Annotated in this window: 60 protein-coding genes and 1 tRNA gene (1 of these 61 running past the window's edge); 28 read left to right on the top strand and 33 right to left on the bottom strand. The window is 64.4% G+C overall.

Going from position 1 to position 55100, the window contains the following annotated elements:
• On the bottom strand, positions 1 to 115 hold the 5' portion of the coding sequence (locus BSG08_RS15665) for a L,D-transpeptidase family protein (RefSeq protein WP_093038844.1). It extends 1499 nt beyond the left edge of the window; 115 of the gene's 1614 nt are visible here — the first part of the coding sequence; its start codon is at positions 113 to 115; its stop codon lies off the left edge, out of view.
• 324 nt (positions 116 to 439) lie between these two features.
• On the opposite strand from BSG08_RS15665, the gene mepK reads away from it, so the two are divergent.
• Positions 440 to 1009 carry a peptidoglycan L,D-endopeptidase MepK gene (gene mepK / locus BSG08_RS15660; protein WP_093038787.1) on the top strand — a complete coding sequence of 190 codons (570 nt, stop codon included), beginning with the start codon at positions 440 to 442 and terminating at the stop codon, positions 1007 to 1009.
• A gap of 126 nt (positions 1010 to 1135) precedes the next feature.
• Here the strand turns inward: mepK and lipA are convergent, their stop codons facing one another.
• The 3 genes from lipA to BSG08_RS15645 all read right to left on the bottom strand — a co-directional run bounded on the left by lipA (position 1136) and on the right by BSG08_RS15645 (position 4315).
• Complete coding sequence (gene lipA / locus BSG08_RS15655; protein WP_093038786.1) at positions 1136 to 2080, bottom strand: lipoyl synthase; 945 nt, start codon at positions 2078 to 2080, stop codon at positions 1136 to 1138.
• 100 nt (positions 2081 to 2180) lie between these two features.
• On the bottom strand, positions 2181 to 3161 hold the full coding sequence (locus tag BSG08_RS15650; protein ID WP_093038785.1) for a LysR substrate-binding domain-containing protein: 981 nt from the start codon (positions 3159 to 3161) through the stop codon (positions 2181 to 2183).
• Between the two features lie 65 nt (positions 3162 to 3226).
• Positions 3227 to 4315 (bottom strand): DUF6456 domain-containing protein, encoded by a 1089-nt coding sequence (locus BSG08_RS15645; RefSeq protein WP_093038784.1) that lies wholly within the window; start codon positions 4313 to 4315, stop codon positions 3227 to 3229.
• Between the two features lie 239 nt (positions 4316 to 4554).
• On the opposite strand from BSG08_RS15645, the gene BSG08_RS15640 reads away from it, so the two are divergent.
• Positions 4555 to 4854 carry a DUF6477 family protein gene (locus tag BSG08_RS15640; protein ID WP_093038843.1) on the top strand — a complete coding sequence of 100 codons (300 nt, stop codon included), beginning with the start codon at positions 4555 to 4557 and terminating at the stop codon, positions 4852 to 4854.
• On the opposite strand, the gene BSG08_RS15635 is transcribed toward BSG08_RS15640, so the two are convergent.
• A complete protein-coding gene (locus BSG08_RS15635) occupies positions 4851 to 6398 on the bottom strand; it encodes a trimethylamine methyltransferase family protein (RefSeq protein ID WP_093038783.1) in 1548 nt (515 codons plus the stop codon). The genes BSG08_RS15640 and BSG08_RS15635 overlap by 4 nt on opposite strands.
• A gap of 190 nt (positions 6399 to 6588) precedes the next feature.
• On the opposite strand from BSG08_RS15635, the gene guaA reads away from it, so the two are divergent.
• The 10 genes from guaA to BSG08_RS15585 all read left to right on the top strand — a co-directional run bounded on the left by guaA (position 6589) and on the right by BSG08_RS15585 (position 16494).
• Positions 6589 to 8157, top strand: a complete 1569-nt coding sequence (gene guaA, locus BSG08_RS15630) for a glutamine-hydrolyzing GMP synthase (RefSeq protein WP_093038782.1) — start codon at positions 6589 to 6591, stop codon at positions 8155 to 8157.
• Between the two features lie 97 nt (positions 8158 to 8254).
• Positions 8255 to 9034, top strand: a complete 780-nt coding sequence (locus tag BSG08_RS15625; protein ID WP_175544807.1) for a sulfotransferase domain-containing protein — start codon at positions 8255 to 8257, stop codon at positions 9032 to 9034.
• Positions 9035 to 9285: 251 nt separating this feature from the next.
• Positions 9286 to 9927: an FkbM family methyltransferase gene (locus tag BSG08_RS15620; RefSeq protein WP_175544806.1), complete on the top strand. Its 642-nt coding sequence runs from the start codon at positions 9286 to 9288 to the stop codon at positions 9925 to 9927.
• On the top strand, positions 9928 to 10824 hold the full coding sequence (locus tag BSG08_RS15615; RefSeq protein ID WP_093038779.1) for a DMT family transporter: 897 nt from the start codon (positions 9928 to 9930) through the stop codon (positions 10822 to 10824).
• A 140-nt stretch (positions 10825 to 10964) separates the two neighbouring features.
• Positions 10965 to 12032, top strand: coding sequence for an OmpP1/FadL family transporter (locus BSG08_RS15610; RefSeq protein WP_093038778.1), 1068 nt, complete (start codon positions 10965 to 10967; stop codon positions 12030 to 12032).
• A gap of 122 nt (positions 12033 to 12154) precedes the next feature.
• Complete coding sequence (locus tag BSG08_RS15605) at positions 12155 to 13027, top strand: ATPase (protein WP_093038777.1); 873 nt, start codon at positions 12155 to 12157, stop codon at positions 13025 to 13027.
• 27 nt (positions 13028 to 13054) lie between these two features.
• Positions 13055 to 13999 carry a homoserine O-succinyltransferase gene (locus BSG08_RS15600; protein ID WP_093038776.1) on the top strand — a complete coding sequence of 315 codons (945 nt, stop codon included), beginning with the start codon at positions 13055 to 13057 and terminating at the stop codon, positions 13997 to 13999.
• A gap of 9 nt (positions 14000 to 14008) precedes the next feature.
• Positions 14009 to 14971, top strand: coding sequence for an alpha/beta fold hydrolase (locus BSG08_RS15595; RefSeq protein ID WP_425439302.1), 963 nt, complete (start codon positions 14009 to 14011; stop codon positions 14969 to 14971).
• Positions 14972 to 15008: 37 nt separating this feature from the next.
• Positions 15009 to 15878, top strand: a complete 870-nt coding sequence (gene ppk2, locus BSG08_RS15590; protein WP_093038774.1) for a polyphosphate kinase 2 — start codon at positions 15009 to 15011, stop codon at positions 15876 to 15878.
• Positions 15871 to 16494 (top strand): TetR/AcrR family transcriptional regulator, encoded by a 624-nt coding sequence (locus BSG08_RS15585; RefSeq protein ID WP_093038773.1) that lies wholly within the window; start codon positions 15871 to 15873, stop codon positions 16492 to 16494. The genes ppk2 and BSG08_RS15585 overlap by 8 nt, the downstream gene beginning before the upstream one ends.
• Positions 16495 to 16562: 68 nt before the next feature.
• Here the strand turns inward: BSG08_RS15585 and rpsI are convergent, their stop codons facing one another.
• The 3 genes from rpsI to BSG08_RS15570 form a co-directional block, all read right to left on the bottom strand.
• Positions 16563 to 17051, bottom strand: coding sequence for a 30S ribosomal protein S9 (gene rpsI, locus BSG08_RS15580; protein ID WP_093038772.1), 489 nt, complete (start codon positions 17049 to 17051; stop codon positions 16563 to 16565).
• On the bottom strand, positions 17051 to 17515 hold the full coding sequence (gene rplM, locus BSG08_RS15575) for a 50S ribosomal protein L13 (protein ID WP_093038771.1): 465 nt from the start codon (positions 17513 to 17515) through the stop codon (positions 17051 to 17053). The genes rpsI and rplM overlap by 1 nt, the downstream gene beginning before the upstream one ends.
• A gap of 227 nt (positions 17516 to 17742) precedes the next feature.
• Positions 17743 to 18162 carry a PaaI family thioesterase gene (locus tag BSG08_RS15570; RefSeq protein ID WP_093038770.1) on the bottom strand — a complete coding sequence of 140 codons (420 nt, stop codon included), beginning with the start codon at positions 18160 to 18162 and terminating at the stop codon, positions 17743 to 17745.
• 58 nt (positions 18163 to 18220) lie between these two features.
• On the opposite strand from BSG08_RS15570, the gene BSG08_RS15565 reads away from it, so the two are divergent.
• Genes BSG08_RS15565 through gluQRS form a run of 3 tightly spaced genes read left to right on the top strand, consistent with a single transcriptional unit; the run spans position 18221 to position 21262 of the window.
• Positions 18221 to 19006, top strand: a complete 786-nt coding sequence (locus BSG08_RS15565; protein ID WP_093038769.1) for an enoyl-CoA hydratase — start codon at positions 18221 to 18223, stop codon at positions 19004 to 19006.
• A 42-nt stretch (positions 19007 to 19048) separates the two neighbouring features.
• Complete coding sequence (trmFO, locus tag BSG08_RS15560) at positions 19049 to 20416, top strand: methylenetetrahydrofolate--tRNA-(uracil(54)-C(5))-methyltransferase (FADH(2)-oxidizing) TrmFO (protein WP_093038768.1); 1368 nt, start codon at positions 19049 to 19051, stop codon at positions 20414 to 20416.
• A 12-nt stretch (positions 20417 to 20428) separates the two neighbouring features.
• Positions 20429 to 21262 (top strand): tRNA glutamyl-Q(34) synthetase GluQRS, encoded by an 834-nt coding sequence (gluQRS, locus tag BSG08_RS15555; RefSeq protein WP_093038767.1) that lies wholly within the window; start codon positions 20429 to 20431, stop codon positions 21260 to 21262.
• Between the two features lie 26 nt (positions 21263 to 21288).
• On the opposite strand, the gene hisI is transcribed toward gluQRS, so the two are convergent.
• Positions 21289 to 21657, bottom strand: coding sequence for a phosphoribosyl-AMP cyclohydrolase (gene hisI / locus BSG08_RS15550; protein ID WP_093038766.1), 369 nt, complete (start codon positions 21655 to 21657; stop codon positions 21289 to 21291).
• A 67-nt stretch (positions 21658 to 21724) separates the two neighbouring features.
• On the opposite strand from hisI, the gene BSG08_RS15545 reads away from it, so the two are divergent.
• Entirely contained in the window at positions 21725 to 22180 is a 456-nt protein-coding gene (locus BSG08_RS15545) for an iron-sulfur cluster assembly scaffold protein (protein WP_093038842.1), read from the top strand.
• Positions 22181 to 22379: 199 nt separating this feature from the next.
• Here BSG08_RS15545 and BSG08_RS19845 read toward each other — a convergent pair whose 3' ends face one another.
• From BSG08_RS19845 to sciP, 5 genes are all read right to left on the bottom strand, one after another.
• Positions 22380 to 22502 carry a hypothetical protein gene (locus BSG08_RS19845; protein ID WP_281248300.1) on the bottom strand — a complete coding sequence of 41 codons (123 nt, stop codon included), beginning with the start codon at positions 22500 to 22502 and terminating at the stop codon, positions 22380 to 22382.
• Positions 22503 to 22608: 106 nt separating this feature from the next.
• Positions 22609 to 24699, bottom strand: a complete 2091-nt coding sequence (recG, locus tag BSG08_RS15540) for an ATP-dependent DNA helicase RecG (RefSeq protein WP_093038765.1) — start codon at positions 24697 to 24699, stop codon at positions 22609 to 22611.
• Positions 24696 to 26831 (bottom strand): NAD-dependent DNA ligase LigA, encoded by a 2136-nt coding sequence (gene ligA / locus BSG08_RS15535; protein ID WP_093038764.1) that lies wholly within the window; start codon positions 26829 to 26831, stop codon positions 24696 to 24698. The genes recG and ligA overlap by 4 nt, the downstream gene beginning before the upstream one ends.
• A gap of 92 nt (positions 26832 to 26923) precedes the next feature.
• Entirely contained in the window at positions 26924 to 27640 is a 717-nt protein-coding gene (ctrA, locus tag BSG08_RS15530) for a response regulator transcription factor CtrA (RefSeq protein WP_093038763.1), read from the bottom strand.
• Positions 27641 to 27736: 96 nt separating this feature from the next.
• The gene (gene sciP / locus BSG08_RS15525; RefSeq protein ID WP_093038762.1) at positions 27737 to 28015 is read right to left on the bottom strand and encodes a CtrA inhibitor SciP; all 279 of its coding nucleotides are present in this window, start codon (positions 28013 to 28015) and stop codon (positions 27737 to 27739) included.
• Positions 28016 to 28139: 124 nt separating this feature from the next.
• On the opposite strand from sciP, the gene mnmA reads away from it, so the two are divergent.
• The 5 genes from mnmA to grxD all read left to right on the top strand — a co-directional run bounded on the left by mnmA (position 28140) and on the right by grxD (position 30904).
• Entirely contained in the window at positions 28140 to 29285 is a 1146-nt protein-coding gene (gene mnmA / locus BSG08_RS15520) for a tRNA 2-thiouridine(34) synthase MnmA (protein WP_093038761.1), read from the top strand.
• 114 nt (positions 29286 to 29399) lie between these two features.
• Entirely contained in the window at positions 29400 to 29972 is a 573-nt protein-coding gene (locus BSG08_RS15515; protein ID WP_093038760.1) for a hypothetical protein, read from the top strand.
• Positions 29973 to 30063: 91 nt separating this feature from the next.
• Positions 30064 to 30300, top strand: coding sequence for a BolA/IbaG family iron-sulfur metabolism protein (locus tag BSG08_RS15510; RefSeq protein ID WP_093038759.1), 237 nt, complete (start codon positions 30064 to 30066; stop codon positions 30298 to 30300).
• Positions 30301 to 30303: 3 nt separating this feature from the next.
• Positions 30304 to 30522, top strand: a complete 219-nt coding sequence (locus BSG08_RS15505) for a hypothetical protein (RefSeq protein ID WP_093038758.1) — start codon at positions 30304 to 30306, stop codon at positions 30520 to 30522.
• 19 nt (positions 30523 to 30541) lie between these two features.
• The gene (gene grxD, locus BSG08_RS15500; RefSeq protein ID WP_093038757.1) at positions 30542 to 30904 is read left to right on the top strand and encodes a Grx4 family monothiol glutaredoxin; all 363 of its coding nucleotides are present in this window, start codon (positions 30542 to 30544) and stop codon (positions 30902 to 30904) included.
• Between the two features lie 11 nt (positions 30905 to 30915).
• Here the strand turns inward: grxD and BSG08_RS15495 are convergent, their stop codons facing one another.
• On the bottom strand, positions 30916 to 32079 hold the full coding sequence (locus BSG08_RS15495) for a M20 aminoacylase family protein (RefSeq protein ID WP_093038756.1): 1164 nt from the start codon (positions 32077 to 32079) through the stop codon (positions 30916 to 30918).
• A gap of 62 nt (positions 32080 to 32141) precedes the next feature.
• On the opposite strand from BSG08_RS15495, the gene mazG reads away from it, so the two are divergent.
• Positions 32142 to 32957: a nucleoside triphosphate pyrophosphohydrolase gene (gene mazG, locus BSG08_RS15490; RefSeq protein ID WP_093038755.1), complete on the top strand. Its 816-nt coding sequence runs from the start codon at positions 32142 to 32144 to the stop codon at positions 32955 to 32957.
• A gap of 111 nt (positions 32958 to 33068) precedes the next feature.
• Here the strand turns inward: mazG and ileS are convergent, their stop codons facing one another.
• On the bottom strand, positions 33069 to 36035 hold the full coding sequence (ileS, locus tag BSG08_RS15485) for an isoleucine--tRNA ligase (RefSeq protein WP_093038754.1): 2967 nt from the start codon (positions 36033 to 36035) through the stop codon (positions 33069 to 33071).
• A gap of 218 nt (positions 36036 to 36253) precedes the next feature.
• Here ileS and BSG08_RS15480 point away from each other — a divergent pair, with 218 nt between their 5' ends.
• The gene (locus BSG08_RS15480) at positions 36254 to 36664 is read left to right on the top strand and encodes a group III truncated hemoglobin (protein WP_093038841.1); all 411 of its coding nucleotides are present in this window, start codon (positions 36254 to 36256) and stop codon (positions 36662 to 36664) included.
• Positions 36665 to 36845: 181 nt separating this feature from the next.
• The gene (locus BSG08_RS15475) at positions 36846 to 37103 is read left to right on the top strand and encodes a hypothetical protein (protein ID WP_093038753.1); all 258 of its coding nucleotides are present in this window, start codon (positions 36846 to 36848) and stop codon (positions 37101 to 37103) included.
• A gap of 63 nt (positions 37104 to 37166) precedes the next feature.
• On the opposite strand, the gene BSG08_RS15470 is transcribed toward BSG08_RS15475, so the two are convergent.
• From BSG08_RS15470 to BSG08_RS15455, 4 genes are read right to left on the bottom strand one after another with little or no spacing between them, the layout of a single operon-like run.
• Positions 37167 to 39824 carry a DUF2339 domain-containing protein gene (locus BSG08_RS15470; RefSeq protein ID WP_093038840.1) on the bottom strand — a complete coding sequence of 886 codons (2658 nt, stop codon included), beginning with the start codon at positions 39822 to 39824 and terminating at the stop codon, positions 37167 to 37169.
• 5 nt (positions 39825 to 39829) lie between these two features.
• A complete protein-coding gene (locus BSG08_RS15465) occupies positions 39830 to 40816 on the bottom strand; it encodes a YcjF family protein (protein WP_093038752.1) in 987 nt (328 codons plus the stop codon).
• Entirely contained in the window at positions 40813 to 41259 is a 447-nt protein-coding gene (locus BSG08_RS15460; RefSeq protein ID WP_093038751.1) for a GNAT family N-acetyltransferase, read from the bottom strand. Before BSG08_RS15460 ends, BSG08_RS15465 begins: the two co-directional genes overlap by 4 nt.
• Entirely contained in the window at positions 41256 to 42671 is a 1416-nt protein-coding gene (locus BSG08_RS15455) for a YcjX family GTP-binding protein (RefSeq protein ID WP_093038750.1), read from the bottom strand. Before BSG08_RS15455 ends, BSG08_RS15460 begins: the two co-directional genes overlap by 4 nt.
• A 148-nt stretch (positions 42672 to 42819) precedes the next feature.
• Between BSG08_RS15455 and BSG08_RS15450 the strand changes: the two genes are divergently transcribed.
• Positions 42820 to 43440: a thiamine phosphate synthase gene (locus BSG08_RS15450; RefSeq protein WP_093038749.1), complete on the top strand. Its 621-nt coding sequence runs from the start codon at positions 42820 to 42822 to the stop codon at positions 43438 to 43440.
• On the opposite strand, the gene olsA is transcribed toward BSG08_RS15450, so the two are convergent.
• From olsA to BSG08_RS15435, 3 genes are all read right to left on the bottom strand, one after another.
• On the bottom strand, positions 43402 to 44274 hold the full coding sequence (olsA, locus tag BSG08_RS15445; RefSeq protein ID WP_245770725.1) for a lyso-ornithine lipid O-acyltransferase: 873 nt from the start codon (positions 44272 to 44274) through the stop codon (positions 43402 to 43404). The two genes, BSG08_RS15450 and olsA, sit on opposite strands and share 39 nt — an antisense overlap.
• Positions 44271 to 45038 (bottom strand): L-ornithine N(alpha)-acyltransferase, encoded by a 768-nt coding sequence (gene olsB, locus BSG08_RS15440; RefSeq protein WP_093038748.1) that lies wholly within the window; start codon positions 45036 to 45038, stop codon positions 44271 to 44273. The genes olsA and olsB overlap by 4 nt, the downstream gene beginning before the upstream one ends.
• A 108-nt stretch (positions 45039 to 45146) precedes the next feature.
• Positions 45147 to 45329 carry a DUF3553 domain-containing protein gene (locus BSG08_RS15435; protein WP_093038747.1) on the bottom strand — a complete coding sequence of 61 codons (183 nt, stop codon included), beginning with the start codon at positions 45327 to 45329 and terminating at the stop codon, positions 45147 to 45149.
• Between the two features lie 24 nt (positions 45330 to 45353).
• On the opposite strand from BSG08_RS15435, the gene BSG08_RS15430 reads away from it, so the two are divergent.
• On the top strand, positions 45354 to 45956 hold the full coding sequence (locus BSG08_RS15430) for a histidine phosphotransferase family protein (protein ID WP_093038746.1): 603 nt from the start codon (positions 45354 to 45356) through the stop codon (positions 45954 to 45956).
• Here the strand turns inward: BSG08_RS15430 and BSG08_RS15425 are convergent.
• From BSG08_RS15425 to BSG08_RS15390, 8 genes are all read right to left on the bottom strand, one after another.
• Complete coding sequence (locus tag BSG08_RS15425) at positions 45953 to 47218, bottom strand: glutamate-5-semialdehyde dehydrogenase (RefSeq protein ID WP_093038745.1); 1266 nt, start codon at positions 47216 to 47218, stop codon at positions 45953 to 45955. The genes BSG08_RS15430 and BSG08_RS15425 overlap by 4 nt on opposite strands.
• A gap of 22 nt (positions 47219 to 47240) precedes the next feature.
• Positions 47241 to 48347: a glutamate 5-kinase gene (gene proB / locus BSG08_RS15420; protein WP_093038744.1), complete on the bottom strand. Its 1107-nt coding sequence runs from the start codon at positions 48345 to 48347 to the stop codon at positions 47241 to 47243.
• The gene (gene obgE, locus BSG08_RS15415; protein ID WP_093038743.1) at positions 48335 to 49375 is read right to left on the bottom strand and encodes a GTPase ObgE; all 1041 of its coding nucleotides are present in this window, start codon (positions 49373 to 49375) and stop codon (positions 48335 to 48337) included. The genes proB and obgE overlap by 13 nt, the downstream gene beginning before the upstream one ends.
• Positions 49376 to 49406: 31 nt before the next feature.
• Positions 49407 to 49946, bottom strand: coding sequence for a GNAT family N-acetyltransferase (locus BSG08_RS15410; protein WP_093038742.1), 540 nt, complete (start codon positions 49944 to 49946; stop codon positions 49407 to 49409).
• Positions 49947 to 50132: 186 nt separating this feature from the next.
• Positions 50133 to 50402, bottom strand: a complete 270-nt coding sequence (gene rpmA, locus BSG08_RS15405; RefSeq protein ID WP_093038741.1) for a 50S ribosomal protein L27 — start codon at positions 50400 to 50402, stop codon at positions 50133 to 50135.
• Between the two features lie 11 nt (positions 50403 to 50413).
• The gene (locus tag BSG08_RS15400) at positions 50414 to 51034 is read right to left on the bottom strand and encodes a 50S ribosomal protein L21 (RefSeq protein WP_093038740.1); all 621 of its coding nucleotides are present in this window, start codon (positions 51032 to 51034) and stop codon (positions 50414 to 50416) included.
• Positions 51035 to 51231: 197 nt separating this feature from the next.
• Complete coding sequence (locus BSG08_RS15395; RefSeq protein WP_093038739.1) at positions 51232 to 52038, bottom strand: hypothetical protein; 807 nt, start codon at positions 52036 to 52038, stop codon at positions 51232 to 51234.
• 2 nt (positions 52039 to 52040) lie between these two features.
• Positions 52041 to 52886, bottom strand: coding sequence for a DUF2059 domain-containing protein (locus tag BSG08_RS15390; RefSeq protein ID WP_093038738.1), 846 nt, complete (start codon positions 52884 to 52886; stop codon positions 52041 to 52043).
• 141 nt (positions 52887 to 53027) lie between these two features.
• Between BSG08_RS15390 and BSG08_RS15385 the strand changes: the two genes are divergently transcribed.
• A tRNA-Ser gene (locus BSG08_RS15385) sits at positions 53028 to 53117 on the top strand.
• A gap of 134 nt (positions 53118 to 53251) precedes the next feature.
• On the top strand, positions 53252 to 54520 hold the full coding sequence (locus BSG08_RS15380) for a DUF6538 domain-containing protein (RefSeq protein WP_093038737.1): 1269 nt from the start codon (positions 53252 to 53254) through the stop codon (positions 54518 to 54520).
• On the opposite strand, the gene BSG08_RS19515 is transcribed toward BSG08_RS15380, so the two are convergent.
• Both BSG08_RS19515 and BSG08_RS15370 read right to left on the bottom strand, forming a co-directional pair.
• Positions 54487 to 54630, bottom strand: a complete 144-nt coding sequence (locus tag BSG08_RS19515; RefSeq protein WP_175544805.1) for a hypothetical protein — start codon at positions 54628 to 54630, stop codon at positions 54487 to 54489. The two genes, BSG08_RS15380 and BSG08_RS19515, sit on opposite strands and share 34 nt — an antisense overlap.
• 73 nt (positions 54631 to 54703) lie before the next feature.
• Positions 54704 to 55003 (bottom strand): DUF2190 family protein, encoded by a 300-nt coding sequence (locus BSG08_RS15370; protein ID WP_093038735.1) that lies wholly within the window; start codon positions 55001 to 55003, stop codon positions 54704 to 54706.
• Positions 55004 to 55100: the final 97 nt, after the last annotated feature.

Raw genomic sequence — 55100 nt, 5'->3', positions numbered from 1 at the left:
GACGAAAGGCGGTGCTTTGCGCGGCAGCGGGTGCTGCGCCGAGAACGCCTGTCACGAAAAGAGCGGCGCCTGCCAGAAGCGGGCCAAACTCGCGGCGGGAGATTGCCGGTTTCATCATTTTACCCCTGTTTCACACATGTCCTACCTCATAAGTATAGGCGGAAAACCATCAGACCCTCAAATTTTTACTGCCGGAGTCAGGTCAACTCTGCCAACATCTGCGTGACTGCGGCAAAATCGCCGCAGCGCCACAAAAATCGGTAGCCGCCCGATAATTTGCGCGGGATTTTGCCGATAACTCTTGCCGCTCACGATTCATGTCAAGTTTTGGCTTGGTGGACGATTCTCGTTATGTCATAAAGCGCGTGCATCTGGGGATGACAATCAAAGGCGGCGAGACAGCCGCCGCAGTTAGGCGACGGGACAGGCGCTTGAAATGATGACAGAATCCAGCTCGACAGGAATCTCACGGCGTGGGATTTTAAAGGCCTTTGCGGCCACGGCCATCACCGCGGCACCGACATTCGCGAACGCAGCGGGCTTTTTGAGGGGTGCCGGCGACATCCGCCGCATCCGCATGGTGTCGCCCCGAACTGGTGAGCGGCTCGATACAATCTACTGGATCGAGGGCGATTATATCAAGGAAGCGCTCAGGGAAATCTCGCTCTTCATGCGTGACTGGCGCACCAATGACATCAGGGCCATCGACATTCGCACCGTCGACATCCTCGCCGCCAGCCACAACCTGCTGGACGCAAGCGAACCCTACATGCTGCTGAGCGGCTATCGCAGCCCGCAAACCAATGCGATGCTGCGCAGCCGGTCACGCGGCGTGGCAAAGAATTCGCGCCATCTGATCGGCGAGGCGGCGGATCTGCGGCTGGGCAGTCGGTCGGTCAATCAGATCTACAGCGCCGGGGTGGCCTGTGGCGGCGGCGGTGTGGGCCGCTATTCGGGCAGCAATTTCGTGCATATGGACTGTGGTCCGGTGCGCACCTGGGGGCGTTGATCTCGCAATTTCGGCAAGGCTGCCGCCAACGGTCCGTCTGACGAAAGAACGCCGGTTGATCGCAGCCGGCGTTTGCACGTTGTCGCGCTGCTTTCTTCGCGGTTCAGTTGTCGCGGCTCAGGGTGTTCAGGCAAATCTGGCGTTGCGCGCGGCCTGAAGGCGCGCGAAATCGTCGCCCGCGTGATAGCTGGACCGCGTGAGCGGCGAGGCCGAGACCATCAGGAACCCCTTGCCATAGGCGGCCTTTTCATAGGCGGCGAATTCGTCGGGATGCACGAAACGGTCGACCGCGTGGTGTTTCGGCGTCGGTTGCAGATATTGCCCGATGGTCAGGAAATCGACCCCCGCCGCGCGCATGTCATCCATCACCTGATGCACGCCCTGCCGGTCTTCGCCCAAGCCCACCATGATGCCGGATTTGGTGAACATCGTGGGGTCCAGTTCCTTGACCCGTTGCAGCAGGCGCAGCGAATGGAAATAGCGCGCGCCGGGGCGCACCGACAGATAGAGACCCGGCACGGTCTCCAGGTTGTGGTTGAACACATCCGGTTTCGCCGCCACCACGGTTTCCAGAACACTGCTATCGCAATGCAGGAAATCGGGCGTCAGGATCTCTATGGTGGTTGCCGGGCTGCGGTGCCGGATCGCGCGGATGGTCTGGGCGAAATGCTCGGCACCGCCATCCTCGAGATCGTCGCGGTCCACCGAGGTGACGACAACGTGGTTCAGCCCCAGTTTCTGCACCGCATCCGCGACGCGCCCCGGTTCGAACACATCGAGCGCCTGCGGTTTGCCGGTGGCGACGTTGCAGAAGGTGCAGCCGCGCGTGCAGATCTCGCCCATGATCATCATGGTGGCGTGGCCCTGCGACCAGCATTCACCCGCGTTGGGACATCCCGCCTCTTCGCAGACGGTCACCAGCCGGTGCTCGCGCATGATCCGGTGGGTCTCGAAATAGCCCTTGCTGGTCGGCGCCTTGACGCGAATCCAGTCGGGTTTTCGGGGCTGGGCATTGTCGGGGCGATGCGCCTTTTCGGGGTGGCGCTGGCCGGGCAGTCTGAGATCGCGCACGAATTTTCCCCGCGAATGGATTGGTAACACTTGTCTACTATATGTCATGCCGATGGGAAGTGCCAGTAACGCAAACCTGCATCCCGGTGTTTGCAATCCGTTAACCAGTGCCCATCGCAGGCACCGGATCTTCCGGTGTCTTGCGGTCCGCGTCGAGATCGGTGCGGGCCGCATCCAACAGCCCCTGCCCGACCCGTTGCAGCACCCCGGCCAGGGTGTCGAACCAGGCATCGTTGCGGCCGCTGCGGCGGCGGATCAAGGCGATCCGGCGCGCCGGTTCCGGCGGATCAAAGCGCCGCAGCTGCATGCCGGGTGCCGCGCGGATCTCGGTGGCGGCGGCTATTTCGGGCATCAGCGTCAGGCCAAAGCCCGCCGCCACCAGCCGCGACAGCGTGCCCAGCGAGGAGGCCCCCATGTCGATCTGCGCATGTCCGCGCCCGCGCCCGCAGACCTCGAGCGCCTGGTCGGTCAGGCAATGACCGTCCTCCAGCAGCAGGAGCGGGCTGTGCGCCAGCAGGGTGGGGCGCAGCGTCTCGGCCCCCTGCCCCAGTGCCTCCAGCCGCGCGGCGGTGCCCGCGAGCAGAAAACGATCCTCGAAGAGCGCGCGCGCCTCAAGCCCCTCGTCACCCACCGGCAGGGCCATGATGGCGGCGTCAAGCTGGCCGCCACGGACCTCGGTCAGCAACTGATCGGTGCGCGCCTCGCGCACCTGCACGTCGAGCATGATGTCGCCGCTACGCAGCGCCTCAAGTGCGCCGGGCAGAATATAGGGCGCAATCGTCGGGATGATCCCGAGCGACAGTCGCCCGATCAGCCCGCCCTGCCAGCGCGCCGCTTCGGTCAGCGCCTGCATCTCGTCCAGCACCCGCCCCGCATGATCGAGAATGAGGCGTCCGAACGGCGTGAGCACCACATCGCGCGCGCGCCGCTCGACCAGCGGCGCGCCCAGCGTCGTCTCCATCTCGCGGATCTGCACCGAGAGCGCGGGTTGCGAAATATTCACCATCCCGGCGGCGCGGCCGAAATTGCGCTGTTCGGCCAGCGCCTTGAAATAGGTCAGTTGCCGCAGGGTGATGTTCATAGCTGGAGGTTATACAGGAGCGCCTGGCCTGCAAGGAAAAATTATAACCTGACCGGCATGCGGCGCTATCCGATCATGCCGCCCGCATCGCCAAGCGTCTCGTAATGCCGCCTGAGCCGTTGCAGGGCGATACGCAGCACGATCTTGCCCGAGCGCGCCGACCAGCCCATTTTCTGCTCTGCGCGTTCCAGACCTTCGAGATAGCAGCAACAGCGCAGCGCCACATCACCCAGACCCGGCCCCAGTTCACGCAGGGCGCCGATCACGCGCGCGCGAGCCGCCTCGGCGCCATAGCGACCAGAGGGCGCAGCGCCGCCCTGCGTGTCAACATGGCTGAGGAAATGATCCCAGTTCTGGGTCACGCGCGGCCCCATCCGGGCCAGTTCGAAATCCTCGCGCAGCCGTTCACCCGCGCGCACCAGCTCGACGCTGATGAAGCGTGCGCCGTCCTTATCGCGCCGCCGCGCCAGCGCCGCGAGCGGCGATTCGGCGGGGCCATAGCGCAACGGGCGCGCGGAATTGTCCCCGGCCTCGCCGTGGTCGGCATGCTGCGCCGGGGCCTCACGCAGACCCGTGGCCTGATTCTCCGCCGCTGCCAGCAGCCCGCTCAGCGCGCCGCGCCCAGCCGCGGTGATGTGATAGCGCGCGATTCGGCCCGGCCGGTCGCAGGCGATCCAGCCCTTGAGCGCCAGTGCTTCAGCCACTTCGCGCTCGACGACGGCGGTGCGCATGGGCTGACCGTTGCCGGTGTCACGCACCACTACCGATTTGTCCATTTCAACCGAGACGGCCAGCAGCGCGCCGCTTTCGCTCATCCGGCGCAGAATGCGACGGGCCTCGGAGGTCAGGCGGGTATCGGTCAGGGGGGCAGAGGGGGATGTCATCGGGTTCTCCTTGGCATCCGAACCGGTCGTCATCGTGCAGTGAACTCTCTGGCCCAGACGACGCAGCGCCTCGTCGACAAGCAGATCGTCGCGCCGCGTCTCGAAAGCGCGGATCTGGCGCAGCACGGTCGAGGCATGCCGCCCCGCCCGCCGCGCCAGCGCCCTGATCGGCATGCCATTCTCGGTATGCGCGAGATAATGCAGCGCTGCCTCGGGCACCCAGGATGGCACCTGTTGCAAATCCGTCAGTGTCGCATGTCCCTCGTGCATCACCCGTTCCCTCGCCTTCTTGCCGTTGCGACAGCGGGCACTGCCCGGTGTCTTATCCACAGAGTTATCCACAACTTAAACGTGTAAATGTTACCGGTTCGTTAATTGTTTCCAGAAATGCAACCTTCATTGACAAGTCGTAAATAATTTAAGGACGCAGCGTGCGCAGGGCCGGCCGAATGCGCAACACCGACCCGGCCCGTGCAAGGACTGGGGCAGCCAACAACAAGGAGGTCCCGATGCAAGATATCCTCAGCACCATGAACGCGCTGCGTCGCCCGCCGCTTCTGATCCGCGCGGCGCGGATCGGCGTGTCGGACTATCGCCGCGATGCGCATTTGCGGCGGCATCTGGGTGATGGCCCGCTGCCCTGCTGCGTCACCGCCCTTGCTCGGTTGATCGAGATTGAAATGCAACTTGAACGTGCAAGACAGGAAGGCGCTGCGGAATATTCCGCAGCGCGCCATGTCGATATCCTGATCGCGATGCTGGGCGAGGCGCGGCTGATCCGCGCCGCCCTTGAGATGCCGGTTTCTTAGCTGAAGGCGTCGGGCATCTCTGACTTGCGCCGTGCCACATAGGCGGTCAGCGCCTCGGCGATGCCGGGGTCGAGCGCGGGCTGCCGGTAATCGTTCAGCAGTTTCCTGACCCGTGCATTGGCCAGCATCATCGTGTCGCGCGCACCATCCTCGGACCATGTCTCGAACGGTTTGTAGTCAAACAGATCCGATCGCCAGAAGGCGGTCTTGAAATTCGCCTGGGTATGCGCGCAGCCCAGGTAATGCCCGCCCGGACCCACCTCGCGGATCGCATCCATGGCCTGGGCGTTGGTGTCGATCTCGACGCCACGCGCCAGATGATGCAGCGTGCCCAGCTGGTCGGCATCCATCACGAATTTCTCGAACGAGGACACCAGCCCGCCCTCCAGCCAGCCACAGGAATGCAGCATGAAATTGACCCCCGCCAGAAGCCCGACATTGAGGCTGTTGGCGGTTTCATAGGCGGCCTGCGCATCGGGCAGTTTCGAGCCGTTGAACGAACCCGACGAGCGATAGGGCAATCCCATGCGCCGCGCCAGCTGACCAGCGCCATAGGTGATATGCGCGGCCTCTGGCGTGCCGAAGGTAGGCGCGCCGGAATTCATGTCGATCGAGGTGACGAAGGCGCCAAAGATCATCGGCGCGCCGGGGCGCACCAACTGGCTGTAGGCGATGCCCGCCAGCACCTCGGCCAGCACCTGCGTCAGCGTGCCGGCCACGCTGACCGGCGCCATCGCGCCGCCGACGATGAAGGGCGACAGGATACAGGCCTGGTTGTTGGCGGCATATACCTCGAGCGAGCCCATCATCACATCGTCGAAGGTCATCGGCGAGTTGACGTTGATGAGGCTGGTCATCACCGTGTTCTGCTGCACGAAATCCGCGCCGAACAGGATATTGCACATATCCACGCTGTCCTGCGCGCGGCTGGGTTCGGTGACGGAACCCATGAACGGCTTGTCCGAGAGCGTCATATGGGCGTGCAGCATGTCGAGATGGCGCTTGTTCACCGGAATGTCGGTCGGCTCGCAGACCGTGCCGCCGGAATGGTGCAGCCATTTCGACATGTAGCCGAGCCGCACGAAATTGCGGAAATCCTCCATCGTCGCGTAGCGCCGTCCGCCTTCCATGTCGCGCACGAAGGGCGGGCCGTAGACCGGGGCCAGCACAAGGGATTTGCCGCCGATTTCGACGGTCCGTTCGGGGTTGCGGGCGTGCTGAACGATCCGCGAGGGTGCGGTGGCGCAGAGCTTGCGCGCAAGGCCGCGCGGGATGCGCACGCGCTCGCCCTCGACATCGGCGCCTGCCGCGCGCCAGCGGTCGAGCGCCGCCGGGTTCTGCACGAAATTCACCCCGACCTCTTCGAGGATCGTTTCGGCATTGGTCTCGATGATTTCCAGCGCCTCTTCGGTCAGCACTTCGAAATTGGGGATGTTGCGCTCGATATAGCGCGCGGTCTCGATGCTGACGGCGGTGCGTTCGGCGCGGCGCACTGCCCCGCCGCCACCCCGGACCCGCCTGCTGCGCGCTTCTGCTTCTGACATGGGGGAATCCTCTGTTGTGGTCGATTGCGACTGCCAAGTCACCCGGCTTGCGACGGGTGTTTTCCCCCTCATACCTGCTTGGTCAGCCGCGGCAGGCAAGGATTCCGGCGATTGCGGGGGAAAAGCGACATGCGCCGCCCCCGCGCGGCTTTCTCTTGCGCAGGGCAGGCCCGCGTTCTACTAGGCGGGCATGAGCCAGATAACCCATGACCGCCTGTTGATCATCGACTTTGGCAGCCAGGTGACGCAGCTGATCGCGCGCCGCCTGCGCGAGCTGAATGTCTATTGCGAGATCCACCCCTATCAGCGCGTGACCGATGCGTTCCTGCAAGAAATGGCGCCGCGCGCGATCATCTTTTCCGGCGGTCCCGACAGTGTGATGCGCGAGGGGTCGCCCCGCCCGCCGCAGGCGGCCTATGACCTGGGCGTGCCGATTCTGGGCATCTGCTATGGCCAGCAGGTGATGATGCAGGATCTGGGCGGCAGGGTCGAGGCGGGCGAACATGCCACGGCCGAGTTTGGCCGCGCCTACGTGACGGCGACAGGCGTCGAGAGCGATCTGCTGACCGGCTGGTTCGACGATGGCACGCGCGAGCAGGTCTGGATGAGCCATGGCGATCATGTCTCTGAAATCGCACCCGGATTCGAGGTTCTGGGCACCTCGCCCGGCGCGCCCTTTGCGATCACCGCCGACCGGGCACGACGGTTCTACGCGGTGCAGTTCCACCCCGAGGTGCATCACACCCCGAACGGCGCGCGGCTCTATGAGAATTTCGTGCGTCTTGCCGGATTCACCGGCGACTGGACGATGGGGGCCTACCGCGAGGAGGCGATTGCGAAAATCCGCGCTCAGGTGGGCGACCGGCGGGTAATCTGCGGGCTGTCGGGCGGCGTCGATTCCTCTGTTGCCGCCGTGCTGATCCATGAGGCGATCGGCGATCAACTGACCTGCGTTTTCGTCGATCACGGCCTCTTGCGGCAGAACGAGGCCGAGGAAGTGGTCACGATGTTCCGCGATCACTACAACATCCCGCTGATCCATGCCGATGAATCCGATCTGTTCCTGGGTGAGCTTTACGGCGTAAGTGACCCGGAAACCAAGAGAAAGATCATCGGCCGCCTGTTCATCGACGTGTTCCAGAAACATGCCAACGCCATCGAGGGGGCCGAGTTTCTGGCGCAGGGCACGCTATACCCGGATGTGATCGAGAGCGTTTCGTTCTCGGGCGGGCCATCGGTCACGATCAAGTCGCATCACAACGTCGGTGGCCTGCCGGAAAAGATGGGGCTGAGGCTGGTCGAGCCGCTGCGCGAGCTGTTCAAGGACGAGGTGCGCGCGTTGGGCCGCAAACTGGGCCTGCCGCAGAGCTTTATCGGGCGGCACCCGTTTCCCGGCCCCGGCCTTGCCATCCGCTGCCCCGGCGAGATCACGCGCGAGAAACTGGCGATCCTGCGCCGGGCGGATGCGGTCTTTATCGACCAGATCCGTCGTCATGGCCTCTATGACGAGATATGGCAGGCATTTGTCGCCATCCTGCCGGTGCGCACCGTGGGCGTGATGGGCGACGGGCGCACCTACGATTTCGCCTGCGCCCTGCGCGCGGTCACATCCGTGGACGGGATGACGGCGGATTACTATCCCTTCTCCCACGATTTCCTGGGCGAGACCGCGACGCGGATCATCAACGAGGTCAAGGGCATCAACCGCGTGACCTATGACATAACGTCCAAGCCGCCGGGGACGATTGAATGGGAGTGAGATCGGGTTTGCCGGATGACCCGGAACTCCAAGTAGGCTATGCTGATCACATTCACGTGAACGTGGAATGAAATCCTCCCAAGGAGACCGGGCAGTTATGAGGCGCGAATTGCTGGAGTTCGTTCAGTCAAATCTGACCAGGAAGAACAGGAAAAACTGCGTTTCAAACATTCAGTTCTCAAACGATTTTTATGTTGTCGAATTTCCCAAATCGGGGATCACGTGGTTTACCGTTCTTCTGGCAAATACATTTCTGGCCAACCAGGGATCGCGGGACAAGGCAACTTTCTCTTCCGTCAGATCCTATATCCCGGACCTTGAAGCGAACCCCAATCTGCAAGCCTTTGAGTTCACCTGTCCGCAGGTCCGGCTCTACAAATCACATTCCGAGTTTTCGGCGGACTATGTGAACATCGTATACATCGCCCGCAATCCCGTGGACGTGATGAACAGCTATTACCGGTATCAAAAAGGTATGGGAAGTTTCGACGGAAGCTTCGAGGAATTCTGTTTCGGGTCGCCTTTCGGGATTGATGCGTGGAGAAGGCACGTAAACTCCTGGTTCGTCGATAACGTCAACTATGCCAACCGTTTCATTCATCTGGTTCGCTACGAGGATCTTGTTCGGGAGACTGCCGGGGAAATTCAACAGCTTGCCGAGAATTTCGGTTGGAATATCGACGCGGATGCGATCACGCAGGCCGTCGATCTTTCGTCCCGAGGGGCGATGCGCGAACAGGAAGAACTGGCGCGCCGCAGAAACCCCGGCTACAAGTTTGAATTCGTATCCGCAGGTCGGTCCGGCACGACGGATGACGAACTCGCACGGCGGCTAGAAGACATGCGCAAAGACGAGTGCATTCTTTTGGGATATTAGGGTTTGGAATTATGATTTCCGGGGCGAAATGCGGTTTGATGGCCGGACAGGATGAAGGACTGTTGTAAGACACGATGATTGATCTGAATTCCGTGAAACGCACGCTAAATGAAAGGCTCCTGCGAAACGGTCTGATCAGACGCCGCGCCGTATCGAGCGCAGAGGTTGCCTCTGTTGCCGCCGATTTTCGCGCCGCCTGCGTCAAGACCCCCCTTATCCGCATCGGCGGGGATGGAGACGGCGGCTATCTGGTGCCGAACGATCTGGCGGGGGTCCGGCATTGCTTTTCACCCGGTGTCTCGGTGACGGCGGATTTCGAGGAACAGATTGCGCGCGACTACGGGATCAAATCATTCCTGGCGGATGCGAGTGTTGATAAACCGCCATTCGATAACCCCTTGTTCGAGTTTGATAAAAAGTTTCTCGGAGCGTGCTGCAACGATAAATTTACTACGCTAGGCCGATGGGTTGACGGCAAGCTCGGAACAGAACCCGACGACGATCTAATATTGCAGATGGACATCGAGGGTGCGGAATTCGACGTGCTGATCGAAAGCTCGACGGAATTGCTGCGCAGGTTCCGCGTCATGGTGATCGAATTTCACAGCATGGAGCGGATTTTCGAGCGCCACAGCCTGCCGCTGATCAAGGCCATCTTCGCGAAGCTGCATCGCGATTTCGCCATCGTTCACATGCATGCCAACAACTGCTGCGGGATCGCCGAATGCAACGGCATGGGCATCCCGCGTGTGTTCGAAGTGACCTATCTGCGACGCGACCGTCTGGCGGGGCGAGTCGAAGGCGGTGCGTTCACGCTGCCGCATCCGCTGGACAGAGTGAATGTGCCCGAAAATGCCGATATCCTCATGCCCCCCCTCTGGTGGCGCGGCTGAATGACGCTTGCCCCTGCCCCGCCGCGCAGTGATCCTGCCGCCGTGCTGCGCGCCGCCCTGTGGATGCTGGGCGCGGTGCTGGCGTTCTCCTCAATGGCAGTGGCCGGACGTGCGGTCAGTTTCGAGCTGGATACGTTCGAGATCATGCTCTATCGCAGCGTCGTGGGGTTCGTGATCGTGGTCGCGGCGGCGCGGCTGAGCGGGCAGTGGCGCACCATCACCACGCGCAGTCCGGGCACGCATCTGCTGCGCAATCTCAGCCATTTCACCGGCCAGAACCTGTGGTTTTACGCGATCACCGTGATCCCGCTGGCGCAGGTCTTTGCGCTGGAATTCACCGCGCCCTTGTGGGTGCTGGTGCTCTCTCCGCTGGTGCTGGGCGAGCGGCTGACGCGGGTGCGGACGCTGGCGGCGGTGATCGGATTCACCGGCATCCTGATCGTCGCGCGGCCCAGCCCCGAGACGCTGAACGCGGGCACGCTGGCGGCGGCGGCGGCGGCCGTGGGCTTTGCCGGGTCGATCCTGATGACCAAGCGGCTGACGCGCACCGAAACGCTGACCTGCATCCTGTTCTGGATGACGCTGACGCAGATCGTGTTCGGCCTGATCGCGGCGGGGTTCGATGGCGATATCGCCCTGCCCTCCGCCGTGTCGCTGCCGTGGCTGGCGGTGATCGGCTGTGCCGGGCTGGTGGCGCATTACTGCCTGACCACGGCGCTGTCGATCGCCCCCGCCACGCTGGTCACACCCGTCGATTTCCTGCGCCTGCCGCTGATCGCGGTGATCGGGCTGATGGCCTATGGCGAGCGGATCGAGATGGCGGTGATCCTGGGCGCGGCGGTGATCTTTGGCGCGAATTACCTCAATCTGTGGGCCGAGACCCGCGGCAGGGATTGAACCGCACGCGCCTTGCGGCGGTGTGTCGGTGAAAGCACCGCTGCGGACCTAATTCGTCGTGACGCAGCGTCCGACATTGACCGATCGTTCTGTAACAGTAATGTGCCGGGAAATAACTCTGGAGGAGAGAGAGGGACGAAATGAAAAAATACTTGCTGGCATGCACGGCGCTGACCCTGATCGCGGGTGCGGCATCGGCGGGCGGGATCCAGCGGACCGGGGACCGGTCGCAGATTCTGTTCGAAAAAGGCGAGAACTACCTGGAATTTTCGGTGTCCTCGGTTCACCCGAAGGTCAGCGGCAGCCTGTTTGGCGGCGTTCTGACGTCGGGCAACATCCAGAAGGATTACCGGACCTTCGAGATTGGCTACAAGCGCGAGATCAACGACAAGCTGACGCTCGCCATCTATGCGAACGAGCCGGTCGGCGCCGATGTGGATTATACGGCGGCCAACGTCTATCCGTTTGCCGGATCGAACGCCGAGGTGGAGTCTCTGGCGGTGACGGGACTGCTCAAGTATCAGTTCACCGATCGCGTCAGCGCCTACGGCGGGCCGCGTATCCAGAGCCTGAGCGGGAATGTGACCATCCTGACCGCTGGTCTGCCGCTTCCTCCGGCCTATACGCTGAATGTCGACAAGGATTACAAGGCGGGGTTCGTCCTGGGTGCAGCCTATCAGATCCCGGAAATCGCGCTCAAGGTTGCTTTGACCTACGAATCCGAAATCGAGCACGATTTCAACGACAACACCGGCACCGAATTCAAGGTCAAGATTCCGCAGGCGGTCACGCTGCATGCGCAATCGGGAGTGGCCAAGGACACGATCGTGTTCGGCTCGATCCGCTGGCAGGAATGGACCGAATTCGAGATCCGACCGATGGATTTCGTCGGGGGCTTGGTGCCGATCGCCAGCGAGCCTTCGGATATCTGGACCTATGAGCTGGGTGTGGGGCGGCGTTTTTCTGAGCACTGGTCGGGTGCCCTGACGCTTGGATACGAAGAGGATCTGGGCGATATCGTTGGTAACCTCTCCGGCAAGGATGGGTTCATAAGCTATGGCGTCGCGGCCAAGTATCAGACCGAAGCCTGGGATCTGACCGCCGGTGTCCGCTATATCGACATCGGCAGCGCCACCACGTCGATCGGGGCACAGTTCGCTGACAACGATGCCATCGCCGCCGGTCTGAAGCTCGGCTTCCGTTTCTGATCCGCAACGACAGTATGACCACAGCCCGCCCCCACCGGGGCGGGTTTTTCGCGGGGCGATCCGCGTTTGCCATTTGACCCCGCCGCGCGCAGTTTGTAGCAGAAGGCCAGAGGGGACAGGCGATGATCTACCAATCGGCACAGGACTGGCAGGAGGCCTGCGAGAAGCGGGTTCTGTTCTATGGCATGTCGGGACTGGGCAAGACGCATCTGGCGAACCTGCTGCGCGCCGCGGGGGGCTGGTTTCACTATTCGATAGATTACCGCATCGGCACCCGTTACATGGGCGAGCTGATCGCCGACAATGCCAAGGCACATGCCATGCAGGTGCCGTTCCTGCGCGATCTTCTGCTGAGCGATTCGATCTATATCGGCTCGAACATCACCTTCAACAACCTTACCCCGGTCTCGACCTATCTGGGCAAGCCGGGCGATCCGGCGCGGGGTGGCATGCCGATCGCCGAATACCGCCGGCGGCAGGAACAGTTCCGCCAGGCCGAGATCAGCGCGCTGCTCGACACCGGCTATTTCATCGAACGCAGCCAGAGGCTGTATGGCTATCCTCATTTCATCTGCGACAGCGGCGGGTCGATCTGTGAATGGGTAGATGGAAACGATCCCGCCGACCCGATCCTGACCGAGCTGTCGCGCCACTGTCTTCTCGTCTATATCGAAGGATCCGAGACGCATACGCAGGAACTGATCCGCCGGTTCGACCGCGCACCCAAGCCGATGGCCTATCAGCCCGAATTCCTGGATCGGGTATGGAACGAATACCTGAAACAAAACAAATGTATGGAAGGTGAGGTTGATCCAGATGACTTTATCCGCCGTACCTATGCCCGCGCGCTGGCGCATCGCCAGCCGCGCTATCAGGCGATGGTGCCCTGGGGCGTTTCGGTGACGGCAGACGAGGTGGCGCAACTGCGCGACGCCGCCGATTTCGACCGGCTGATCGCCGCCGCCCTTGCGCGCCGCGCCCCCGCGCCTATCTGAACCCGACACCACGAGGATCCCCGCCCGATGCCGATCAAGATTCCATCCAGCCTGCCTGCCTATGACGTGCTCAGGGGCGAGGGCGTGATGGTGATGGACCCCGATCAGGCGGCGCGGCAGGATATCCGGCCTCTGCGTATCGGATTGCTCAACCTGATGCCCAAGAAGATCCAGACCGAGAATCAGTTCGCCCGGCTGATCGGGGCGACACCGCTGCAGATCGAGTTCGACCTGATCCGCATGACCGAACACCAGACCAAGACCACCGCCGCCGAGCATATGGAGAGTTTCTACCGGCCCTTCGACGAGGTTGCTGCATCGGGCGACAAATACGACGGCCTTATCATCACCGGCGCGCCGATCGAGCATCTGGAGTTTGATGCCGTCACCTATTGGCAGGAACTGTCCCGCGTCTTTGACTGGACGCAGAGCCATGTGCATTCCACCTTTGGCGTTTGCTGGGGCGGGATGGCGATGATCAACCATTTCCACGGGGTGAAAAAACATCTGCTGGGGGCCAAGGCATTCGGCTGCTTCCGGCATCGCAACATGGATCCCTCCTCGCCCTTGCTGCGAGGATTTTCAGATGATTGCGTCATTCCGGTCAGCCGCTGGACCGAGATGAAGCGCGCAGAGATCGAGGCCGTATCGGGGTTGCGCATCCTGCTGGACAGCGACGAGGTCGGCCCCTGCCTGGTCGAGGATCCGGGTCGCCGCGCGCTCTATATCTTCAACCATTTCGAATATGACAGCGACACGCTGAAACAGGAATATGACCGCGACGTGGCCAATGGCACGCCGATCAACGTGCCCTGCAACTATTACCCCGGTGACGATCCCGCGCGCGCGCCGCAGAACCGATGGCGCAGCCATGCGCATCTGCTCTATGGCAACTGGGTGTCGGAGATCTATGAAACCACGCCCTATGACATAACCAGGATCGGGATCGAGACCACCGATCTGCGGGGCTGAGCGGTGAAACTGCTTGTGGCTCTTGTCGCGCTCGCCGCCTGTGTTGCGATCCTTGTGCTGTGGAAGGCGCGCGCGCATGAGGCCCGCGCCGAGGCGGCGTTTCCCCCCGAAGGACAGTTTCTGACGGTGGACGGCAATCGCGTCCATGCGGTGGTGATGGGACCGCGGGACGGTTCGGTTCCCGATCTGGTTCTGATTCACGGAGCTTCGGGCAATACCCGCGACATGACCTTTGACCTCGCACCACGTCTGGCGCGGAACTATCGCGTGATCGTTTTGGACCGGCCCGGACTGGGCTATACCGCGCGCCTCAACCGCAGCGGGGCGACGATCACGGAGCAGGCGGATCTGCTGCAACGGGCCGCCGCAGAGCTTGGTGCCGAGCGCCCCATCGTGCTGGGCCACAGTTATGGTGGCGCGGTGGCGCTGGCCTGGGCGGTGACGCGGCCCGATCGCATCGCGGCGCTGGTCATGGTTGCCGGGGCCGCAAAGCCCTGGGATACTGGCTTGTCCGCCTATTACCGGGTTCTGTCCCATCCGGTGCTGGGGCCGTTGGCGATCCCGTTCCTTACGGCATTTGTACGCGACGAGCGCGTGGAACAGGCGGTGGGTGAAATCTTTGCCCCGCAAGAGCCGCCCGAGGGCTATCTGGAACATATCGGCGCGGGGCTGACCCTGCGCCGGCACTCGTTGCGCGCCAATGCGCTGCAACGCGCCAATCTTCTGGGCGAGATCGAGGCGCTGCACCGGCGTTATGACGAGATCAGTGTGCCCACCGAGATCGTGCATGGCCGCGCCGATACCACCGTGGGTCTGACCATCCATTCCGAACCGCTCAGCCGACAGATCGCCGGAGCCAATTTGACCACGTTGGACGGAATCGGGCATATGCCGCATCACAGCGCGCCCGAGGAGGTGATTGCCGCCATTCGCCGCGCCGCCGTCCGCGCCGGATTGCGCCGCGCCGATTGAGCGGCCATACTGCCCGGGCAGCAGCAAGAGGCCCCCGATGAATCTGCCCTTTGACGGCGCGATCAGCGCGTTTTTCGAGACCGAAGCTCCCGCCGAAATCCGCAACGAGATCCGCCGCGCGGACAAGGATGACATACTGGGCCATGCCTATCCCTATTCCGAGCGGATGGCGAAAAAGACCTATGACAGGGAACTGGAAAAGTTGCAGGTCGAACTGGTCAGGATGCAGCACTGGACCAAGGAGAGCGGCGCGCGCATCGCCATCGTCTTCGAGGGGCGCGACGCGGCGGGCAAGGGCGGCACGATCACGCGGTTCCGCGAGTATCTCAACCCGCGCGGCGCGCGGGTGGTGGCGCTGGCCAAACCCTCTGATGTCGAGGCGACGCAATGGTATTTCCAGCGCTATATCGACCATCTGCCCGCCGGTGGCGAGATCGTGTTCTACGACCGCAGCTGGTACAATCGCGGCGTGGTCGAAAAGGTATTCGGCTTTTGCAGCGACGCGCAGCGCGAGCATTTCTTTGCCCAGGTGCCGGATTTCGAACGCATGCTGGTGGATGAGGGGATCCATCTCTTCAAGTTCTGGCTCAACGTCGGTCGCGCCGAACAGTTGCGCCGCTTTCTGGAGCGCGAATCCGACCCGTTGAAACAGTGGAAACTGAGCTGGATCGACGTTGAGGGTCTGAAGAAATGGGACGACTACAGCACCGCGATTGTCGAGACTCTCACCCGCAGCCACACCGATCACGCGCCATGGACCGTGGTCCGGTCCGACGACAAGCGCCGTGCGCGGCTGGAGGCGATCCGCCATGTTCTGAGCGCGCTCGATTACGCCCGCAAGGACGCCCACGCCGTCGGGGTCTGCGATCCGCTGATCGCCGCCGGACCCGAGATATGGAATGGGTAAGCAGGGCTATCACCACGGCAACCTGCGGCAGGCGCTGGTCGAGGCGGTGCTGACGCTGATCGCCGAGCGCGGGCCGCAGGGATTCACCATGGCCGAGGCGGCAAAGCTGGCAGGCGTGTCACCGGCGGCGCCCTATCGGCATTTTTCAGGTCGCGAAGCGCTGATTGCAGAGGCCGCGCGCCAGGGCTATGAGATTTTCGCAACCCGGATGGAGGCGGCGTTCGATCAGGGGCGGCCCAGCCCACTGGCGGCGTTTCAGGCCACGGGGCGGGCCTATCTCGGCTTTGCACGGTCGAACCCGGGGCATTATGTCGCGATGTTCGAATCGGGCCTGTCGGTCACTGCCAGCCCGGAACTGGCCGATGCGGTCGTGCGGGCGCAGGCGGTGCTGACCCGCGCGGCCGGGATGCTGTCGGCGCATCTGCCGCCCGGACGCCGCCCACCGGCCGCGATGTTCGCCGCCCATGTCTGGGCTATGAGTCACGGCGTGGTGGAATTGTTCACCCACGGCGCGTCCGGCGCGCACACGCCGTTTCCGCCCGAGAAATTGCTGGAAACGGGTATCGGCATCTATCTGCGCGGTCTGGGCCTCTTGCCCCCTGACGATGCGGCCTGAAACGGTCAGACAAGAAGAAAGGGCCGCCCTCGGGCCGCCCTTTGCAGAAGCATGATGTTTGGTCCCGCTTAACGCTTGGAGAACTGGAAGCTCTTGCGCGCCTTGGCCTTGCCGTATTTCTTGCGTTCCACCACGCGGCTGTCGCGGGTCAGGAAACCGGCGGCCTTGAGCGCGGGGCGCAAGCTGGGATCGTAGAGTTGCAACGCCTTGGACACGCCGTGCTTGACCGCACCGGCCTGGCCCGAGAGACCGCCACCGGCGACCGTCGCCATCACGTCGAACTGGTCCTCGGTGCCCGACACGGTAAAGGGCTGCTTGAGGATCATCTGCAGCACGGGGCGCGCGAAATACTCTTTCATCGGCTTGCCGTTGACCACAACCTTGCCCGAGCCAGGCTTGATCCAGACGCGGGCGACCGCATCCTTGCGTTTGCCGGTGGCATAGGAGCGGCCCAGGCTGTCACGCACGGGTTCGCGCGGGGGGGCCACGGCCACGGCGGCGGCGGTATCGCCGGCGACGGCTTCGAGACCTTCGAGGGATTTGATTTCTTCAGCCATCAGTATGCCACCCGCGTATTCTTGGAATTCATGGATTTGACGTCCAGCACCTCGGGGCTTTGGGCCGCATGAGGGTGTTCGCCACCTGCATAGACGCGCAGATTGGTCATCTGCGTACGCGCCAGCCGGTTGCCCGGCAGCATCCGCTTGACCGCCTGCGTGACGACGCGCTCGGGGAACTTGCCCTCGAGGATCTCGGCCGTCGTTCGCGATTTGATCCCGCCGGGGTGGCCGGTATGCCAGTAGTTGGGTTTGTTGCGCTTGTTGCCGGTCAGTTGCACCTTGTCGGCATTGATGACGATCACGTTGTCACCCATGTCCATGTGGGGGGTGTAGCTGGCCTTGTGCTTGCCGCGCAGGCGCATGGCGATGATCGAGGCAAGACGGCCCAGAACGACGCCTTCGGCATCAATCAGGATCCATTTCTTGTCGATATCTGCAGGCGTTGCAGAAAATGTTTTCATGTCAGGCAGAACCTTGTGCTTGATCGGTGGTCTTGATCAGTCTCGGCCACCTGATTGGTGGCGCTGATACGATGTGCGGGTTATAGTGAGATAGCGAAGCGGGTCAATAGTGCATGACCGGTAATATTGATTGTAAAACAGTATGTTATAAAATAGGTATTATTATACCCCATCGCGTGCGGAGATTCATGCGGGGATTCTCGCCCCGCGCGATGCCGGCACCCGCGTCACTTGGGCGGGATCGAATAGGTCAGACTCGCGCGGGCCACGGGCGCCTGCATCCCATCGGAAAAGACCAGCACCTCGCCCACCGCCAGCACGCGGCCCAGTTTCAGCAGGCGGCATTCGGCGATCAGATCGGTGCGTGCCGCCGGCTTGCGCATGAAATCCAGGCTGCAACTGGTGGTCACCGCCAGCCCCTGTGGTCCGATCATCGCCAGCACCGCGAGGTAGACCGAGACATCGGCCAGCGCAAAGATCGACGGGCCGGATACCGTGCCGCCGGGCCGCAGGTGCCGCTCGGCGACCAGCAGCCGCACGCGGATGCGGCTGTCGCCCACCTCCTCGATGGCGAATTCGCCGTTCACCTGCGGAAATTCCCCGTCGAGGAATTCCATCAGCTCTTCGGCAGTCATCTTTACGGTCATGCTTTCCCTCCTGCGCAATCGCGCGTTAGAATGGCCATAACGCAAAAGGGGATACAAGATGCCAATTCTCGACCGCTCAGACGAGGGCGCAATCGCGCGCCTCACGCTCAATTCGCCGGGCAATCTGAATGCGCTGTCCGACGCGATGCTGGCAGCACTCAGGGCCGAATTCGACCGGCTGGGGGGGGACCGGACGATCCGCGTCGTGACGATCGCGGGTGCTGGCAAGGCGTTCTGCGCTGGCCACGATCTCAGGGAAATGCAGGCCGGACGTCAGGCCGAAGATGGCGGGCGCGCTTATTTCGCCGATCTCTTCGCCCGCTGCAGCGCCGTGATGACGGCGGTCCGCGACCTGCCGCAACCGGTCATCGCAGCACCGCACGGCATCGCCACCGCCGCCGGCTGTCAACTGGTGGCCTCCTGCGACATGGCGGTGGCGGCGCATGGCACGCGGTTCGGCGTCAACGGCGTCAATATCGGGCTGTTCTGCTCAACCCCGATGGTGGCGCTCAGCCGCAATATCCCGCGCAAGCAGGCGTTCGAGATGCTGACCACGGGGGAATTCATCGACACCGCGCGCGCCGCTGAACTGGGCCTGATCAACCGCGCGGTGCCACACGAGGATCTGGATGGCGAGGTCATGCGCCTCGCCGAAACCGTCGCGGCGAAACTCGGCAGCGCGGTGCGTATCGGCAAGCGCGCCTTTTACGAACAGCTCGAACTGGGTCTCGACGACGCCTATGCCCATACCGGCGCAGTGATGGTCGAGAACATGCTCGACCGCGATACAAACGAGGGGATCAGCGCCTTTCTCGACAAGCGCCCCCCCGACTGGCAACGGTGACAACCCTTTCCAAACGCGGCGCAATCGCCTAGATCGCATCCCATGAGCGAGACATTGCATATCGTCGGCGGCGGCATGGCCGGGTCAGAGGCGGCCTGGCAGGCGGCCAACATGGGTGTTGACGTGGTGATCCACGAAATGCGCCCCCATGTCGGGACATTTGCACATCGCACAGGCGATCTGGCCGAGATGGTGTGTTCCAACTCTTTCCGCTCTGACGATGACGAGCAGAACGCGGTGGGTCTGTTGCACTGGGAAATGCGCGCGGCGGGCGGTCTCATCATGGCGATGGCCGACCGTCACCGCCTGCCCGCCGGTGGCGCGCTTGCGGTGGATCGCGATCCCTTTGCCCGCTCGGTAACGGCGCATCTGATGAATCACCCGAAGATCATCGTGCAACATACTGAAATCACGTCTCTTCCAGAGGGCGGTCATTGGATCATCGCCACCGGCCCGCTGACCTCGGAGGGGTTGGGACAGGCGATTGCCGCCGAGACCGGGGCGCAGGCGCTGGCGTTCTTCGACGCCATCGCGCCGATTGTCTATCATGACAGCATCGACATGTCGCGCGCCTGGATGCAGTCGCGCTATGACAAGGGCGACACCGAAGAGGAACGCACCGCCTATCTCAACTGTCCGATGGACCGTGATCAGTACGAGGCGTTCATCGACGCGCTGCTGGTGGCGGAAAAGACCGAGTTTCACGAAGGCGAGACCGCCGGGTATTTCGACGGCTGCCTGCCCATCGAGGTGATGGCCGAACGCGGCCGCGAAACCCTGCGCCACGGCCCGATGAAGCCGGTGGGCCTGACCAATCCGCATCAGCCGGAGATCAAGCCATGGGCCGTGGTACAACTGCGCCGCGACAATGCGCTTGGCACGCTCTATAATATCGTGGGCTTTCAGACCAAGATGAAATACGGCGCACAAACATCTGTTTTCAGGATGATTCCCGGTCTGGAGAACGCGCAGTTTGCCCGCCTTGGCGGGATTCACCGCAATACGTTCATCAACTCGCCGACGCTGCTGGACGCGCAGATGCGCCTGCGCACACGCCCGCACGTCCGCTTTGCCGGGCAGATCACCGGCGTCGAGGGCTATGTGGAATCGGCGGCCATGGGACTGTTGGCGGGGCGGCTGGCGGCGGCGGAAATCCTTGGGCGCGCCCTGCCGCGGGTGCCGCAGGACAGTGCGATGGGTGCGCTGATCCACCACATCACCGGCGGCGCGGAGGCCAGAACCTTTCAGCCGATGAACGTCAATTTCGGCCTGTTTCGTCCTGTCGAGGGGTTCAAGGGCGGGCGGCGCGGACGCATCGACCGCTACAGGGCCTATACCGACCGCGCCAAGGCGGCGTGGTCCGGATGGCTGGAGGCGCAGATAGCGGACGACATGAGCTTTGCGCCATAACCAGCCAAAATCATGTTCATAACGCGCTTTGCCCCCTCGCCCACTGGTCCGCTGCATCTGGGGCATGCCTATTCGGCGATGCTGGCGCATGATCGCGCAGAGGCAGAGCGCGGTACGTTCCTGCTGCGCATCGACGATCTGGACCGGTCACGCTGCCGCGCCGAATGGGAGGTGCAGATATTCGACGATCTGGCATGGCTCGGCCTGACCTGGCCCAAGCCCGTAATGCGCCAGTCCGAGCGGCTGCCGGTCTACCGAAGCGCCCTCGCCGGATTGTGGGAAATGGGCCTGCTCTACCCCTGCCATTGCAGCCGCGCGGATATCCGCGCCGCTGCCTATGCCCCGCAGGAGGGTGCGGCGCTGCATGGCCCCGACGGTTTGATCTATCCCGGCACCTGCCGCCCCGCGACGCCGCCCGCCGGCCCCGTCCCCGACCACGCCGCGCTGCGGCTCGACATGGCGCGCGCCCTGGCCACGCTTGACGAACCACCAGAGTTTTTCGAGCAGGGACGGAAAATCATACCGGACAACATGGTGCAGACCGTGGGTGACGTGGTGCTGGCACGGCGCGACATGGGGGCGTCCTATCACCTCGCGGTGGTGCTCGACGACGCCGAACAGAAGATCAGCCATGTGATTCGAGGCGCGGATCTGCTGGAGGCCACGCAGATCCATGTGCTCCTGCAACGGCTGCTGCGTCTGCCCACGCCTGTCTATCATCATCACGTCCTCATCCGCGACGAGAACGGCAAACGCCTTGCCAAGCGCGACGATGCCCGCGCCATCGCCACCTATCGCGCCGAGGGGCGCAGCCCACGGGATATCCGCAGGATGGTCGGGCTATGATTCCCGCCTGATCCTTGCCCGGACACTCATTCCCCTGCCGCCATTGGCGCCATGATCTCGGTCTCCTGCGCGTCGCGCACAGCCGTGTAGAAACACGACCGCCGGTTGGTGTGACAGGCAGGCCCGGTCTGGCGCACGAGCACGAGCAGGCAGTCGCGGTCGCAGTCCACCCGCATCTCAATGAGATCCTGCACATGCCCCGAGGTTTCGCCCTTGATCCAGAATGCCGACCGCGACCTGCTCCAGTAGGTCACGCGCCCGGTGTCCAGCGTGCGCGCCACCGCATCCGCGTTCATCCAGGCCATCATCAGCACCTCGCCGCTGGCCGCGTCCTGGGCGATCGCAGGGATCAACCCCGCCGCGTCATATTTCAGTGTCGCCGGATCGAATGTCATGGCGGAAAACCTTTTGCATCTGCGCGTTGTGGGCCTATTTATGGGGCAACAGACGAAAGGGAAAGCCATGAGTGGCGAAACCGACCTGATCAAGCTCTATTCGGCGCGTATTCTGGAACTGGCCGCCGATATCCCGCATCATGGGCGGTTGGCCGCGCCCGATGCCACCGTCAAGCGCCGCGCGCCGCTCTGCGGCTCTACGGTGACGGTGGATATAACCTGCGCGGACGGGCGGATCACCGACTATGCCGCCGAGGTCAAGGCCTGTGCTCTGGGGCAGGCGGCGGCAAGCGTGGTTGGCGCGGGCATCATCGGCTGTGATCTGCCGCAGGTGCGCGCCGCGCGCGACGCGCTGCGCGACATGCTCAAATCCGACGGCCCGACCCCGCCCGCCCCGTTTGACGGGCTGGAAGTGCTGCGGCCCGCGCGCGATTACAAGAACCGTCATGCGTCGATCCTGCTGACGCTCGAAGCGACGGTCGAGGCGATGGAAGAGGCCTGCGCCCGGACCTCCTGCGCCTGACCACCCCTGATGAAAAAACCGCCGCGCACCCGGTCGGGCGGCGGCGGCAGGCGGGCTGGATCCGGCACCCTGTCGCGATCATCGGGAGGAATGAGGTAAACCCCGAAACGCTTGGACAGGCAGTCTTGGCGATCCCCGCTTGGGACAGTGGAATCGTCAAGCCGACAGGGGCGGACCCGCCAGGCAGGAACAGCAGATGTCAGACAAGGCCGGGCAGATAAAGCGCGCCAACCAGCGTGACCAACAGCGCGAGCGCGCCGATCGCATCACCGACAATCGTATCCTGAGCGCGCCGGGCGGCGGCGGTGATCTGGTGCAACATCGGGCGTATCCTCTCGAAAGCCATGTGTTGCCTTTTTGTTCTCATTTTTCATTAACAAAGTAAAGAACTTTTTAAGAACATTTAAGAACAAACAATGACTTTTCGCCTAACCCACTGAAATCAAACGAATCGCCTGATCGTGTTCCATCAACCACAACAGCACCCGCGCCGCCTGTCCGCGCGCGCCCTTCATGTCGGGGTCGTCATTCAGCAGCTTGCGCGCATCCGATTGCGCCACGGCCATCAGCGCCGACTGCGACTCGAGATCGGCCACCCGGAATTTCGGCAGGCCCGATTGCGCCGTGCCGATCAGATCGCCCGCGCCGCGCATCTCCAGATCGACCTCTGCAATGCGAAACCCGTCCTCGGTATCGCGAATCGTGGTGAGCCGCCGTTCACCGCCCTCGCCGAGCGGCGGCTGGTACATCAGCAGACAGGTCGAGGCCAGTGACCCGCGCCCCACCCGCCCGCGCAGCTGATGCAACTGCGCAAGGCCGAAACTCTCGGCTCGCTCGATTACCATGATCGTGGCGTTGGGCACGTCAACGCCGACCTCGATCACCGTCGTGGCCACCAGCACACTGGTCTCGCCACGCTGGAACGCGGTCATGGCGGCGTCCTTGTCCTCGGGCGGCATCTGGCCGTGAACAAGCCCCACCCGCCCCTCACCGAGGGCCGCGCGCAGGCGGCTGAACCGTTCCTCGGCGCTGGAGAGATCGACGACCTCGCTTTCCTCGACCAGCGGGCAGACCCAATAGGCCTGACGCCCCTCTGCAATCGCGCGGCGCAGGTGATCGACCACCTCGTCGATCCGGCCCATGCTGACCAGCGCGGTTTTGATCGGCAGGCGTCCGGGCGGTTTCTCGTCCAGCACGCTGACATCCATATCGCCATATTGCGCCAGCGCAAGGCTGCGCGGAATCGGCGTGGCGGTCATCACCAGCATATCGGCCTGCGCGCCCTTGCGGCCCAGTTCCAGCCGCTGGCGCACGCCAAAGCGGTGCTGTTCATCGACAATGGCCAGCCGCAGATCGGCGAATTCCACATCCTTCTGAAATACCGCATGGGTGCCCACGAGGATCTGGATATTGCCGCGTTCGAGCGCCGCCAGCTTGGCGCGCCGTTCGGCCCCCTTGTCGCGACCGGTGAGGATTTCCAGCACCACGCCCGCGCTTTCGGCCAGTGGGCGCAGCCCCTGCAGATGCTGGCGCGCGAGGATCTCGGTGGGAGCCATCATCACTCCCTGCCCACCCGCCTCGACCGCGATCAGGAGCGCCTTGAACGCCACCAGCGTCTTGCCCGCGCCGACATCGCCCTGCAACAGCCGGTTCATCCGCTGCGGTGCGGCCATGTCCGCCGCTATCTCTGCAATGGCACGGGTCTGCGCGCCGGTGAGCGCATAGGGAAGTGCGTCGAGCACGCGCGCCTGCAATACGCCGGTGCCCACCGTCTCCCGCCCCTTGGCCCGGCGCAACCTGCTGCGTGCCAGCGCCAGCGTCAGCTGATGCGCCATCAACTCGTCATAGGCCAGCCGCTCGCGCGCCGGATGGGCGGGCGAGAGATCCTGCGGTGCGCCGGGCGCATGCGCCCGGCGCACGGCCTCGGCCCAGTCGGGCCAGCCGGCCTGCGCCTTTTGCACCGGGTCTATCCATTCCGCCAGGTCCGGCATCCGCGTCAGCGCCGCCTGCGCTGCTCTGGTCATCACCCGCAGGGTCACGCCCGCGGTCAGCGGATAGACCGGCTCGAATTCCGGGATGTCGCCCGCCTCCTCAATCGACAGCACATGATCGGGATGCACCATCTGCGCGATCCCGTCGAAAAGCTCTGCCTTGCCGGATACCACGCGCCGCGCGCCGGTCGGCAACAGGCGGCGCAGGTATTCGTCGCGCGCGTGGAAATAGACCAACTGGAAACTGGTCGCCGCATCCTCGACGACCACGCGATAGGCTCCACCCCGGCGGGCGGGCGCGCGGTGCTGGCCGACGGTGACCTCGACGGTGACGACACCGGGCAGATCGGCCCCCTGCACGGTGGTCCGGCGGCGGCGGTCCACGCCGGAATAGGGCAGCGTAAAGATCAGATCGCGCGGGCGGGTGATATCCAGCCCGGAGAGCGCCTTTGCGATCTTTGGGCCGACCCCTTCGAGCGTTTCCACCCCGGCAAAGAGCGGAAAGAGGATTTCCGGCCGCCCGCTCATGTGCCGCCGACGAGCCGCAGCCAGCCCTCCTCGTCCAGCGTCTCGATGCCGAGTTCGGCGGCCTTTTTCGCCTTGGACCCTGCCCCCGGCCCCGCCACCAGCAGATCGGTCCTGGCGCTGACAGATCCGGCCACCTTGGCGCCCAATGCCTCGGCGCGGGCCTTGGCCTCGGCGCGCGTCATTTTTTCCAGCGTGCCTGTGAACACCACCGTCTTGCCTGCCACCGGGCTGCCCGAGGTGTCGGGGCGCGCGGCCTCTTCCACCGTCAGATGCGCCACCAGCCGGTCGATCCCGGCGCGCTCATGGGGTTCAGCAAAGGCCCCGACCAGCGCGCGCGCCATGACCTCGCCCACTCCGTCGATGCCCAGCAGCCGCTCCCATTCGGGGTTGTCGGGATCGCGGGCGGCGTCCATCGCGGCGATGAAATCCTCCCAGCGGCCATAATGGCGCGCGATGAGGTTGCTGGCCTGTTCGCCCACATGCCGGATGCCGAGCGCGAACAGGAGCCGCGCAAAGGGGATTTTTCTTTTTTCCTCAATCGCGTCAAACAGGTTCGTCGCGCTCTTCTCGCCCCAGCCCTCGCGGTTCTTCAACTGTTGCAGGCCGCGGCCATAACGCTCTTGCAGGGTGAAGATGTCCGCCGGTTCCCTGATCCAGCCATCGCGATGGAACTGTTCGACCTGTTTCGCCCCCAACCCCTCGATGTCAAAGGCCGCGCGGCTGACAAAATGCCTGAGCTTTTCCACCGCCTGCGCCGGGCAGACCAGCCCACCGATGCAGCGGCGCACTGCATCGCCCGGCTCGCGCACCGCGTCAGAGCCGCATTCGGGGCAGGCTGTGGGGAATTCATAGGGTATCGCGTCCGCGGGCCGCTGCGCGAGGTCCACATCGGCCAGTTTGGGGATCACGTCGCCCGCGCGGTAAACCTGCACCCAGTCACCGACGCGGATATCCTTGGCCCCGCCGTTTTCATCGGGACGGATCACCCCGCCTTTACTGTCGCGGCCGACGATGTAATCCTCGTTGTGCAGGGTTGCGTTGCGCACCACGACGCCGCCCACCGTGACCGGGGTAAGCCGCGCAACCGGGCTGAGCGCGCCGGTGCGCCCGACCTGAATGTCGATCGCCTCGAGGCGGGTCCAGGCCAGTTCGGCGGGGAACTTATGCGCGATCGCCCAGCGGGGTGTGGTGCTGCGAAACCCGAGCCGCGCCTGAAGCGCCAGATCGTTTACCTTGTAGACCACCCCGTCGATGTCATAGCCCAGCGTCGCGCGCGCCTGTTCGATCCGGGCGTAATGCGCCAGGAGCGCCTCTGGCCCGTCGCAGAGCACCGTCAGCGGATTGGTCTGGAACCCGAGCGCCGCCAAACGTTCGATCGCCGCCATCTGTGTCTGGCCGAGTGCCTCGCTCACCTCGCCCCAGCCATAGGCAAAGAACCGCAACGGCCGCGCGGCGGTGATCCTGGCATCCAGTTGCCGCAGCGATCCGGCGGCGGCATTGCGCGGATTGGCGAACACCTTGTCGCCGCGCGCCGCCTGCTGCGCGTTCAGCGTCTCGAAATCGGCATGGCTCATGTAGACCTCGCCGCGCACCTCCAGCACCTCGGGCGCATCCGTCAGGGTTTGCGGAATATCCGTGATGGTACGGGCATTGGCGGTCACGTTCTCGCCGGTCTCGCCATCGCCGCGCGTTGCGGCCTGCACCAGGTGGCCCGCCTCGTAGCGCAGGCTCAGGCTCAGCCCGTCGATCTTGGGTTCCGACGTATAGATCAGGGGGGCGCTGTCATCCATCCCCAGATAGCGGCGGATGCGATTGTCAAACTCGGCCACCTCGTCGGCCTCGAACGCATTGCCCAGGCTCAGCATCCGCACCCGATGCGCCACCTTGGCAAAGCCATCGGCAAGGAGCGCGCCCACCCGGTCGGAGGGGCTGTCGGCGCGTTTCAGGTTGGGAAACCGTGCCTCGATGGCGGCATTGCGCGCCTTGAGGGCGTCATAATCCGCATCCGATATTTCTGGCGCATCATGGGTGTGATAGGCCAGATCGGCTGCCGCCAGCGCCTCTGCCAGGCGCGTCAGTTCGCGGCGCGCCTCGGCCTCGTTCAGATCCTCGACGGCGATCCTGTCGGTCATTGTCCCCTCTCTGATCGGAGGTCAGAGACCGTTTGCCCGGCCCTGACCGCTGTTTCAGAGTGATAGGGCCCCGCCCGACCGGCGTCCAGACATCACGCGCCGATGGCCAGCCGCGCGCCATCCATTTCGCGCGGTTCGGGATCGCGCAGCACATAGCCGCGCCCCCAGACCGTTTCGATGTAATTGTCGCCGTCGGTAGCCTCGGACAGTTTCTTGCGCAGCTTGCAGATGAATACGTCGATGATTTTCAGTTCGGGCTCGTCCATGCCGCCGTAGAGATGGTTGAGAAACATCTCCTTGGTCAGGGTCGTACCCTTGCGCAGGCTCAGCAGTTCGAGCATCTGGTACTCCTTGCCGGTGAGGTGCACCGACTTGCCGGCGGCATCCACCGTTTTGGCGTCGAGATTGACATTGATCTTGCCGGTGCGGATCACCGATTGCGAATGTCCCTTGGAGCGGCGGATGATCGCATGGATGCGCGCCACAAGTTCCTCGCGGTGGAAGGGTTTGGTCAGGTAATCGTCGGCACCGAATCCGAAGCTGCGGATCTTGTTCTCGGTATCGTCCGCGCCGGACAGGATCAGGATCGGCGTGGCGATCCGCGCCAGGCGCAGCTGGCGCAGCACCTCGTGCCCGTTCATGTCCGGCAATCCCAGATCCAGCAGGATCAGATCATAGTCATAGAGCTTGGCCAGATCGATCCCTTCCTCGCCCAGGTCGGTGGTGTAGACGTTGAGATTGGCATGGGTCAGCATCAGTTCGATGCTTTTCGAGGTCGTCGGGTCGTCCTCGACCAGTAGGATTCGCATGAATTTTCTCCGCAGCTGGTTGCTTCATTGACCTCGACAGTGGGCAAAAATGGTTAACTACAGGTTACCGTTGCAAGAACAATCTGATAACTCTCGTCAAGGTTGTCTATAGCTCTTCAATGACGTTACCTTGAGCGCTGCCTCTCCATGCCTGCTCGCGGCTCTTATCCATGTGTCAAACTCTTCGTCGCTCAGCGCATAGAGTTCCAGCGCCTCGGCCCGCGAGATCAGCCCGTAAGCCACCCCGCGCACCACCGCGAGCTTGCGCGAGGCCACCCACCGGCTGGTATCCTGCGGCGGCAGATCGCTGCGGCTCAGAATCGTGCCGTCAGGCAGTTGAACCGCCCTTGGCCCGTCAACTTTCTTGAGATACATCACGCTCACCCCTCTTTCCGACTGGCATCGAAAATGACCGGATCAGGCTTAATGGCGGATGAAGGCGGGGCTTGAGAGTGATTAGGATTTTCTTATATTCTGCAAGACCACTGCGGAGGCCGGCATGGCACTGGACATCGACAGACCGCTCAATTCCCTCGGCTTCGCGAAGGCGCCGGGCGAGACGCGCGTGGTCGTGGCGATGTCGGGCGGCGTCGACAGCTCGGTCGTGGCCGCCAAACTGGCCGAAGAAGGCTACGATGTGGTGGGCGTCACCCTGCAACTCTATGACCATGGCGCGGCACTGGCAAAAAAGGGGGCCTGCTGCGCGGGCATCGACATCCACGACGCCCGCCGGGTGGCCGAGGACATGGGGTTTCCGCATTATGTCCTCGATTATGAGAACATCTTTCGCGATGCGGTGATCGACGAGTTCGCCGACAGCTATCTTGCGGGAGCGACGCCGGTGCCCTGCATCCGCTGCAACGAGCGGGTGAAATTCAAGGATCTGTTGCAGACCGCCCGCGATCTCGATGCCGATTGCATGGCGACCGGCCACTATATCCAGCGCCGGATCGGCGCGCGGGGGCCGGAGTTGCATTGCGCCGCCGATCCGGCGCGCGATCAGTCCTATTTTCTGTTCTCGACCACCCCGGAGCAGCTTGAATTCCTGCGCTTTCCGCTGGGCCATCTGCCGTCAAAGGAAGCCACCCGCGTTCTGGCTGCGCAATATGGCCTGCAGGTGGCCGACAAGCCCGACAGCCAGGACATCTGCTTTGTCCCGAACGGCAATTATGCCAGCGTGATCGAGAAACTGCGCCCCGGCGCCGCCGAACCGGGCGAGATCGTGCATGCCGACGGGCGTGTTCTGGGGCGGCATGAGGGCGTCATCCACTACACTGTCGGCCAGCGGCGCGGTCTGGGCATCGGCGGGCTGAACGAGCCGCTTTACGTGGTGCGGCTGGATGTGGACGCCCGCCGCGTCATTGTCGGCCCCAAGGAAATGCTCTCGACCCGCACCGTGCCCCTGCGCGAAATCAACTGGCTGGGCGATGTCGCGCTCGATACACGTGACGAATGGCCCGTATCGGTCAAGGTCCGCTCGACCCGTCCGCCGCGCGAGGCAATACTGCGACCGCTCTCCGCAACCGAGGCCGAAGTCGAGCTGCTGACCCCGGAAGAAGGTGTGTCGCCGGGTCAGGCCTGCGTGTTCTACGAGACCGGCGGCACGCGGGTGCTGGGCGGCGGCTGGATCTGGCGCGGGGCCTGAACGATCCACGCCACGTCCCCCGCCGCACACTGCCCATCACGTTTTGCGGAGCGCCATGGCGCGGCGCGGGACCCTGTGGCAAGCTCGGATCGTGAGCCACGAAAGGATCGCCTCATGCCCCGCCTGCTGCTTCTCATCGCCAGCCTCCTGTTTCTGCCCGTCAGCCTCTCCGCGCAGGCCACGGTGCCCGAATCCGAAGCCCCGCCGACACCCGAATACGACGCCGCACCCGAGGCCCCCATGACCCTCGCCCGGCTCGACGAGATCATCCGCGCGCTTGACGCTGAGGCACAGAGCAACGGAACCATGTGGCAAATCACCATCAACGATGTTCAGATCCTCATCGTCACCGACGCGGCCGCCGACCGCATGCGCGCCATCACCCCGGTTCTGAAAACCGAGGAAATGACGCCCGAGGACATCACCCGCGTCCTGCAGGCCAATTTCGACACCGCTCTAGATGCGCGCTATGCCATCGCCAACGAGATTCTCTGGTCCGCCTTCATCCATCCGCTCAAGCCGCTGGAAAAGGACCAGTTGATCTCGGGTCTGGGGCAGGTGGTCAACCTCGCGCAGAGCTATGGCACCCTCTACTCGGGTGGCGCGCTGCAATATGGCGGCGGCGACAGCGGCGCGCTGCAACGGCAACTGATCGACGACCTGCTCAAGAAGGGCGAGGAGATTTGAGACCGATCGCGCCCCTGATCCGCGCCGCTCTCTTGCGCTCGGTCGGTCGGCGCTCTACATCTCGGGCAGGACCTGAAAAGGAGAAGCCCCGATGGCCATGCTCGCCTCTGATCTCGAAGCCCTGATCCGCGAGGCCCTGCCCAATGCGAAAATCACCGTCGAAGGCGATGACGGCGTGCATTTCGCCGCCGAAGTGATCGACGAGAGCTTTCGCGACATGAACCGGGTGCAGCAGCAGCGCGTGGTCTATGCCGCGCTCAAGGGCAAAATGGACGGACCCAACGGCGCCGTGCATGCACTGGCACTGACCACAAAAGCCCCCGACTGAGCCATGGAACCCCGGCTTCTTGTCGCGCTGATTCTGCTGCCCTTCGTCGTGATCTTCGGCTACACGATGTGGCATGAACTCCGGCGGTTCAAGCGCGACGGACGCGCCGAATACGGTCTGAGTTACGACGCCGAGACAGACACCACCCATGTGACCCTTTTGGGCGAGGATGAGACGGGGTATGATCCCCGGGAAACCGACAGCCCGGCCAAGGCCGGTTGACAGAACGATAGGACACCAGATGACCGACACCAGAACCCGTATCGAAGAGCTCGTGAAATCCGCCGACGTCGTGCTCTACATGAAGGGCACCAAGGACATGCCGCAATGCGGTTTTTCCTCCCGCGTGGCGGGTGTGCTCAACTTCATGGGCGTGGATTTCAAGGATGTGAACGTGCTCGCCGACGAGGAAATCCGTCAGGGCATCAAGGATTATTCCGACTGGCCCACCATTCCACAGCTTTACGTCAAGGGCGAGTTCGTGGGCGGCTGCGACATCATCACCGAAATGACCCTTTCGGGCGAACTGGACGCGCTCTTCGACAAATCCGGCGTCGCCTATGACAAGGACGCCGCCGCCAGAATTCGTGAAGCAAACGCCTGAACGGGCACCGATCAGGCCAACGGCTGTGCCCGCTCGACAAGTCGGGCAAAGAATGACGCGCCCACGGGCGCCACTGCATCGTTGAAATCGAAACCCGGATGATGCAGGCCGGGACCGGCACCCTGACCGAGAAAGAGATAGGCGCCGGGCCGCTCTTGCAGCATGTAGGAAAAATCTTCGGCCCCCATTTCACGCAGGCGGTCGGTGACGACCGCTCCGTCACCCGCCACCTCGCGCGCCACCCGGGCCGCGAAATCCACCTTTGCGGCATCGTTGAACGTCGCCGGATAGCCCGGATCAATCCGGACCTCGGCGCGCACGCCATGGGCTGTCGCCGTGCCCTCGGCCACCTCGCGCAGGCGGCGGTGCACCATCTCCTGCACCTGCGGCGTGAATGTGCGGATCGTGGCATTGATATAGGCGGTTTCGGGGATCACGTTATCGACCGTGCCGGTGTGGATCTGCGTGACCGAAATCACCAGATCATCCAACGGATTGCGGTTGCGGCTGACGATCGTCTGTATCGCCTGCACGATGGCCACAGCCGCGACCACCGGATCGCGGGTCTCATGCGGCATGGCGCCATGCCCGCCCTGACCGATCACCTCGATATGCAGCGTATCGACCGCCGCCATGATCGGCCCCGGCGTGGTTTCGAACGTCGCCTCCGGCGCGCCCGGCAGGGTATGGAGCGCGTAGACCTGATCAATCCCGTAACGTTCCAATATGCCCTCCTCGACCATCACCCGGCCGCCGCCCGGCCCCTCCTCGGCGGGCTGAAAGATCAACGCCACGCGGCCCCTGAAATTGCGCGTCTCGGCCAGATACCGCGCCGCGCCCAGCAGCATCGTGGTGTGCCCGTCATGGCCACAGGCATGCATCTTGCCGGGAACCTGGCTGGCATAGTCGAGCCCCGTCACCTCGGACATCGGCAGCGCGTCCATATCGGCGCGCAACCCGATGCAGGGGCCATCGCCCTGCCCCTCGATCACCGCCACCACGCCGCTTGTCGCAATGCCCGTCTCGATCTCGGTAATGCCGAACTCGCGCAGCCGCGCCACGACGAAATCCGCCGTTGCGTGGCAGTCGAACCCGATCTCGGGGTTGGCATGCAGATGCCTGCGCCACGCGGTCATCTCATCGGCAAATCCGGCAATGCGGTTGATCACGGCCATCTCTGGACATCCCTTTCCTGACAGGTCAGGGTCCACTCAACCCCAAAGACGAGACCACCGCAATGCCCGACGATACCCTCATTCACGACCCGCGCGGCGGGCTGCCCCGCCTCATTGCGATAATGGCCCGGCTGCGCGATCCCGAAACCGGCTGTCCCTGGGATATCGAACAGGATTTCGCCAGCATCGCCCCCTATACCATAGAAGAGGCCTACGAGGTCGCCGATGCCATCGAACACGCGGATTGGCAGGAACTGCGCGGCGAGTTGGGCGATCTGCTGTTGCAGGTCGTCTTCCACGCGCAGATCGCACAGGATCGCGGCCTCTTTGACATCGAGGACGTGGCCAACGCCATTTCCGACAAGATGGTTGCGCGGCATCCGCATGTCTTTGGCGACGAGAGCCGCGACAAGAGCGCCGAACAGCAGACCCGCGACTGGGAAGAGGTCAAGGCCGCCGAGCGCGTCTCGCAGGCCAGAACCGGCACGCTAGACGGCGTGGCGCTTGGCCTGCCCGCATTGCTGCGCGCGGTCAAGCTGCAGAAGCGCGCGGCGCGGGTGGGATTCGACTGGCCGGATTCCTCGCATGTTCTCGACAAGATACGCGAAGAGGTTGAGGAACTGCACGAGGCCGCCGGCCATCTGAGCCACGACCGGATCGAGGATGAATTCGGCGATCTTCTGTTTGTCATGGCCAACCTGGCACGGCATATGAAGATCTGCCCCGAATCGGCCCTGCGCCGCGCCAATGCGAAATTCACCCGCCGGTTCGAACGGATCGAGGCGCTGCTTGAAGATACGGGCAAGACCCCCGGCGATTCGGATCTGGCCGAGATGGACGCTCTCTGGAACCGCGCCAAGGCCGAAGAGCGCCAGTAGCGGCCCGCTGTCGGATGCACTCCGCGCAAGCGGGTATTTGCACCAGGAAGAAACATGCCTGCTTCTTCCTGGCTCAATATCCATTATCCGACGTCGTGGACCGTCCCCGCCTCAGCTCAGCGCCGCATCGCAGCGCTTGCAGGTGCCCGGATGCCGGTGCTGTCCCACATCGGGCAGGATTTTCCAGCAGCGCTGGCATTTCTGCCCCTCGGCCTTCTCGAACACCACGCCGACCGTCTCGACCTCGGGCAGGCGGAATGCCTCGTCGGGGCGCGGATTGGCGGTCAGCACCAGATCAGAGGTGATGCAGATATCGGCGAAATCGACCGATTTCAGCGCCTTGAGCATTTCGGGATTGCGCACATGTACCACGGGCGCTGCCTCCAGACTGGCGCCGATCACCTTGTCGGTGCGCTGCACCTCAAGCGCGGCGGTCACGACCCGACGCGCTTGCCGCACCTGCGCCCATTTCGCCGCCAGCGGCTCGTCCAGCCAATCGGCGGGCGTGGCGGGAATATCCGTGAGGTGAACGGAACTCTGATCACCGGGGAACCGCTCCAGCCAGACCTCTTCCATGGTAAAGACCAGCACCGGCGCCAGCCATGTGGTCAGCCGGTGGAACAGCAGATCAAGCACGGTGCGCGCCGCGCGGCGGCGAGGCGTGTCACCATCGCAATAGAGCGCGTCCTTGCGGATATCGAAGTAAAAGGCGGAGAGGTCCACCGTGGCAAAGTTGAACAGTTGCTGGAAAACACCTTGGAAATCATATGTTTCGTAGCCCTTCCTCACTCTGTGATCGAGTTCCGCCAGACGGTGCAGCACCCAGCGTTCAAGCTCTGGCATTTCTGCCGGCGACACCCGGTCACCTTCGGAGAAATGCGCCAGCGCGCCCAGCATGAAGCGCATCGTGTTGCGCAACCGGCGATAGCTGTCGGCGACGCCCTTGAGGATTTCGGGTCCGATGCGCAGGTCGGCGGTATAGTCCGCCTGCGCCACCCAGAGACGCAGGATATCCGCGCCGTATTGTTTGACCACCTCCTCGGGGGCGACGGTATTGCCGAGCGATTTGGACATCTTGTTGCCCTTCTCGTCCAGCGTGAAGCCATGCGTCAGCACCCCCCGATAGGGCGCGCGTCCGCGCGTGCCGCAGGCCTGCAGCATCGAGGAATGGAACCAGCCGCGGTGTTGATCGGTGCCTTCGAGGTAAAGATCCGCCAGCCCGTCCCCAGACCCGTCCGCCCGGTCGCGCAGCACAAAGGCATGGGTCGAGCCGGAATCGAACCACACGTCGAGAATGTCATCGACCTTGATCCAGTCGTCGGGGTTGACGATGCCCGAGAGGAACCGTTGCTTGGCGCCCTCCTTGTACCACGCGTCCGCGCCTTCCTCCTCGAACGCCGCAAGGATGCGGGCGTTCACCTCTTCATTCCGCAAAAGATAATCAGGATCGGTCGGTTGCGCGCCGTTTTTGACAAAACAAGTGAGCGGCACGCCCCATGCCCGCTGACGGCTCAGCACCCAGTCGGGCCGCGCCTCGATCATCGAATAGAGCCGGTTGCGCCCGGTTTTCGGCGTCCATGTCACCAGTTCGTCAATCGAGCGCAGCGCGCGCTCGCGGATGGTGGTGCCATAGGTGTCCTGCCCGTCGCCCACGGGGCGGTCGATGGCGGCGAACCATTGCGGTGTGTTGCGATAGATGACGGGCGCCTTGGAGCGCCAGGAATGCGGATAGCTGTGCCTGATCTTGCCCCGCGCGAGCAGTCCGCCCACCTCGGCCAGCTTGTCGATCACGGCCTTGTTTGCATTGCCCTCCTTGCCCTTGCGGTCAAGGATATAGGTGCCGCCAAAGAACGGAAGGTCCGGGCGGAAAGAGCCGTCTTCGAGCACGTTATAGGTGATCACCTGCTCCAGCATGCCCAGATCACGGTATAGCTCGAATTCCTCCATCCCGTGCGAGGGGGCGCAATGCACGAATCCGGTGCCTTCCTCGTCGGTGACGAAATCGGCGGCGCGAAAGTCGCGGGGGGCGTCCCATTCGCCGTTGGAGCCTGGGGCTCCGGCGAGTGGGTGTTGCAGCGAGAGCCCCGAGAGTTCCTCGGCGCTCACGTCGCGAACGCGGGTATACATCGACAGCTCCAGCCGCGCGCGGGTCATCACATCTTCGGCGCGGGTGTCCGCGAGGATGAATTTCTCCCCTACAGAAGCCCAGCATTCCTCGGGCGTCGCGGTCACCTCATAAAGGCCATAGGAAATGTCCTCGCCATAGACCACCGCCTTGTTCGAGGGCATGGTCCAGGGCGTCGTGGTCCAGATGACTACTGACGCATCCATCAAGTCAGTGGGCATCGGACCGATGGGCTCATCACCCTGACTTCCCACCTGCGGAGACGAAATCCCAGAAACCTTAAACTTCACCCAGACCGTAAAACTCTCCTTGTCGTGATATTCCACCTCCGCTTCGGCCAGCGCGGTCTGCTCCACCGGCGACCACATCACGGGTTTTGATCCCTGATAGAGCACGCCGGTCATCAGGAATTTCTGGAATTCCTCCGCAATGATCCGTTCGGCGCGGAAATCCATCGTCAGATAGGGGCGATCCCAGCAACCGGTGATCCCCAGCCGCTTGAATTCCGCGCGCTGGATGTCGATCCAACCTTCGGCGAACTTGCGGCATTCCTGACGGAAATCGACGACGTCCACCTTGTCCTTGTCCATGCCCTTGGCACGGTACTGTTCCTCGATCTTCCACTCGATCGGCAGGCCGTGACAATCCCAGCCGGGGATGTAGCGCGCGTCGCGTCCCATCATCTGCTGGGAACGCACAACCATGTCCTTGAGGATCTTGTTCAGCGCGTGACCGATATGCAGATGCCCGTTGGCATAGGGCGGGCCGTCATGCAGGGTGAACGGCGCGCGGCCCTCGGCGTTCTCGCGCAGCCGCTCGTAGACCCCGATCCGTTCCCAGCGGTCCAGCCACGCGGGCTCGCGCTGCGGCAGGCCCGCGCGCATCGGGAAATCGGTCACTGGCAGGTTCAGCGTGTCTTTGTAATCAGGCGTCTGGATCGTATCGGCGCACATTTCGGGCGTCCTTTGTCAACTGGTCGTCTCAGGATGTCAGGGGGCGGCGCGGTCGTCCATACGCCTTGTCCCGGCGGCTCGACTTGGTCAGAGCGCCGGGCATGTAATTCGAATAATGATCGCAGGGCGTCTCATCATGGCCTGCCTTATAGGACCGGGGGTGCGCCGCGTCCAGAGGGGGGATTGCCATGGCCCGCGCCCCGCGCCACATAGAAGGCATGAGCATCGCCCTGCCCCCGCGTTTTGACATCACCCGCCCGGATATCGAACGGGTCGTCGCGGCCTTCTATGCCGCGGTGCGGGATCATCCGGGCCTTGGGCCGGTCTTTGCGGTGCATGTCACCGACTGGCCCGCGCATGAGGCGAAGGTGGCGGATTTCTGGGCCAACTCCATCCTGCACGAGCGCTGCTATGACGGCAGCCCGATGGAGGCGCATGTCAATGCCCGCAATGTGCAGCCGGGGATGTTCTCGACCTGGCTCGCGCTGTTTGACGGGGTCCTCGCGCGCGAACTGCGCCCCGAACAGGCCGCCGCTTGGTCGGCGCTGGCGCATCGCATCGGGCGCAGCCTGCGCGCGGGCGTGGTGGACCGTTCGACCCATCCGGGAGGCGTACCGAAACTGCGCTGAAACCGGCCAGTTCATGCCAAAACACCCGTTTTCGCTACGCCGAAAAATGCCGAAGGCGGCATTCTGCCTGCCGGATCCGCATTTCAGGCAGGATCGTGCCCGGAATTGCATGACTGTTTGATCGGCGTCTACAGCGCACCCACCTGTGGTGTAGCCTCAAACGGCATGAAAGGAGGGTCCAATGTACACCCCTAACGACGACATCAGGCGGCAATCGCAGCGCGATCTGCAACGTTATGGTCCGCCCGGCTATGAAAGCAGCGGATCGACCCGTGGTGGCCTTGTGGCACTGCTGGTTCTGGTGGTGCTGCTGGGTGGGCTGATTGCCTACAGCAGCCTGAGCGGCGCGCCGGTGGATGAGAACGGAAACCTGACCGACACCACCGCACCGCAGAGCATCACCAACGGCACGACAGCACCCGCAGCCCCGGCCGAATGACCCCCGGCCGGCCTGACCGCGCCTCCGGGCCAACCTGTCCCCGCTCCGGGGGCGCGGCGTCTTTCATCGCGGGTCGGCGTTGCCCATATGCGCCGCAATCCGGGCATTGAGCCAGGCAAGACCCGCCAGCGACAAGCCGAGCCCGAGGAAGGATGCAACGCGCACCAGCCCCGCCAGCCCGGACATGTCGATCAGAAACACCTTGGCCACGGTCAACGCAACCCCGGCCATCGCCAGTCGGCGCAGCATCTCGGACCGGCGCAGCAGCGCCAGAACCAGCAACCCGACCGACACCGCGATCAGCGCCAGCGTATAGCTGTAAAGCTCTCCATCGCTCACCCCCGGCACGCTCAGATCCCGCCCCTGCCAGAGCCGCCGGATCTCCAGCCCCAGATACCACGCCGCATAGGCGCTCGCCGCGACGGCGAAGCCCGCCCGCAGAAGGCGTGGCAGATGCCTCAGCTTCCACGCGCCTGCCGCCAGGACCGCCGCCACCGGCAGATAGGCCGCCGCCAGACTGTCGAGGATCACCGGCCCGATGACCAATTCCTTGCGCCACATGAACGGGATCAGCGGGTTGGTGATCACCGTCTGCGCCACAAGAATCACCAGCGCCACCGCCCCGGTCACCACCGCCAGAGCCATGCGAATGGCCCGCATCACCGCGCCGCCCGGCCTGAGCCGGTAAAGTTGCGCCATCATCGTGGCCAGCCACACCACCGCCATCAGGCCAAGGCCCGCATGTCCCATCGCCCCCGGCTTGCCCAGCCAGCGCTGCAACAGAACGCTGGCAAAAATCGCGGCGATGGACCACAGCGCGCTCTCGATCACGACCCGCGTGGCCCCGCCCGCACGCGCCGCCATCACGCCCCAGGCCACCCCCAGCAGCACAAGCGGCCCGCCATGCGCGAGCAGCACATCGGCCCATCCTGCCTCGTTCACCGCCCAGCCGGGGCCGGGGTCGATCACCAGGCGATATCCGATCACCGCCACGCCCAGCTGCGCCAGCCCGCCCAGGATCGGCAAATCGAACCGCCGGTCGATCGCCGCCGTGGCCAGCACCATCACCGCCAGCGCCAGCGTCAGCGCCGCCTTGCTGAGCATCACGAACAGCGCCAGCGTGATCAGCACGATCGCCGCCCCGGCAAAGATCGCCGCGACCAGCCGCGCCTCGACGCCACCCGCGCGCGTCGCCCACCACACCATCAGCCCCGCCAGCGCCATCAGATGCAGTGCCCAGGCGTAGGATCCGATCACCCCGCCGGGCAGCCACAACAGCTCTAGAATCAGCGCCAGCGCGGGCCCGGTCACGGCGGCGGCCAGCGCCCAGAGGATCACCGGCACCTGCGTCCCCGCCACGCGCATCCGCCCGTGAAACAGCCACGACGCCACCGCCCCGCCGGTCATCAGCAGCGTCGCCGCCAGCGGCATCGGTGTTTCGGGCAGACGCTCCGCCGCAGCCTGAAACCCGGCCCAGACCGGCCCGTGCTCCAGCGCCTCGAGCGCCACCAGCACGAGCGCCGCCAGCGCGGGGATCAGCGCCGCATCCTCCAGTCCGGGGGCCTGCGTCGTGCCCAGAACCAACGCCGCCAGCATCACGGCCAACAGGCCAACCGCCAGCCAGACCAGAAGCGGATCGTACGTCTCGAGCGTCACGTTGATCGCCGCGAGGCTGGCCAGCGCCACCATCGCCAGCGCCAGCCGCACCGGAAATCCGGGATACTCGCCACCTGCCACGATCCGGCGCAACGGCGAATTTCCCGCATGGCGCGGCACCAGCTGGCCCTCCGGCACCAGCACCGCCAGCGGGACCGCCAGCGCCCAGAATCCCAGATAATGCAGCGCCCCGGCCCCGCCCTGATAAAGCAGCGTCGCGCCAAGGGCGGAAACCGCCAGCGCCAATACCGAAATCCACGCCCAGCGGCGCTGTGCATCCACCGCCAGTCCGACCCCGGCGATCACCGCGAAGTAGTAGTAAAACAACCACGCCGCATCCGAGGCCCCCCCCACCAGGAACGGCGCGGCACCCGCCCCGACAAGCCCGAGCGCGGTCAGCGCCGGGCCATAGAACCAGCCCAGCACGATCGCCACGCCCCCCACACCTACCAGCCCGGTCAGCGCCATCCCCGGTCCGACTAACCCGTAGAGCGCGCGCGCCGCCAGCACCCCGGCGAACAGCGTGACGATCCCCGCCCCCGACAGAACCGAGGGCACGCCCGCCGCCCGGCCCTCGTCGCCATGACGGCGGCGAATGACCTCGCCCGCAGCGATCAGCACGGCCCCCAGAAGCAGCGCGCCGACAACCCGCGCGAAGGGCGTGAGCAACCCCTGCTCGACGCCGTATTGCACCATGAATACGCCCGCCAGCGCCAACGATACCCCGGCCACCGCCAGAGCCCAGTTGCTCCTGAGCCAGCGCAGGACCGTCGCCAGACGATCGGCGCGCAGCACGAAGGCACGCGGCGGTGTGCTGCTCTCGGGCGCGGTCCCGACTGGCAATGGTCGCTCCCACGGGCCGGTCAACCCGACCTCCGGCACCACATCGACCGCGGCCTCCGGCACGACATCGTCCGCCACCTCTGGCGCAGACGCCGCCGCCAGCCCTGCCTCCAGCCGCGCCACCCGCGCCCTCAGCCGCGCGTGCGACACCAGCAGATAGGGCACCCCGACCAGCAAGAGCGCCACAGCCCCCAATCCCAACAGCGCAAGGATCGCCTCCATACCGATCATCCCTGTCCGAAAAGTCCGCTCAGCGCACGCCGGACCAGCCATGTCACCGATGGCCTGCGCGCGCGGATGTAAGGCATCGGGCGGCAGACCTCGATCGTGGCCACACCCACCCGCGCGGTCAGCGCGCCGTTGACCACCCCCTCGCCAAACCGGCGCGAGATCTTGGACAGTACGCCGCCCCCCGCCACGCTGCCGATCAGGTCATCGCCGACCGCCACCGCCCCGGTCGCGACCAGATGCGCCATTACTGCGCGCGCCAGCCGCCAGCCGCCCAGAACGCCGGCGCGCCCGCCATAAATCTCGGCCACCCTGCGGATCATCCGCAGATTGGCCACCAGCGCGCCCGCCACGTCCGCCAGCGCCAGCGGCACCAGAGCGGTGATCATCGCCACCTGCCGCGCCGCCAGTTCCACCTCGCGCCGCGCCAGCGCATCGAGCGGGGCCAGAACCTCGGCCTCGGCCAGTCCCAGCAGGGCCTCGGCGTCGAACTGCTCGGCCTCGCGCCCGGCCAGCCGATCCAGCCCCCAGCGAACCTCACCGCGCCCGGAATAGAGCGTCTTCAGCTGCCCCACGACCGCGCGCGCGCCCTCCAGATCCGCCTCGCGCAACGCCGTCGCTGCCTGACGCTGCAGCGCATCGAGCCGCCCCAGTCGGGCAAAACCCGCCGCCTCGCGCAGTGCGATCACCAACGCCACGCCCAGCAGGGCCAGCCCCATCGCCGCCACCACGTAGCCCAGCGTCGGCGCCCGCGCGATCAGGCCGGTGGCGAAATCCCAGGCCGCCACCGACACCACCACGCCGAGAAGCCCAAGCGCCAGCCCCCAGAAGAGTCGCGCCAGCCGTGACGGACGCCGCGCCACGCCCGTCATCACGCCCTGCATCGCCTGCCCCTCGGGCACGACCGTATCGGGCACCGGCGGCGCACGATCCGGCCCGGCGTGCGCCGGGCCTTCCATCTCGATCAGAACCGGTCTCTTGCTCATGCTGCGCCCCCTTGCCCACGCCAGACCATCAGGATATCCGGCAGGCCCTCGTCATTTCCAGCCCCATGACCGCGCGCGACCTCTTCGAAACCTTCGCGGACATAGAACAGCCGGGCGGCGTGATTGGCCTCGAGCACCCATAATTGCAAGGCGTCCGCCTCGGTCTTGGCCTGCATCAGCAGGAGCCGGCCCAGGCCCTGTCCCCGGCGCGCGGGATCAATGTAGAGCGCATGCAGGACCGTCCCGTCGCGCACAATGAACCCGACCACGCCCTGCCCGTCGCGGATCACCCGGACCCACCCGCGCCGGATCACCACGATCAGCGCCCGCAGATCCGCCCGCCTGCTGCGCACCAGCGGCAGCCAGGGCGTCGCACGGGTGAACGCCCAGAGGATCAGCGCAAGACGCGGCAGATGCCAGATCTGTCCGCGCGCTACCCTCACAGCCGGTCCCCGATCAGGAACTGCGCCGCCCGGTCCAGCCGGATATGCGGCGGCCCCTCGCCGGGGCGCAGGCTGAGCGGGGCGGGTGCGAACCGCATCACGCTGTAATCCGCATCCAGCCAGGCCTCGGCGCCGGCGCGGGCCGGGCCGATCAGTTGCGCCGGATCCTCGGGCAACTCGCCAGCGTGGAACGCCGCCTGCCTGCCGCTGTCCAGAAGCTGCCCGCGCACACAGTCCAGATCGCGCCCGCCGTGCGCCACGCGCTCCTCGGTCGTGGCGCGCAGCGCGGCCAGCGCCATCGCCTGCACCTCGGCCCCGGAAAATTCCGCCCGGTCGCGCGCCTCGCGCAGAAGTGCCGCCATGATCGCGCTCAGCCGCCCGTGCTGGCTGTGATGCAGATGATCCGCCTTGGTCGCGGCAAACAGGATTCTCTCCACCCGTCGGCCCAGCAGAAGACGCGCCAGAAACGCATTGCGCCCCGGCCGGAACGCGCCAAGGATCTCGGCCATCGCGCGGCGCATGTCCTCAAGCGCCTGCGGTCCCTTGTGGATAGCATCCAGCGCGTCAACCAGCACCACCTGCCGGTCGATGCGCGCGAAATGATCGCGGAAGAATGGACGCACCACCATGTGCTTGTAAGCCTCGTAGCGGCGCGCCATCTCGGCGCGCAGGCTACCGCGCCCGGCCCCTGGAACCTGCGGCAGCGGCGCGAATGTCACCACCGGCGACCCCGCCAGATCGCCGGGCAACAGAAACCGCCCAGGCGTGCAGTCATAGAACCCGGCGGCGCGCGCGTCCTCCAGATAGGCGGTAAAACCACGTGCCAGCGTCTGCGCCGTCGGCTCTGCCAGCCGCGCCGCGCCATCGACCTGCGCCACCTGCGCCAGATAGCCTGCCGCCTCCGCACGCGTCGCGATCCGTCCCAGAACCTCGGCCGACCAGACGTCATAACTCTTGTCCAGAAGTGCGAGATCCAGCAGCCATTCGCCCGGATAATCCACGATATCGAGATGCACCACTCGTGGCCCGGTGACCCCGGCCAGCAGACCCGCAGGCCGCACCCGCAGCGACAGGCGCAATTCGGACACGGCGCGCGTGCTCTCGGGCCAGTGCGGCGCGGGGCCGGTCAGCGCCGCCAGATGCGTCTCGTAATCGAACCGCGGCAGCGTGACATCGGGCTGCGGTTGCAGATAGGCCGCCACGATCCGCCCCTCGGCCGCCGCCATTAGGCCCGGCATCCGTGCCCGGTCCAGCAGATTGGCCACCAGTGAGGTGATGAAGACCGTCTTGCCCGCCCGCGCAAGGCCGGTGACGCCCAGCCGGATCACCGGCTCGAAAAACGCCTGTCCCACCCGGTCGCCCAGGCCCTCGATCCCGCGCGTCAGCCCCTCTGCCAGCCCTGCAATCGCCAAACACTGCCCCTTTCATATTCCGGCGCAGGATAGACCCGCCACGCCGTGCTTGCTAGGGGCCTTTGCGCCGGAAAGAAGCCTCTGCGCCCCAATGGTCAAAGCGGATTTTCCACGCTATGAGAGGCGAAATTCAACTGGAGTGCCCGCAATGGCCGACGCCGAGCAGCCGCAAATCTATCTCATCACCCCGCCCGATTTCGAACTGAGCAGCTTTCCCGGCATGCTCGCGGCGGTGCTCGATGCGCATCCCGTCGCCTGCGTGCGACTCTGGCTTGCCACGCGCGACGAGGACCGCATCGCACGCGCCGCCGACGCCTGCCGCGAGGTAACCCATGCCCGCGACGTGGCGCTGGTGCTCGACAGCCATGTCGGCATGGTCGAACGGATGGGTCTGGACGGCGTGCATCTGCCCGACGCCGGGCGCTCGGTCAGGGTCGCACGCAAGAATCTGGGTGAGGATGCCATCATCGGGTCGTTCTGCGGCACCTCTCGCCATGACGGCATGACCGCCGGCGAGGCGGGCGCGGATTACGTGGCCTTCGGCCCGGTCGGCGGCGCGAACCTCGGGGACGGACGCCATGCAGAGGCCGGGCTGTTCGAGTGGTGGAGCGCGATGATCGAACTGCCCGTGGTGGCCGAAGGCGCGCTTGACGAGGATCTGATCCGGCAACTCGCGCCGCTCACGGATTTTTTCGCGATAGGTGAAGAGATCTGGCATGCGCCGGATCCGTCAGCGGCGCTGGGCCGTCTCATCGCCGCGATGGGCTGAGGCGGCGCGGCGGTGCCCCGCTGGCATACCCGCCCTTACCTGCGCCTCCACCGCGGCGGCCAACGCCTTGCGATCGGCAAATTCATCCACCTTTACAGGCGGGTGATAGATGACCCTGACAGCACCCTGCCGCCTTGCGCCCAACACCTGAACAAGGTGCGCGCCAAAGTTCATGTCGCCCCACCACCCATAGAACCGGGGATCGGCACCTGGCGGGGCCTCGTAAATCACGCTGACCGGCTGAATGCGCAACCGGTGCCGTAGCGGCTGGCTAAAGAATGCCTGAAAGAGTGTTGATTTGAATGGCAGAACCCGCATCCCGTCGGTCGAGCTTCCCTCGGGGAAAAAGAGCAGTTTGTGTCCGATCAGCAGGCGCTTCTCGAACAGCTTTGTCTGTGCCCGCGCCTCTCTGGGATCGCGGTTGATGAACACGGTTCCGGTGACCTTCGCCAGCGTTCCGATTCCAGGCCAGTCCGCCACCTCGGATTTCGAGACGAAATAAACCCGCTTGCACGCATTGAGCGCAAAGATATCCAGCCATGACGAATGGTTGGCGACGACTGCGCCGGATTCGATCATCGGGGTGCCCTGCACGTCGTGCCGCATCCCCAGGATCAGGAAAGCCGTCCGGCAAACCCATTGCGTGATGAACGGCGTCCAGGGTCGGTGCAGCTTGAAAACAGGTCTTTCGATCATCCGCAGAACGACGGTTGCCAGCACGCCAAGAAGCAGAATTCCAACCAGCGGCACACCCCGCAGGACCACTCGCAGCAGTTGCCCCGCGCCCAACCTGATCTCGGGCGGCGGATCGACCGATCTCCAGGTGAAGGTCACTCTTCAAGATCCTTTGAGTAAATGGATTTTTGTGATTCCGTCAGATTGGCCGTATCGAGAATCAGGCAGACATCCGTGGTGTTGAACGCATGATCGAGATAGGCCCCCTCGCCGACATGGCCGCCCAGCCTGAGATAGGCCTTGATCAGCGCGGGCACCTGAACCATCGCCGCGCGCCGGTCCAGATCCTCCTCGGCAATCAGATCCATGCGCTGACGATGATCGGGCCGCGCCCGCACCCGCAGACCCTCGGGCGCAAGATGCCGATGATGCAACAGCGACAGGGGTTGCGCCAGATTCGCCACGTCGGTGCCGTGAAAACTCGCCACGCCGAACAGGATCTCGATATCGTGGTCCGCGACATAGCGCGCCAGCGCGTTCCAGAGATGATACATGCCCCGCCCGCCGCGATAGGGCCGGGCCAGACAGGAGCGCCCCAGTTCCATCAGTCTGCGCCCGCTGCGCCTGAGCGCCGTCAGATCGTATTCATCCTCGGAATAGAACTGTCCGGCGCGTGCCGCCTGATCGTCGCGCAGCACCCGATAGACACCCACGACCTCGGCGTTGCTGGCATCGTCGATCAGCAGAAGATGATCGAAATACGGATCGAAACGGTCCCGCTCCAGACGCGCGGTGTGATCCACCAACACGCCATCGCCGCCCAGTTCCTCGACAAATACCTCATAGCGCAACCGTTGGGCTGCCTGCAGCTCTTCGGGGGTGCTGGCGAGCCTGACGCGGAATATGGGTGTTCTGGGGGTCATAGGCCTCGTCTTTGCGCTGTCTCGCGCCTTCTAGGCAAGCCCGGTCAAAAGTGCAACGACCACGCTGGCGCGGGCAACCTGCCGCTGTTAACGCTTTGCTAACCCGGATCAGGGATCAAGAACAGGTAACAGTTCGACCCTTGTGCCATCAATCAGCACCTTGCCCACTTCACGAAAGTTGACGGTGATGCGCCCAGCGACGTTTGACTGCACCTGTCCCACGCCCCAATCGGGCCGGTCTGGGTGCCGCACCAGCATCCCCGGCTCCAGTATCGAATTCAGATCGCCCATATCGCGCCCCGCCGGAGAAGTACCATGCCGCAAGACCGCCTTACGCTCGCAACCCTGACAGGCTCGCGCATCTGTCACGATCTGGCAAGCCCTCTCGGCTCTGTCGTCAACGGTCTCGAATTGCTGGAGCTTTCGGGCATGCGTGACAGCCCGGAACTGGCCCTGATCCGCGAGAGCATCGCCGGGGCGCGGGCGACGCTCGAATTGCAACGTCTGGCCTTTGGCAATCCCTCTTCGGATCATGGCCTTGGCACCGAGGTGCTGCATCAGATACTGGTCGCGCATTACCGCGCCAGACCGCGCCTGACGGTGGAATGGTTCGCCCAAGGCACGATCAGCCGCGTGATGACCCAGATCCTGCTGCTGGCGGTTCTCGCCGCCGAACAGGCGTTGCCGCGCGGCGGCATGCTGACGATCCGGCAAACCGGCAAGACCTGGCAGATTATCGCGCGCGGCGAGAGCGTGAGCCCTGACATGACCCTGTGGGAGGCGATGGAAGGGCGCGCGCCCATGCCATCTCCCGATCCGCGGACCTGTCATTTTTTCATTCTGAAAGAGTGTCTTGAAGCAAACAACTCATTCATCTCAATCACACGGGACGAGGCGGAATTCCGTCTCATGCTCTAGCTGCGCACGGTTCCGTCGCCCTCGACCAAATACTTGAAGCTGGTCAACTGCGCCGCCCCGACCGGACCGCGCGCATGCATCTTGCCGGTTGCGATTCCGATCTCGGCCCCCATGCCGAACTCGCCGCCATCGGCAAACTGGGTCGAGGCGTTTCGCATCAGAATCGCGCTGTCGAGCCGGGCAAAGAACCGCGCGCCCGCCGCGTCATCCTCGGTCACGATGCAATCGGTGTGGTTCGAGCCGTAGCGCCGGATGTGGCCTATCGCATCGTCGATGTCGTCGACCACCTTGACCGCGATGATGCTGTCCAGATACTCCCGCCCCCAATCGCCGTCAGCGGCCGCAACCGTGCCCGCGATGCCCCGCAACGCCGCATCGGCGCGCACCTCGACCCCGGCCCCGATCAGCCCGCGGATCACGCCCTGCCCGATGGTGTCGGCGATGTCGCGATGCACCAGCAGGCATTCGGCGGCCCCGCAAACGCCCGTCCGCCGCGTCTTGGCGTTGAGCACGACGCGCAGCGCCTTTTCCGGGTCCGCCGCGCGGTCAATGTAGATATGCACGATCCCCTCAAGATGGGCAAAGACCGGCACCCGCGCCTCGCGCTGCACCAGCCCCACCAGCCCCTTGCCGCCACGCGGCACGATCACGTCGATCGTGTCGGTCATCGTCAGCATGGCCTGCACCGCGGCCCGGTCGCGCGTCGGCACCAGTTGAATCGCGTCCTCCGGCAATCCCGCCGCGCGCAGCCCCGCCACAAGGCAGGCATGGATCGCCGCCGAGGAATGAAAGCTCTCGGAGCCACCGCGCAGGATCACCGCGTTGCCCGACTTGAGGCAGAGCGCGCCTGCGTCAGCCGTCACGTTGGGGCGGCTCTCGTATATCACGCCGACCACGCCCAGCGGCGTGCGCACCCGCCGGATATGCAGCCCCGAAGGCTGGTCCCATTCGGCCAGAACCTCGCCTACCGGATCATCCTGCGCCGCCACCGCACGCAGTCCAGCGACGATCCCCGCGAGCCGCGCCTCATCGAGTGCCAGACGGTCCATCATCGCCGCCGACAGCCCCTTGTTGCGGCCATAGGCGAGATCCTCGGCATTGGCCGCCAGAATATTCGCGCGCGCAGCAAGCACCGCATCCGCCGCCGCCTCGAGCGCGCGTCGCTTGCTTTCGGCGCTGGCCACCGCCAGATCCGCCGCCGCCGCCCTGGCGCGCGCGCCGATGTCGGCCATCAGGCTGACGATGTCGGTGTGATCTTTCATGCCCTGCCCTCCGGACCTCGGTTCAGAATGCCATATCGTCGCGATGCATCAAGGGTCCGCGTGGCGGATAGCCCAGCACCGGCTCTATCTGTTCCGAACGCAGCCCCCTGATCCGCACCGCATCCGGCGCATCATACCGCACCAGCCCTTGCCCCAGAACCCGTCCCGACTGATCCGCCACCTCGACCGGATCGCCGCGGCCAAACCGGCCCTCGACTCCTGTCACTCCGGCAGGCAGCAGGCTGCTGCCTGCGGCAAGCGCGCGCGCCGCACCCGCATCGACCGTGACCCGCCCCTTGGGCTTCATCGCCGCTATCCAGGCCTTGCGTTTCTGCTGTGGATCGCCCTGGGCCAGAAACCATGTCGCGGGGGCACCCTCTTCCAGTGCCCGGATGGGATGCAGCACCGCGCCCTGGGTGATCGCCATGTCGCACCCGCCCGCGGTGGCGGTCCGCGCCGCCATCAGCTTGGTCTTCATGCCGCCCTTGCTCAGCCCCGATCCCGCATCGCCCGCCATCGCCTCGATCTCGGGCGTGATCGCCTCGATCACGTCGAAACGGCGCGCGGTCGGATCCTGCGCCGGATTGGCTGTGTAGAACCCGTCCACATCCGACAACAGGATCAACTGATCGGCCCCAGCCGTCACCGCCACCTGCGCCGCCATCCGGTCGTTGTCGCCATAGCGGATTTCGTCGGTCGCCACGGTGTCGTTCTCGTTCACGATGGGCACCGCGCCCAGGCGCAGCAACTGCTCCAGCGTGGCGCGGGAATTGAGATAGCGCCGCCGGTCGGCGCTGTCCTCGAGCGTGACCAGAACCTGCGCCGCGGTGATGCCATGCGCGCCCAGTGCGGCGTCATAGGCCCCGGCAAGACGGATCTGCCCCACCGCCGCCGCCGCCTGCGACTGTTCCAGAGACAGTTCCGTCATCGGCAGGCCCAGCACCCCGCGCCCGAGCGCGATCGACCCCGACGAGACGAGAATCACATCGGTCCTTCGCGCGCGCAGACGCACCACGTCCTCGGCCAGTGCGGCCAGCCATTCGGCGCGCAACGCGCCGCTGGCCCGGTCCACCAGAAGGGCCGAACCGACCTTGATCACCAGCCGCCTTGCCTTGCCTACGGTTGCCACGGCGCGTCGTCATCCTCTGCTGCCACCTTGTGACGCAACCTGTCATGGTCGATCCGACCGCGCAGCGCGCGCAGGACATCCGTCAGCCCCTCACGGGTGACCCCCGACATCATCATCACCGGCCCGCCCGCCGCCTCTTCCAGTTCGGCCCGCGCCATGGCGCGTTCTTCGTCGTCCAGCGCGTCGATCTTGTTCAATGCCGTCAGGCGCGGTTTGTCGGCAAGATCGTCGCCATACATCTCCAGTTCGGTGATGATCGTCTGATAATCCTCTGCAATCGTCGCCGAAGTGCCATCGACCAGATGCAAAAGCACCGCGCAACGCTCGACATGGCCGAGGAACAGATCGCCCAACCCCTTGCCCTCATGCGCGCCGCCGATCAGGCCGGGAATATCGGCAACGACGAATTCCACCTCGTCCACACCGACAACCCCCAGATTGGGATGCAGCGTGGTGAACGGGTAATCGGCGATCTTGGGCCGCGCGTTGGAACAGGCCGCAAGAAAGGTGGACTTGCCCGCATTGGGCAGACCCAGCAACCCCACATCGGCAATCAGTTTCAATCGCAGCCAGATCGTGCGCTCGATCCCCTCCTGCCCCGGGTTGGCACGACGCGGGGCCTGATTGGTCGAGGTCTTGAACCGCAGGTTGCCCCAGCCGCCATTCCCCCCCTGCGCCAGCAGCACCCGCTGCCCCACCTGGGTCATGTCGGCGATCACCGTCTCCATGTCCTCGTCCAGGATCTCGGTGCCCACGGGCACGCGCAGCACGATGTCGTCGCCGCTCGCGCCGGTCCGCTGCCGCCCCATGCCGGGCTGACCGCTCCGGGCAAAGAAATGCTGCTGATATCGGAAATCAATCAGGGTGTTCAGCCCATCGACCGCCTCGGCCCAGACCGAGCCGCCATTGCCGCCATCGCCGCCATCGGGTCCGCCGAATTCGATGAACTTCTCTCGCCGGAAACTGACCGCGCCCGCCCCGCCGCCACCCGAACGGATATAGACCTTTGCGAGATCGAGAAATTTCATGCACTGTCCTCTCGCAAAGATCGGCGTCGCCTCACTTTGCCTTTCTGCTGTAGGTCCATGTCGGCACGGTCGCGTTGCGCGCCACACAAAAGGCTTCGGCATCTCCCAGATACTGAAACCCGCAATTCGTCAAGACCCGCGCCGAGGCGGTGTTGTCCTGAAACACGGAGGCAAAGATCGTGCGCGCACCATGCGGATTGGCCGCAAGCAATGCCTCGACCGCCGCCGAGGCGACGCCAGCGTTCCAGTAGGCGGGGGCCACCCAATAGGAGATCTCCGATTGTCCCTCATCCACGCGCATGAGGCTGATCAGCCCCATCACCTCGGACGCGCCGGATCGCGAACCGTCGATCGCCCAGACATCCTCGGCCCGGTCCTCGGCATGCGCACGCGCGATCAGCGCCTCTGTCGCGCCGGGCGGCAGGGGGTGCGGAATGCTGCTGGTGCAACGCGCCACCCGGACGTCACCCGCGTTGAGCGCGATCAGCCCCGCGTCGGAATTGCGCAGCGGGCGCAGATCGAACCGCTCCGCCGCAATCACCGGCTGATTGACGATGGTTTCGTATTTCATGCGCTTTCTCCTCCGGTCAGCGCCTTGGCCATGGCAGAAACATGGGAATCCCCTGACAAAGCACAACCGGCATATCGCGAGATTGTGCAGTCATTCGGGCAGGGATGTGCCAACCCCCGCCCCGGAATTAAAAAAGGACCGGCGATGTCGCCGATCCCCTTGTTGTTCAAAAACCTTAAGGTCGGCTTACTCTGCGGCCTCCGCCACTGGCAGAACCGAAATGAAGGTGCGCCCCTTGAGGCCCTTGTGGAATTTCACGGCGCCTTCCGCCACGGCGAACAGCGTGTGATCCTTGCCTTCGCCGACATTCAGGCCCGGCCAGAACTTGTTGCCGCGCTGACGCACGATAATATTGCCTGGGATCACGGCCTCGCCGCCATATTTCTTGACGCCAAGACGGCGGCCGTCAGAGTCGCGCCCGTTGCGGGATGAACCGCCTGCTTTCTTGTGTGCCATTGGGTCTCTCCTTAGCCTTTTGTCAGTTCTTTGGCCTGTTCGATCCAGCCTTCACGCTCGATCCGGCCCTTGAACGACAGTTTCTCGTCCATAGCAGCAACATCCGCCTCAGTCCATGCCGCGATCTGGGCAAAGGAGGTGACACCGGCCTCGAGCAGCTTTTTCTCCAGCGCAGGGCCGACGCCGCTGAGCTGTTTGAGGTCATCGGTATCCTTGGCGGGCGCCGCCGCCTTCTTTGCCGCTTTCGGTGCCGCAGCCGCAGTCACAGCCGCCCCGGAGACAGCACCGGTTGCCGCCCGCACGCCGGTTTTCTCGGCGCCGCTGGCAAGGATCTCGGTCACCCGCAGCAGCGTCAGCTTCTGACGGTGGCCGCGTGTGCGTTGCGAGCCATGCTTGCGGCGGCGCTTGATGAAACTGATGACCTTGTCAGCCTTGACCTGGTCGATCACCTCGGCCTGCACCGCGGCACCGGCCACAAAGGGCGCGCCCACGACCGGCGCGTCGCCGCCCAGCATCAGAATCTCGTTGAACTGAACTTTCTCGCCGGCATCCGCCGCAAGCTTTTCGACACGGAGCATGTCACCCGACTGCACCCTGTACTGCTTGCCGCCGGTCTTGAGAACCGCAAACATCGTATTTCCTTTTCGTTTCCGCGCTCTGTGGTCCCCGCGTCACGGGCGTTTGCGGCCACATTGGCCACCTCGAACAGCGCACCCTCATGGGTGTCATTCAAACACAAACCCGGCAAGATCATCCCGCCGGGTTGCGCGCATATGAGCCAATGACAGGCCAAAGTCAAGAGGCCGCGCACCCGCAGCCCGGTCAGGACCTACAGATCCTCACCCCGCATCTGCAACGCCACGGCCAGTCCCAGACGATAGGACAGATCCTCATACATCGCGTCATAGGCGGTAAAGAGCGCGCGGTTCAGGTCACGCCCCTCGGCGCTGCGCCAAAGGTCCGCGTAATCCGCAAGCGTCTCAGCGCCGAGTGGCTCGTAGGCCATCACCAGATAGGCGTGCAGCCAGTCGCCGGTCTGCTGGCGCATCTCATCTTCCTGCGCCCAGATCTCGGCCAGCATCTCGTCTTCGCCCAGATCAAGCCCACCACCATCGGCAAGCCCGCGGTAGAACGACAGATTGGAATTGAGCGCGGCCGCCACATTGCGCTCTGTCAGATCGCTGTCCGCGATGATCTCGCTGACCTGATCCACCAGCGGTGCACCCTCCGCGGCCATCCGCGCATATACAGCCTCTGCCGCCGCCTCCGCCGCATCGTCGAGCAAGGCCCGGCGCGCGGCAAGTTCCAGCGCCACGATTTCGGCCCCCGGTCCCTCGAAAAACGCCAGCAGCGTCGCCACATCCACGCCCGCCATCGCCTCGGAGAACCGCGCGCTGACCTTTGCCAGCATCGCCTCGTCATCATAGACCTTGTCCACCACCCGGCCCCAGCGGGCGCGCTCTGCGTCGCCCAGCATCTCCTTGCCGACATCACCGCCATAGCGCAGCCCCTCGGCGCGCATGATCCCGACAGTCTCTTCAAACCGCAACGCCTGCATGAGCCGTGCGATCTCATCCGCCCGCACCGGCAGCACCATCACCGCCACCGCCAGACAAGCCGCCGCAAGCGCCCGCATACTCAGAGTTCCTGCACCGGGTGCATTTCGGCCATGCGCACCGCCAGCACCTCGAACCGGTTGGCCATGATCTCGTATTGCACCGCGTTCATCAGTTCATAGACCTGCTGCATCACCGGATGTTCCAGCGCATCGACATAGGCGCGCAGATCTTCTGTCGAGAGCGCCTGGTAGGTATAGGCCGAATTGGCCAGCGCCGCGGCGTCCAGCGCCTCGCGCAGCGAATCCTCTCCCTGCGCCAGCACGGATCGCAGCGCGTCCTCGTCAACCTCATAGCCCAGCACCCCGGCATAGGACGCCGCCAGCAGGAACCGCAGCTGTATCTCCTGCACCGCGCGCACACCGGTATCGGCACTGTCAATCGCCTCGCGCATGTTCTCCAGAACCTCGATGCGCCCGGTCTCCATCTCCGCCAGCAGCGCCTCGCCCTCCGCCCGCCGCGCGGCGTCGTCCTCATGCAGATGCGAGGCGTTCTCGACCTCGACCAGCCGCTGACCCAGTTCCGAGGCGTAGAACTCTGCCGCATGGCCCAGCATCTCGTCGCTCAGCGTGCCCGCCAGAATATCAAGCCCCATCGTCCGCATCCGTTCGGTATCAAACACCTCACCCGCCACGCGAGCCCAGTCCGCGCCGAAATCGCTGGTGGTCAGGCCCAGCATCGCGGGCGCATCCGCCGCCGCCAGCGCGATGCTGTCCAGCGCCACGCCAAACCCCGTCACCTCCAGAAACGCCTCCAGCCGCTCGCGATCCGCCGCTCGCGCAGCCCCCGCCGCGATGGCCAGCAGGATGAACCCGGCACACAGGGTCAGAACAAGGCGTGCGGGGGCACGCGAACGGGGCATGGGCATGTAGACGATCCTTCGTGGCGCACCAGGCATGAGGCGGGCAAATCACCCTTGTTCCCAACCTAGGCAAATTATCCCGCAAAACAATGCAAAACCCCTTGCTCCCCCAGTCAAACGCGATTACACGCCCCACCAGATCCCCGCGGAGAGGTGCCGGAGTGGTCGAACGGGGCGGTCTCGAAAACCGTTGTGGGGGCAACCCCACCCAGGGTTCGAATCCCTGTCTCTCCGCCAAATTTCTCAGGCAATCCAGAGAATTTTTCCATTAAAAACAGGATATTAGGCAACAGCATGGGAAACCAGCGGTTGACAATGATCCACTTTTTTGTCCACATTTTTGCTACATCGTCCGCCACTGAGGTGTAGCCATGACGCTCAAGAAGATCGGGAAGACCTACCATCTGCGCCGCCGGGTGCCCAAGCGGTTCGCGGCCATAGAGCCGCGCGAACTGGTCTCCCAGAGCCTTCACACCGACTCGGAGCAACTGGCCAAGCTGAAGGCAGACGCCGCATGGGCGGAACTGATAGAGGGCTGGGAAGCCCGTCTGGCGGGCGACACGGACGATGCGGAGCGACGTTTCGAGGCTGCCCGCGAACTGGCGGAGCGCCGGGGCTTCCGCTACCTGCCCGTCGCCAAGGTGACTTCCCTGCCCGAGACGGACCTTCTGGAACGTATAGAGGCCGTGCCAGAGCACAAGGGCGAGCCGAACATGGCAGAGGCTGCCGCGCTCTTGGGCGGCGTCTCCGAGCCGCCTGTGACCGTCTCGCGGGCGCTGGCGCTCTATTGGGGCTTGGCCAAGGACAAGACGCTGGGCAAGAGCGAAGACCAACTTCGCCGCTGGGAGAATCCGCGAAAGAAGGCCGTGGCGAACTTCATCGCCGTTGTCGGCGACAAGCCCCTGCCCGAGATAACCGGCGACGACATGCTGACCTTCCGGGACTGGTGGATTGACCGCATCGCGGACGAAGACCTGACTCCGAACAGCGCCAACAAGGACCTGATTCATCTGGGCGACGTGCTGAAGACCGTGAACCGCATGAAGCGCCTCGGGCTGGTGCTGCCCCTGTCCGACCTGTCCTTGAAAGAGGGCGAGGCAGCCAAGCGCCCGCCCTTCTCTGTCGCATGGATACGCGACCACTTGTTGAAGCCGGGGGCGCTGGACGGCCTCAACGAAGAGGCCAGAGCGATCTTGCTCGTGATGGTGAACACGGGATGCAGGCCATCCGAGATTGCGGCGCTGACGCCCGAGACCATCCACCTGAGCGCCAACGTCCCGCACATCTCGATTGAGCCTGTAGGCCGCCAACTCAAGAGCCGCCGCGCCCGGCGCAAGATTGCCCTGACCGGCGTCAGCTTGGAGGCCATGCGCCGCTTCCCCAACGGCTTCCCCCGCTACCGCGACAAGTCGGGGCTGTCTGGCGCGGTGAACAAGTTCCTGCGCGAGAACGGGTTGTTGGAGACGGACAGTCATTCGCTCTATTCGCTACGACACTCGTTTGAAGACCGGCTGATGGCAGCCAAGGTGGATGAACGGCTGCGGCGCGACCTGATGGGGCACCGGCTGACCCGCGAAGAGTATGGCGACGGGGCGTCACTGGCCCATCAGCAAGAAGAGTTGCTGCGGATAGCGTTCTGAGCCACCACGGCGCGTGCGCGAGCCACCACATCGCCAGCCGTTTCGGCTTCGGCGATCAGGGCGTCAAGGCGCTGGAAGATCGGCGCATAGACAGCATCGGCCACTACCATCAACGCCACCTTGTCACGCGCCCGGTGCATGCGCGCTAGGCGGGAGTCAATGGTAGTGGCCGCGCCCATCAGCTTAGATGCTGCCGTTCAGGCGCACATTCACGGCGCTGGACGGGTTCCCGGCGGCGGTGACGGCAACGCCGATCAGGTTGTTGTTGCCGGTGTCGTCGTCGGACGTGGCCAGCCCGGCGCTGTCGTCCCAATAAACCGGGTCGCCCACGGCCAGCACGTCGGTTGAGGGCTTGGGCATCTCGAAGACGCCCGTGGTGGCGAGAGTCAGCATGTCGCCGATCTCGGCGTCCCCGAAGGCGATGCCGAAGAGGCTGCCGATCAGGACGCCGTCGCCGGAACTGGCGGCGGCTGCGGCGGTCACGGTGAATCGCTCCGGGTTTGTCGGAGACCATCAACTTAAGTAAGGATGATGGTTATGACGAAAAGCAAAATGGCAAATCGCTACTCGCCCGAGGTCC

Source organism: Roseovarius azorensis (assembly GCF_900109455.1).
GTDB lineage: Bacteria > Pseudomonadota > Alphaproteobacteria > Rhodobacterales > Rhodobacteraceae > Roseovarius > Roseovarius azorensis.
Note: the sequence above shows the minus strand (reverse complement) of the source record. Positions and strands in the feature narration are given on the sequence as shown.

Coding starts and splice junctions, on each gene's coding strand:
- ligA (WP_093038764.1), bottom strand. CDS start 26,831: ATGACCGACAGGATCGCCGTCGAGGATCTGAACGAGGCCGAGGCGCGC.
- BSG08_RS15585 (WP_093038773.1), top strand. CDS start 15,871: ATGGGTAAGCAGGGCTATCACCACGGCAACCTGCGGCAGGCGCTGGTC.
- BSG08_RS15400 (WP_093038740.1), bottom strand. CDS start 51,034: ATGTTTGCGGTTCTCAAGACCGGCGGCAAGCAGTACAGGGTGCAGTCG.
- BSG08_RS15635 (WP_093038783.1), bottom strand. CDS start 6,398: ATGTCAGAAGCAGAAGCGCGCAGCAGGCGGGTCCGGGGTGGCGGCGGG.
- BSG08_RS15610 (WP_093038778.1), top strand. CDS start 10,965: ATGAAAAAATACTTGCTGGCATGCACGGCGCTGACCCTGATCGCGGGT.
- ctrA (WP_093038763.1), bottom strand. CDS start 27,640: ATGCGAATCCTACTGGTCGAGGACGACCCGACGACCTCGAAAAGCATC.
- gluQRS (WP_093038767.1), top strand. CDS start 20,429: ATGTTCATAACGCGCTTTGCCCCCTCGCCCACTGGTCCGCTGCATCTG.
- olsB (WP_093038748.1), bottom strand. CDS start 45,038: ATGACCCCCAGAACACCCATATTCCGCGTCAGGCTCGCCAGCACCCCC.
- grxD (WP_093038757.1), top strand. CDS start 30,542: ATGACCGACACCAGAACCCGTATCGAAGAGCTCGTGAAATCCGCCGAC.
- BSG08_RS15510 (WP_093038759.1), top strand. CDS start 30,064: ATGGCCATGCTCGCCTCTGATCTCGAAGCCCTGATCCGCGAGGCCCTG.
- BSG08_RS15380 (WP_093038737.1), top strand. CDS start 53,252: ATGACGCTCAAGAAGATCGGGAAGACCTACCATCTGCGCCGCCGGGTG.
- BSG08_RS15495 (WP_093038756.1), bottom strand. CDS start 32,079: ATGGCCGTGATCAACCGCATTGCCGGATTTGCCGATGAGATGACCGCG.
- BSG08_RS15390 (WP_093038738.1), bottom strand. CDS start 52,886: ATGCCCATGCCCCGTTCGCGTGCCCCCGCACGCCTTGTTCTGACCCTG.
- BSG08_RS15650 (WP_093038785.1), bottom strand. CDS start 3,161: ATGAACATCACCCTGCGGCAACTGACCTATTTCAAGGCGCTGGCCGAA.
- BSG08_RS15545 (WP_093038842.1), top strand. CDS start 21,725: ATGAGTGGCGAAACCGACCTGATCAAGCTCTATTCGGCGCGTATTCTG.
- BSG08_RS15470 (WP_093038840.1), bottom strand. CDS start 39,824: ATGGAGGCGATCCTTGCGCTGTTGGGATTGGGGGCTGTGGCGCTCTTG.
- BSG08_RS19515 (WP_175544805.1), bottom strand. CDS start 54,630: ATGGTAGTGGCCGATGCTGTCTATGCGCCGATCTTCCAGCGCCTTGAC.
- rpmA (WP_093038741.1), bottom strand. CDS start 50,402: ATGGCACACAAGAAAGCAGGCGGTTCATCCCGCAACGGGCGCGACTCT.
- ileS (WP_093038754.1), bottom strand. CDS start 36,035: ATGTGCGCCGATACGATCCAGACGCCTGATTACAAAGACACGCTGAAC.
- recG (WP_093038765.1), bottom strand. CDS start 24,699: ATGAGCGGGCGGCCGGAAATCCTCTTTCCGCTCTTTGCCGGGGTGGAA.
- BSG08_RS15475 (WP_093038753.1), top strand. CDS start 36,846: ATGTACACCCCTAACGACGACATCAGGCGGCAATCGCAGCGCGATCTG.
- sciP (WP_093038762.1), bottom strand. CDS start 28,015: ATGTATCTCAAGAAAGTTGACGGGCCAAGGGCGGTTCAACTGCCTGAC.
- BSG08_RS15430 (WP_093038746.1), top strand. CDS start 45,354: ATGCCGCAAGACCGCCTTACGCTCGCAACCCTGACAGGCTCGCGCATC.
- BSG08_RS15645 (WP_093038784.1), bottom strand. CDS start 4,315: ATGCACGAGGGACATGCGACACTGACGGATTTGCAACAGGTGCCATCC.
- BSG08_RS15515 (WP_093038760.1), top strand. CDS start 29,400: ATGCCCCGCCTGCTGCTTCTCATCGCCAGCCTCCTGTTTCTGCCCGTC.
- trmFO (WP_093038768.1), top strand. CDS start 19,049: ATGAGCGAGACATTGCATATCGTCGGCGGCGGCATGGCCGGGTCAGAG.
- rpsI (WP_093038772.1), bottom strand. CDS start 17,051: ATGGCTGAAGAAATCAAATCCCTCGAAGGTCTCGAAGCCGTCGCCGGC.
- ppk2 (WP_093038774.1), top strand. CDS start 15,009: ATGAATCTGCCCTTTGACGGCGCGATCAGCGCGTTTTTCGAGACCGAA.
- hisI (WP_093038766.1), bottom strand. CDS start 21,657: ATGACATTCGATCCGGCGACACTGAAATATGACGCGGCGGGGTTGATC.
- BSG08_RS15600 (WP_093038776.1), top strand. CDS start 13,055: ATGCCGATCAAGATTCCATCCAGCCTGCCTGCCTATGACGTGCTCAGG.
- mazG (WP_093038755.1), top strand. CDS start 32,142: ATGCCCGACGATACCCTCATTCACGACCCGCGCGGCGGGCTGCCCCGC.
- mnmA (WP_093038761.1), top strand. CDS start 28,140: ATGGCACTGGACATCGACAGACCGCTCAATTCCCTCGGCTTCGCGAAG.
- rplM (WP_093038771.1), bottom strand. CDS start 17,515: ATGAAAACATTTTCTGCAACGCCTGCAGATATCGACAAGAAATGGATC.
- BSG08_RS15425 (WP_093038745.1), bottom strand. CDS start 47,218: ATGAAAGATCACACCGACATCGTCAGCCTGATGGCCGACATCGGCGCG.
- mepK (WP_093038787.1), top strand. CDS start 440: ATGACAGAATCCAGCTCGACAGGAATCTCACGGCGTGGGATTTTAAAG.
- BSG08_RS15450 (WP_093038749.1), top strand. CDS start 42,820: ATGGCCGACGCCGAGCAGCCGCAAATCTATCTCATCACCCCGCCCGAT.
- BSG08_RS15410 (WP_093038742.1), bottom strand. CDS start 49,946: ATGAAATACGAAACCATCGTCAATCAGCCGGTGATTGCGGCGGAGCGG.
- BSG08_RS15505 (WP_093038758.1), top strand. CDS start 30,304: ATGGAACCCCGGCTTCTTGTCGCGCTGATTCTGCTGCCCTTCGTCGTG.
- BSG08_RS15640 (WP_093038843.1), top strand. CDS start 4,555: ATGCAAGATATCCTCAGCACCATGAACGCGCTGCGTCGCCCGCCGCTT.
- BSG08_RS19845 (WP_281248300.1), bottom strand. CDS start 22,502: ATGTTGCACCAGATCACCGCCGCCGCCCGGCGCGCTCAGGATACGATT.
- BSG08_RS15465 (WP_093038752.1), bottom strand. CDS start 40,816: ATGAGCAAGAGACCGGTTCTGATCGAGATGGAAGGCCCGGCGCACGCC.
- BSG08_RS15605 (WP_093038777.1), top strand. CDS start 12,155: ATGATCTACCAATCGGCACAGGACTGGCAGGAGGCCTGCGAGAAGCGG.
- BSG08_RS15565 (WP_093038769.1), top strand. CDS start 18,221: ATGCCAATTCTCGACCGCTCAGACGAGGGCGCAATCGCGCGCCTCACG.
- BSG08_RS15625 (WP_175544807.1), top strand. CDS start 8,255: ATGAGGCGCGAATTGCTGGAGTTCGTTCAGTCAAATCTGACCAGGAAG.
- BSG08_RS15570 (WP_093038770.1), bottom strand. CDS start 18,162: ATGACCGTAAAGATGACTGCCGAAGAGCTGATGGAATTCCTCGACGGG.
- BSG08_RS15480 (WP_093038841.1), top strand. CDS start 36,254: ATGAGCATCGCCCTGCCCCCGCGTTTTGACATCACCCGCCCGGATATC.
- BSG08_RS15395 (WP_093038739.1), bottom strand. CDS start 52,038: ATGCGGGCGCTTGCGGCGGCTTGTCTGGCGGTGGCGGTGATGGTGCTG.
- guaA (WP_093038782.1), top strand. CDS start 6,589: ATGAGCCAGATAACCCATGACCGCCTGTTGATCATCGACTTTGGCAGC.
- BSG08_RS15435 (WP_093038747.1), bottom strand. CDS start 45,329: ATGGGCGATCTGAATTCGATACTGGAGCCGGGGATGCTGGTGCGGCAC.
- obgE (WP_093038743.1), bottom strand. CDS start 49,375: ATGAAATTTCTCGATCTCGCAAAGGTCTATATCCGTTCGGGTGGCGGC.
- BSG08_RS15615 (WP_093038779.1), top strand. CDS start 9,928: ATGACGCTTGCCCCTGCCCCGCCGCGCAGTGATCCTGCCGCCGTGCTG.